Source organism: Bradyrhizobium cosmicum, from assembly GCF_032290525.1.
Taxonomy (GTDB): Bacteria; Pseudomonadota; Alphaproteobacteria; order Rhizobiales; family Xanthobacteraceae; genus Bradyrhizobium; species Bradyrhizobium cosmicum_A.
Genome location: NZ_JASXTA010000011.1, coordinates 115,344 through 173,014 on the forward strand (window position 1 = coordinate 115,344; position 57,671 = coordinate 173,014).

49 protein-coding genes and 2 pseudogenes (2 of these 51 cut by a window edge) are annotated in these 57,671 nt (G+C 62.3%); 22 read left to right on the top strand and 29 right to left on the bottom strand.

The features are described from left to right. The 5 genes in view from QSV46_RS20695 to QSV46_RS20715 are tightly spaced (at most 45 nt apart) and all read right to left on the bottom strand, a layout consistent with a single transcriptional unit that may run on beyond the window. Positions 1–43, bottom strand: the start of a protein-coding gene (locus QSV46_RS20695; protein ID WP_314955562.1) for a prepilin-type N-terminal cleavage/methylation domain-containing protein. It extends 353 nt beyond the left edge of the window; 43 of the gene's 396 nt are visible here — the first part of the coding sequence; its start codon is at positions 41–43; its stop codon lies off the left edge, out of view. Next, on the bottom strand, positions 21–515 hold the full coding sequence (locus QSV46_RS20700; protein WP_314955568.1) for a type II secretion system protein: 495 nt from the start codon (positions 513–515) through the stop codon (positions 21–23). The genes QSV46_RS20695 and QSV46_RS20700 overlap by 23 nt, the downstream gene beginning before the upstream one ends. Then, a complete protein-coding gene (gene gspG / locus QSV46_RS20705) occupies positions 478–912 on the bottom strand; it encodes a type II secretion system major pseudopilin GspG (RefSeq protein WP_409997193.1) in 435 nt (144 codons plus the stop codon). The genes QSV46_RS20700 and gspG overlap by 38 nt, the downstream gene beginning before the upstream one ends. A gap of 45 nt (positions 913–957) precedes the next feature. Then, positions 958–2,169 carry a type II secretion system F family protein gene (locus QSV46_RS20710; protein WP_314955574.1) on the bottom strand — a complete coding sequence of 404 codons (1,212 nt, stop codon included), beginning with the start codon at positions 2,167–2,169 and terminating at the stop codon, positions 958–960. Positions 2,170–2,174: 5 nt separating this feature from the next. Beyond that, entirely contained in the window at positions 2,175–3,860 is a 1,686-nt protein-coding gene (locus QSV46_RS20715) for a GspE/PulE family protein (protein WP_409997184.1), read from the bottom strand. Positions 3,861–3,980: 120 nt separating this feature from the next. On the opposite strand from QSV46_RS20715, the gene gspD reads away from it, so the two are divergent. Both gspD and QSV46_RS20725 read left to right on the top strand, forming a co-directional pair. Further along, positions 3,981–6,374 carry a type II secretion system secretin GspD gene (gene gspD / locus QSV46_RS20720; protein ID WP_409997185.1) on the top strand — a complete coding sequence of 798 codons (2,394 nt, stop codon included), beginning with the start codon at positions 3,981–3,983 and terminating at the stop codon, positions 6,372–6,374. A gap of 4 nt (positions 6,375–6,378) precedes the next feature. Further along, positions 6,379–6,975: an A24 family peptidase gene (locus QSV46_RS20725; protein ID WP_314955583.1), complete on the top strand. Its 597-nt coding sequence runs from the start codon at positions 6,379–6,381 to the stop codon at positions 6,973–6,975. A 113-nt stretch (positions 6,976–7,088) separates the two neighbouring features. On the opposite strand, the gene QSV46_RS20730 is transcribed toward QSV46_RS20725, so the two are convergent. The 4 genes from QSV46_RS20730 to QSV46_RS20745 all read right to left on the bottom strand — a co-directional run bounded on the left by QSV46_RS20730 (position 7,089) and on the right by QSV46_RS20745 (position 11,254). Beyond that, positions 7,089–7,634, bottom strand: coding sequence for a tetratricopeptide repeat protein (locus tag QSV46_RS20730; protein WP_314955586.1), 546 nt, complete (start codon positions 7,632–7,634; stop codon positions 7,089–7,091). A 164-nt stretch (positions 7,635–7,798) separates the two neighbouring features. Beyond that, entirely contained in the window at positions 7,799–8,596 is a 798-nt protein-coding gene (locus QSV46_RS20735) for an enoyl-CoA hydratase/isomerase family protein (RefSeq protein WP_314955589.1), read from the bottom strand. Between the two features lie 44 nt (positions 8,597–8,640). Then, complete coding sequence (locus QSV46_RS20740) at positions 8,641–9,840, bottom strand: pyridoxal-phosphate-dependent aminotransferase family protein (protein WP_314955591.1); 1,200 nt, start codon at positions 9,838–9,840, stop codon at positions 8,641–8,643. 211 nt (positions 9,841–10,051) lie between these two features. Beyond that, the gene (locus tag QSV46_RS20745) at positions 10,052–11,254 is read right to left on the bottom strand and encodes a pyridoxal-phosphate-dependent aminotransferase family protein (protein WP_409997186.1); all 1,203 of its coding nucleotides are present in this window, start codon (positions 11,252–11,254) and stop codon (positions 10,052–10,054) included. A gap of 134 nt (positions 11,255–11,388) precedes the next feature. Between QSV46_RS20745 and QSV46_RS20750 the strand changes: the two genes are divergently transcribed. The 5 genes and pseudogenes from QSV46_RS20750 to QSV46_RS20770 form a co-directional block, all read left to right on the top strand. After that, positions 11,389–12,126 (top strand): GntR family transcriptional regulator, encoded by a 738-nt coding sequence (locus tag QSV46_RS20750; RefSeq protein WP_314955594.1) that lies wholly within the window; start codon positions 11,389–11,391, stop codon positions 12,124–12,126. Positions 12,127–12,231: 105 nt separating this feature from the next. Next, positions 12,232–15,207: an FAD-binding and (Fe-S)-binding domain-containing protein gene (locus QSV46_RS20755; RefSeq protein WP_314955597.1), complete on the top strand. Its 2,976-nt coding sequence runs from the start codon at positions 12,232–12,234 to the stop codon at positions 15,205–15,207. Further along, positions 15,200–15,628 carry a GlcG/HbpS family heme-binding protein gene (locus QSV46_RS20760; RefSeq protein ID WP_314955600.1) on the top strand — a complete coding sequence of 143 codons (429 nt, stop codon included), beginning with the start codon at positions 15,200–15,202 and terminating at the stop codon, positions 15,626–15,628. The genes QSV46_RS20755 and QSV46_RS20760 overlap by 8 nt, the downstream gene beginning before the upstream one ends. A 1,790-nt stretch (positions 15,629–17,418) precedes the next feature. Beyond that, positions 17,419–18,774 carry an integrase arm-type DNA-binding domain-containing protein gene (locus QSV46_RS20765; RefSeq protein WP_314955603.1) on the top strand — a complete coding sequence of 452 codons (1,356 nt, stop codon included), beginning with the start codon at positions 17,419–17,421 and terminating at the stop codon, positions 18,772–18,774. Between the two features lie 204 nt (positions 18,775–18,978). Further along, positions 18,979–19,536, top strand: a pseudogene (locus tag QSV46_RS20770) (IS110 family transposase); the annotation flags it as partial. Between the two features lie 582 nt (positions 19,537–20,118). Here the strand turns inward: QSV46_RS20770 and ccoS are convergent. The 9 genes from ccoS to QSV46_RS20815 form a co-directional block, all read right to left on the bottom strand. Further along, positions 20,119–20,292, bottom strand: coding sequence for a cbb3-type cytochrome oxidase assembly protein CcoS (gene ccoS, locus QSV46_RS20775; protein ID WP_314955606.1), 174 nt, complete (start codon positions 20,290–20,292; stop codon positions 20,119–20,121). Then, positions 20,289–22,559 (bottom strand): heavy metal translocating P-type ATPase, encoded by a 2,271-nt coding sequence (locus QSV46_RS20780; protein WP_409997187.1) that lies wholly within the window; start codon positions 22,557–22,559, stop codon positions 20,289–20,291. Before QSV46_RS20780 ends, ccoS begins: the two co-directional genes overlap by 4 nt. Positions 22,560–22,589: 30 nt before the next feature. Then, on the bottom strand, positions 22,590–23,375 hold the full coding sequence (locus QSV46_RS20785) for a DUF2189 domain-containing protein (protein ID WP_314955611.1): 786 nt from the start codon (positions 23,373–23,375) through the stop codon (positions 22,590–22,592). A gap of 234 nt (positions 23,376–23,609) precedes the next feature. Beyond that, complete coding sequence (ccoP, locus tag QSV46_RS20790; RefSeq protein WP_314955614.1) at positions 23,610–24,491, bottom strand: cytochrome-c oxidase, cbb3-type subunit III; 882 nt, start codon at positions 24,489–24,491, stop codon at positions 23,610–23,612. Next, entirely contained in the window at positions 24,482–24,661 is a 180-nt protein-coding gene (locus QSV46_RS20795; RefSeq protein ID WP_409997188.1) for a cbb3-type cytochrome oxidase subunit 3, read from the bottom strand. Before QSV46_RS20795 ends, ccoP begins: the two co-directional genes overlap by 10 nt. Positions 24,662–24,663: 2 nt before the next feature. Beyond that, complete coding sequence (gene ccoO / locus QSV46_RS20800; RefSeq protein WP_314955620.1) at positions 24,664–25,395, bottom strand: cytochrome-c oxidase, cbb3-type subunit II; 732 nt, start codon at positions 25,393–25,395, stop codon at positions 24,664–24,666. 5 nt (positions 25,396–25,400) lie between these two features. Beyond that, positions 25,401–27,059 (bottom strand): cytochrome-c oxidase, cbb3-type subunit I, encoded by a 1,659-nt coding sequence (gene ccoN, locus QSV46_RS20805; RefSeq protein WP_314955623.1) that lies wholly within the window; start codon positions 27,057–27,059, stop codon positions 25,401–25,403. Between the two features lie 231 nt (positions 27,060–27,290). Then, positions 27,291–28,154 carry an alpha/beta hydrolase gene (locus tag QSV46_RS20810; protein WP_314955626.1) on the bottom strand — a complete coding sequence of 288 codons (864 nt, stop codon included), beginning with the start codon at positions 28,152–28,154 and terminating at the stop codon, positions 27,291–27,293. A 9-nt stretch (positions 28,155–28,163) separates the two neighbouring features. Next, positions 28,164–30,671 carry an alpha/beta hydrolase gene (locus QSV46_RS20815; RefSeq protein ID WP_314955628.1) on the bottom strand — a complete coding sequence of 836 codons (2,508 nt, stop codon included), beginning with the start codon at positions 30,669–30,671 and terminating at the stop codon, positions 28,164–28,166. A 136-nt stretch (positions 30,672–30,807) separates the two neighbouring features. Here QSV46_RS20815 and QSV46_RS20820 point away from each other — a divergent pair, with 136 nt between their 5' ends. The 5 genes from QSV46_RS20820 to QSV46_RS20840 all read left to right on the top strand — a co-directional run bounded on the left by QSV46_RS20820 (position 30,808) and on the right by QSV46_RS20840 (position 34,188). Next, on the top strand, positions 30,808–31,734 hold the full coding sequence (locus QSV46_RS20820; protein ID WP_314955631.1) for an alpha/beta hydrolase: 927 nt from the start codon (positions 30,808–30,810) through the stop codon (positions 31,732–31,734). Then, on the top strand, positions 31,731–32,324 hold the full coding sequence (locus tag QSV46_RS20825; RefSeq protein ID WP_314955634.1) for a hypothetical protein: 594 nt from the start codon (positions 31,731–31,733) through the stop codon (positions 32,322–32,324). The genes QSV46_RS20820 and QSV46_RS20825 overlap by 4 nt, the downstream gene beginning before the upstream one ends. An 89-nt stretch (positions 32,325–32,413) precedes the next feature. Then, entirely contained in the window at positions 32,414–33,061 is a 648-nt protein-coding gene (locus QSV46_RS20830) for a CoA transferase subunit A (RefSeq protein ID WP_314955636.1), read from the top strand. 4 nt (positions 33,062–33,065) lie between these two features. Next, positions 33,066–33,716, top strand: a complete 651-nt coding sequence (locus QSV46_RS20835; protein WP_314955638.1) for a 3-oxoacid CoA-transferase subunit B — start codon at positions 33,066–33,068, stop codon at positions 33,714–33,716. A 13-nt stretch (positions 33,717–33,729) separates the two neighbouring features. Further along, positions 33,730–34,188: a MaoC family dehydratase gene (locus tag QSV46_RS20840; protein WP_314955640.1), complete on the top strand. Its 459-nt coding sequence runs from the start codon at positions 33,730–33,732 to the stop codon at positions 34,186–34,188. Between the two features lie 18 nt (positions 34,189–34,206). Here the strand turns inward: QSV46_RS20840 and fabI are convergent, their stop codons facing one another. From fabI to QSV46_RS20860, 4 genes are read right to left on the bottom strand one after another with little or no spacing between them, the layout of a single operon-like run. Then, a complete protein-coding gene (fabI, locus tag QSV46_RS20845) occupies positions 34,207–34,995 on the bottom strand; it encodes an enoyl-ACP reductase FabI (RefSeq protein WP_314955643.1) in 789 nt (262 codons plus the stop codon). Then, on the bottom strand, positions 34,992–36,206 hold the full coding sequence (locus QSV46_RS20850; RefSeq protein WP_314955646.1) for an acetate/propionate family kinase: 1,215 nt from the start codon (positions 36,204–36,206) through the stop codon (positions 34,992–34,994). The genes fabI and QSV46_RS20850 overlap by 4 nt, the downstream gene beginning before the upstream one ends. Before the next feature lie 5 nt (positions 36,207–36,211). Beyond that, positions 36,212–37,174 (bottom strand): phosphate acetyltransferase, encoded by a 963-nt coding sequence (locus QSV46_RS20855; RefSeq protein ID WP_314955649.1) that lies wholly within the window; start codon positions 37,172–37,174, stop codon positions 36,212–36,214. Between the two features lie 23 nt (positions 37,175–37,197). After that, positions 37,198–39,423, bottom strand: coding sequence for a DUF3141 domain-containing protein (locus tag QSV46_RS20860; RefSeq protein WP_314955652.1), 2,226 nt, complete (start codon positions 39,421–39,423; stop codon positions 37,198–37,200). Positions 39,424–39,689: 266 nt separating this feature from the next. On the opposite strand from QSV46_RS20860, the gene QSV46_RS20865 reads away from it, so the two are divergent. From QSV46_RS20865 to QSV46_RS20880, 4 genes are all read left to right on the top strand, one after another. Further along, on the top strand, positions 39,690–40,223 hold the full coding sequence (locus QSV46_RS20865) for a GNAT family N-acetyltransferase (protein ID WP_314955655.1): 534 nt from the start codon (positions 39,690–39,692) through the stop codon (positions 40,221–40,223). Between the two features lie 1,184 nt (positions 40,224–41,407). Further along, positions 41,408–41,752, top strand: a complete 345-nt coding sequence (locus tag QSV46_RS20870) for a hypothetical protein (RefSeq protein WP_314955657.1) — start codon at positions 41,408–41,410, stop codon at positions 41,750–41,752. Positions 41,753–42,487: 735 nt separating this feature from the next. Continuing rightward, positions 42,488–43,207, top strand: coding sequence for an outer membrane protein (locus QSV46_RS20875; protein ID WP_314955660.1), 720 nt, complete (start codon positions 42,488–42,490; stop codon positions 43,205–43,207). Between the two features lie 323 nt (positions 43,208–43,530). Then, positions 43,531–44,169 (top strand): response regulator transcription factor, encoded by a 639-nt coding sequence (locus QSV46_RS20880; RefSeq protein ID WP_314955663.1) that lies wholly within the window; start codon positions 43,531–43,533, stop codon positions 44,167–44,169. A 101-nt stretch (positions 44,170–44,270) separates the two neighbouring features. Here the strand turns inward: QSV46_RS20880 and QSV46_RS20885 are convergent, their stop codons facing one another. Next, a complete protein-coding gene (locus QSV46_RS20885) occupies positions 44,271–44,477 on the bottom strand; it encodes a hypothetical protein (protein WP_314955665.1) in 207 nt (68 codons plus the stop codon). A gap of 44 nt (positions 44,478–44,521) precedes the next feature. Between QSV46_RS20885 and QSV46_RS20890 the strand changes: the two genes are divergently transcribed. Both QSV46_RS20890 and QSV46_RS20895 read left to right on the top strand, forming a co-directional pair. Further along, entirely contained in the window at positions 44,522–45,145 is a 624-nt protein-coding gene (locus QSV46_RS20890; RefSeq protein WP_314955668.1) for a potassium channel family protein, read from the top strand. 50 nt (positions 45,146–45,195) lie between these two features. Then, a complete protein-coding gene (locus tag QSV46_RS20895; protein WP_314955670.1) occupies positions 45,196–45,459 on the top strand; it encodes a hypothetical protein in 264 nt (87 codons plus the stop codon). A gap of 1,900 nt (positions 45,460–47,359) precedes the next feature. On the opposite strand, the gene QSV46_RS20900 is transcribed toward QSV46_RS20895, so the two are convergent. Further along, entirely contained in the window at positions 47,360–49,051 is a 1,692-nt protein-coding gene (locus QSV46_RS20900; RefSeq protein WP_314955673.1) for a recombinase family protein, read from the bottom strand. A gap of 115 nt (positions 49,052–49,166) precedes the next feature. Here QSV46_RS20900 and QSV46_RS20905 point away from each other — a divergent pair, with 115 nt between their 5' ends. The 3 genes and pseudogenes from QSV46_RS20905 to QSV46_RS20915 all read left to right on the top strand — a co-directional run bounded on the left by QSV46_RS20905 (position 49,167) and on the right by QSV46_RS20915 (position 51,784). Further along, positions 49,167–49,523 (top strand): hypothetical protein, encoded by a 357-nt coding sequence (locus tag QSV46_RS20905; RefSeq protein WP_314955675.1) that lies wholly within the window; start codon positions 49,167–49,169, stop codon positions 49,521–49,523. Positions 49,524–50,345: 822 nt separating this feature from the next. After that, positions 50,346–51,470 (top strand): annotated as a pseudogene (locus QSV46_RS20910) (FAD-binding oxidoreductase); the annotation flags it as partial. A gap of 107 nt (positions 51,471–51,577) precedes the next feature. Beyond that, a complete protein-coding gene (locus QSV46_RS20915; protein ID WP_314955914.1) occupies positions 51,578–51,784 on the top strand; it encodes an FAD-binding oxidoreductase in 207 nt (68 codons plus the stop codon). Positions 51,785–52,105: 321 nt separating this feature from the next. Here the strand turns inward: QSV46_RS20915 and QSV46_RS20920 are convergent, their stop codons facing one another. From QSV46_RS20920 to QSV46_RS20940, 5 genes are all read right to left on the bottom strand, one after another. Next, a complete protein-coding gene (locus QSV46_RS20920) occupies positions 52,106–53,428 on the bottom strand; it encodes an FAD-binding oxidoreductase (RefSeq protein ID WP_314955678.1) in 1,323 nt (440 codons plus the stop codon). 349 nt (positions 53,429–53,777) lie between these two features. Further along, positions 53,778–54,149 (bottom strand): cupin domain-containing protein, encoded by a 372-nt coding sequence (locus QSV46_RS20925; protein ID WP_314955681.1) that lies wholly within the window; start codon positions 54,147–54,149, stop codon positions 53,778–53,780. A gap of 125 nt (positions 54,150–54,274) precedes the next feature. After that, positions 54,275–55,309 carry a cupin domain-containing protein gene (locus QSV46_RS20930; protein WP_314955684.1) on the bottom strand — a complete coding sequence of 345 codons (1,035 nt, stop codon included), beginning with the start codon at positions 55,307–55,309 and terminating at the stop codon, positions 54,275–54,277. Next, positions 55,309–56,313 carry a 4-hydroxythreonine-4-phosphate dehydrogenase PdxA gene (gene pdxA, locus QSV46_RS20935; RefSeq protein WP_314955687.1) on the bottom strand — a complete coding sequence of 335 codons (1,005 nt, stop codon included), beginning with the start codon at positions 56,311–56,313 and terminating at the stop codon, positions 55,309–55,311. Before pdxA ends, QSV46_RS20930 begins: the two co-directional genes overlap by 1 nt. Then, the gene (locus tag QSV46_RS20940; RefSeq protein WP_314955689.1) at positions 56,310–57,377 is read right to left on the bottom strand and encodes a four-carbon acid sugar kinase family protein; all 1,068 of its coding nucleotides are present in this window, start codon (positions 57,375–57,377) and stop codon (positions 56,310–56,312) included. Before QSV46_RS20940 ends, pdxA begins: the two co-directional genes overlap by 4 nt. A gap of 98 nt (positions 57,378–57,475) precedes the next feature. On the opposite strand from QSV46_RS20940, the gene QSV46_RS20945 reads away from it, so the two are divergent. Continuing rightward, a protein-coding gene (locus tag QSV46_RS20945) for a LysR family transcriptional regulator (RefSeq protein WP_314955691.1) crosses the window boundary here: on the top strand, positions 57,476–57,671 show its 5' end (the start). The gene runs 653 nt beyond the window's last position; only the first 196 of its 849 coding nucleotides appear in the window; it begins with the start codon at positions 57,476–57,478; its stop codon lies off the right edge, out of view.

Genomic DNA, 57,671 nt, shown 5'->3' on the forward strand with positions numbered 1-57,671 from the left:
TCAAGGTGAAGCCGGCAGTGTCAGAGCAGCTTCTGCGGGACAATTTCGACGCCTCCGGTCAGCCAGTTGACGCGCACCTCATAGCCCATGCCGGGCCGCGCCAGCGCGATCGTCCCGCCGCACGACATGCCCGACGGAAAGAAGTCGATCGACCGCCCGGAGGCGCGATCGGCGCAGCGCGAGGCCAATGTCGCCTGCACGACCACGTCGCCCGGCAGGCGAATGGTCCGTCCGGTGACGCCGGAGCGGATCGATCGGGCCTCCGCGTCCACCTGCGTCACTACCCGCACTTGCCGGCGCAGCGCTGCGTTGCGATCGGCCTTGAGCAGCGCCGCGGCCTCGACCGCGTAGCTCTCCAGCCTGGCGCGCGTCGTCGAGCGCGGGACCGCCGGCAGAACGATCGCCGCGAGCAGGCCGATGATCGCGAGCACGCACAGGATCTCGATCAGCGCGAAGCCGTCCGCATCACGGATGTCCTCAGCGCCCGCCGCTGACAATATCGGCTGCCGTTCCACTGCCGCCTTCCTGACCGTCCGATCCGAGCGAGATGATCTCGTAGGGCGCGCTCGCGCCCGGCGAGCGATAGACATAAACGTGGCCCCAGGGATCGCTGGGCACCATGCCGCCACGCAGATAGGGCCCGTTCCAGCCGGCCTGATTGTTCGTCCGCGTCAGTCCGGTGAGGCCTTCATTGGAGGTCGGATAGCGGCCGACATCGAGATAATAGAGATCGAGCGCGCTGGAAAAGCTCTCGATCTGGATCTTCGCCGCCTTCGCCTTGGACTCGCTGAGATAGTTCAGCACCCGCGGGCCGACCAACGCCATGATCATCCCGATGATGGTGATGACGACCAGCATCTCGACCAGGGTGAAGCCGGCCTCCCCTCGCCGCGCGCGCCGACGGCCGCGCATTGACGATCGATATTTGGTCACCTCGAATTCCTCCCGTACCCTGTCCTAACCCACAATCTGGCTGACCGACATCAGCGCCGTCATCACCGACGTGATCAGGCCGCCGACGACGAGCGAGATCGCGATGATAGCCGCAGGTCCTGCGATGCCGACGGCGCGATCGAGCGTGCGCTGCAGCTTGGTCTCATAGAATTCGGCGACGCGTCCGGACAGCATCGGCAATTGCCCGGTCTCGTCGCCGAGCCGGAGCATGCGCACCGCCATCGGCGGCAGCGCCTCGGTCTCGGCCAGCGCGTCGGATAGTTTCGAGCCGTGGCGGACACGGTCGGCTGCATCGCTCCAGACCGCGGACGGGCCGGTCGTCGCCATCATGTCGACGAGGATACGCAGCGTGATGGTGAGATTGACGCCGCTGCCGAGCAGCAGGCCGAGATTGCGGCAGAACAACGCCGTGCGGTACGCGCTCATCACGTTGCGGATTGCCGGCAGCCGCGTGATCACATCGGTGAGACCGCGGCGGACGCGCTCCTGCCGCAGCAGGAGCCATCCCGCGGCAATCGCCACCGCAAGACCAGCCAGCACCGCATCGGAATTGCCGCGCAGGAACGTCGAGATGTTGAGGAAGATGCCGACGATCGGATCGACCTTGGCGCCGAAATCCTGCAGCACGCTGGCGAACTGCGGCAGCACGAAGGTGAGGAAGAACAGCAGCACGCAGCCGGCGGCGCCGAGCACGAACAGGGGATAGCGGATCGCGTCCGACAACCGGCGCCGCAACGCTTCGCTGCGCGTGCGTTCGCCGGCCAGCACTTCCAGCACCTGATCGAGCGAACCCGAGGCCTCGCCGACCCGCACCAGCGCGATATACATCGGCGGGAACAGCCCCTCGTGCCGCGCCAGTGCCTCGGCAAAGCTCTCGCCCGAGACGACGCGCGAGCGGATGTCGGCAACGATGGGACGCAGCCGGCCGAGATCGGGATCGGCCGCGAGCAGCTCCAGGCCGTCATTGATACGGGCGCCGGCACGGAGCAGAAGCGCAAGATCGCGGGTGAGGATGGTGACATCTTCGGGCTTCGGCCGGTTGAACAGGCTGAACACACTGCCCGCCGCACCGCCCTCTTCCGGCGTAACGTTGTCGACCAACACGAGGCCAAGACGCTCGACCCGCTGCGCGACGTCGCTCGCCGCGGGCGCGGCGATGGCGCCGGAGACCAGTTCGCCGTTGGCATTGAGCGCGCGATAGCGATAGTTCGGCATGGGCGTCAGCGCACCGTCGTGACGCGGAAGACCTCGGGCACGGTGGTGAGCCCCGCCCGGCATTTGGCCACCGCGTCCTCGAGCATCGTCGTCATGCCGCCCCGCATCGCGGCGGCGTCGATGCTGTGGGAATCCGTCTGCGGGCCGATCAGCGTGCGCACCTCGTCGGACATCTGCAGTACCTCGAACACGCCGTTGCGCCCGCGATAGCCGGTGCCGCCGCAGCGTTCGCAGCCGCCGGCCTCGTGCACGACCTCGCCGCACTTGAACCCGATCACGGCAAAGCGTGGGTCCTTGGCGAGATCGGCCTCGGTCAGCGTGTGCGGCACCTTGCAGCGGTCGCAGAGCATGCGCACGAGGCGCTGCGCGACCACCGCGCGCAATGTGGACTTGAGCAGGAAGCCCTCGATGCCGAGATCGATCAGGCGCGGCACCGCCGCCGCCGCCGTCTCGGTGTGCAGCGTCGTCAGCACGAGATGGCCGGTCAGCGCGGCATGGATCGCGATATGCGCGGTCTCGGCGTCGCGGACCTCGCCGACCATGATCACGTCGGGGTCCTGGCGGACGAAAGCGCGCATCGCGGAGGCGAACGTCAACCCGATCGACGGCTTGACTTGGGACTGGTTGATCCCGGGAATCTCGTATTCGACGGGATCCTCGATGGTGAGGATCTTGCGCGTCGGCTCGTTCAGGATCGACAGCATGGTCGCGAGCGTCGTGGTCTTGCCGCTGCCGGTCGGTCCGGTGACCACGATCATGCCGTGCGGCATCGCGAGCAGCCGCGTCATCGCGCTCTCGTCGCGCGCGGCAAGACCGAGCTTGCTCATCTCCAGCAGGCCGCGGTCGCGCGGCAGCAGGCGGATGACGGCGCTCTCGCCATGCTGCGTCGGCATGGTCGCAACGCGAACGTCGAGTTCGCTGCGCCCGACCCGCACGCGCGCGGCGCCGTCCTGCGGCAAGCGCCGTTCCGCGATGTTGAGACTGGCGAGAATCTTGATGCGCGAGATCAGCGCCTGCGGCGGGATGCCGTGCGGCGACGGCAGCGCGCGGAGCAGACCGTCGACGCGCATGCGCACCGTGAGCCCGGCACGGAACGGTTCGACGTGAATGTCGCTTGCACGCAAGTCCACAGCGCGCTCCAGGAGATCGTTGAGCGCGCGCACGACCGGCGCGCCGCTGGCGAGATCGCGCAGACTCTCAATGTCGTCGTCGGACTGTTGCTGCAATCGGCCGCCTTCCTCGGCATTTGCTTCGGCGGTGCCGGTTCGCTGGTCGAGAGCTGTCGTAATATCTTCATACGACGCGACGACAATGTCGACCCGCGTGCCGAAGACAATCTCGGCGGCGCGGATGGCGGCGGCATCCAAAGGATCGGCAGTTGCTATTCCATAAATTCCGCTCGAAGAGCGGAAGGGAAATATGGTCGATTCCCGCAGGAATCTATGTGAGAAGCCGTCGAGGCAGGGCGTGATTGATAGTAACTGCGGAAGACCTAGCCGCGGAAGGCGAAAATATTCGGAGACCTCGTCGGCAAATTCGGCTGACGAGAGGTCCATTCTCTCCCAAAGCTCGCGGAGCGACCGACCAGGTCCGGCATCTGTCGAACCGAGCAGGTGCGTAAGCGCACGTGACGGTAACGGGTGCTTTGCAAGAAGATGCTGTTTGAAGGTGTCGACCGCGACGTCTTGCATGCCCTTCACCGCCCCACGCTTTTCAGCAACACATCCATCTGTCCCGCTCACGACCATGGAGTTCACGCTAGGCTTACTAGCAAGAAATGATAGCGACGCAAATTTTGGCGCACACAATCCATGAGGGATCAGAGACATTTTTCGTTCCCTCGAAGCGGCGCCAGTCATAATTCGTTCAAATTACTCCGGCCGCTTTTGCGCATTCGCTCCGCACTGACCGGAACGCTCGTTCTGTTCTCGTCCGCCTGCCTGCTCACGGCCTGCATCGTCACTGCGGACCAGTCGATCGAGGCGGATCCCAACGATCCTCGCGCCCAGGACATCGCCGACAAGATCCGCTCCCTCGATCTTCAGCCGCGGCAACCCGGGGATACCGGTTCGGGCGGCATTGCCCAGGCCAAACCGTCGAGGCCGGCGATCTATCTCAGCGATGGTACAATGCCACAAGGCAGCACGCTCGCCGAACGCGACGATTCCGGCGGCAGCGGCTACGACCTCAATTTCGAGAATGCGCCGGTCGCGACCGTCGCCAAGGTCATCCTTGGCGACGTATTGAACGTCGGCTACACGATCGACCCGCGCGTGCAGGGAACCGTCACACTCGCCTCGGTACGATCGGTGCCCAAAGCGGACGCGGTTTACGTGCTGGAAAACGCGCTGCGCATGTCGGGCGTCGCGTTGGTGCGCGACCGCACCGGCTATCGCCTGCTGCCGGCGCCGGAAGCCGGTCCCGGCGGCATCGACCGTTCGATGAACGCGGCCGCCGGCCAGGGCATCACGGTGGTGCCGCTGCGCTATGTCTCGGCCCAGAACATCTTCAAGCTGCTCGACGCCTTCGGCGTGAAGGCCTCGACGATGCGTCCGGACAATGCGCGCAACACGCTACTTGTCAGCGGCAGCGGCAGCGAGCGCGCCACCGCGGTCGACACAATTCTGTCATTTGACGCCGACTGGATGCGTGGACAGTCCGTCGGCATCTTCCCGGTGCGCAATTCATCGCCCGAGCCCGTCATCACCGAGATCGAGAAGATCATGGATTCCGGCGAAGGCGGGATAGGCCAGAACGTGATCAAGCTCCAGCCGATCGCGCGGCTCAACGCGATCCTCGTGGTGAGCCAGAAGCCGGAATATCTCAAGCGCGCGCAGACCTGGATCGCGCGGCTCGACCGCTCCGACACAGAGGGCGTGAACCTGAAGTCCTACCCGCTGCGTTACGGCAATTCCAAGCTGATCGTGGCGATGTTGAACGACATGCTGTTCGGCCAGAGCGCGACCTCGGCTTCGACGCTCGACAGCGCATCGAGCCAGGTCGCGCCCGGTGCCGGGGTTTCGACCTCTTCGTCCGGTGGTCCGGTCGCAGCGCTGAGCGGATTGCCGACCGCCGCCGCCGGCGTCCCGACCCCGGTCTCCGGACCGGCCGGCTCGTCGCTCGGCGCCCGTTCCGCGCCCGCAGCATCCGCGACGCCGGCGCAGGACACTGGCCTCGGCGGACTGTCGGGCGGCGGTGCGAAGCCTGGCGTTAACGGCATCCTCCAGAACGTGCGGATCACGGCCGACGTCACCAACAACGCCGTGCTCGTCTACGCCAACCAGGAGGCGCAGCGCATCGTCGAGCAGACCATCCGGCAGATCGACCGGCCGCAGCGCCAGATCGCAATCGAGGCGACGATCGCCGAGGTGACGCTGAACGACCAGTTGAACTACGGCGTGCAGTTTTTCCTTGCGAGCAAACAGGGCTCGATCTCCAACACCATCTCGGGCGTCAGCAATTCCAGCACGATCGGCAGCAATGTCGAGGGGACGAGCAACGCCGTCAACGCCGCGGCCGGCGCCCTGCTCGGTCGCGCGTTGCCGGGCTTCAACTTCCTGATCGGCGCCGAGAATTCGCCGCGCGTCGTGCTCGATGCGCTGCACGGCGTCACCAACGTCAAGGTGCTGTCGAATCCGTCGCTGGTGGTACTGGACAACCAGCCGGCGACCTTGCAGGTGGGCGACCAGGTGCCGTTCTCGACCGGCACCGCGACCGTGCTGACCGCCAACAACACCGTGGTCAACACCATCGACTACAAGAACACCGGCATCATTCTGCGCGTGCTGCCGCGCGCCAATGCCAACGGCAATGTCGTGCTCGACATTGAGCAGGAGATCTCGAACATCGCCGCCGGCAGCGCCAATTCGCTGACGCCGACGATCTCGCAGCGCCGGGTCAAGAGCTCGATCGCGGTGACCAGCGGTCAGACCGTGCTGCTCGCGGGCCTGATCAGTGAGACCGAGAACAGGCAGCGCCAGGGCCTGCCCATCCTGGATTCCATTCCCGGCGTGGGCGACGCCTTTTCGCATCAGACCAACGCACGCAGCCGCACCGAGCTGATCCTGTTCATTCGCCCGACCGTCATCAAGGACGGCGTCGACGCGCATGTCATCGCCGAGGAGATGCGCAGCAAGATGAACAGCCGCCTGGTCGGGACCAGCAATCCCGTCGTCACCGTGAGCCCGCCCAAGGCGGCGCGGTGATCTTGTGGCCAACGAGACTGTGAACGAGCGAACGGGCCCCGCGCTCGCGCTCAGCGGCGCGCTGCTGCTGGGCGTCTTCGCGGGCCTCGTCACCGCGCCCGGCGCGGAGGGCCTGTATGGCGCGTTTCTCGCGGCGCTGATGCTCGCGATCGCGGCGAACGATGCCCGCCACTACCTCATCCCGAACGAGCTGACGGCTGCGGCCTTCGCGCTCGCTTTGCTCCGCGCCGCCGCATTCGTGCCCGCTGCCGGCGCCGAGGCCCTGCTCTGGCCGCTGGCCCGTGCAGCGGCCGTGGCGGTCCCGCTGCTGCTGATGATGGCGTTCTACCGGCGCTGGCGCGGCCGCGACGGGCTGGGCCTCGGCGACGTCAAGCTCGGCGCGGTCTGCGGGGCCTGGCTCGATCTTGCGACCGTGGTCGCGGTGATCGAGCTTGCAGCGTTGCTTGCGATCGCCGTCTATCTCGCCAGTGCCGCCCTGCGAAGGAAGCGGGTCCGCGGCACAGCCTTCCTGCCGTTCGGACTTTTCCTCGCCCCCGCGATCTGGGTCGGCTGGCTGGGCGAAATCTGGTACGCCGACTGGCTCGGCGGCTGGCCCGGCTAAGACACTGTTGTTTCTAGGTGAAGCACGATTCCGATGAAAACGGGCGGCGGGGCGCGCCTACTGTGCATGGGGTTGTTTTCGACTTTTTTGTTTCGAGGGCCGCGATGCGCCGATCACTGCTCGCGGCTCGGCGCCCATTCCACGGCCCGCAAGCGGGCTTGGGCGATCTCTCCGCGCGTCATCTTGGTGGTGACGGCATCGCGGATCCGAATCCGTGCCTCCCGCGCCTGAGGCGGCGCCGCCGCCGTCGACAGGTTGAGCCATTTGGAGGCCTCGATGATGTCCTGCGGCACGCCAAAGCCGCGGTCGTACAGCAGGCCCAGTGAATATTGCGCGCGGCTGTCGCCCTGCTCCGCCGCGCGGCGGTACCACATCGCCGCTTCCGTGTAGTTCTGCGGCACGCCGCGGCCGGTCTCGAACAGGAGGCCGAGATAGGTCTGCGCCGGCGCATTGCCGCGCTCGGCGAGCGGAATGAAGATGCGGGAGGCCCTCGCATAGTCCTGGCGCTGGAACGCGGCGATGCCCTCGCGGAGCGACTGGGCTTGCGCGCCGGTGGCGCCTGCAAGCGCCAAGCTGGCGATGCCAAGTACTACAAGTGCGCGTCGCAGCTGGCAAACTCGGTAGCTCGTCCCCTGACCGGAACCAATCTTCCTCATCATCCGCCCTTCCGTCGATTACCGCAGCAGGAGGTTACTCGGGATGCGCGACGCAATCCATACGCCTCGCGAATCGGCAACTGTTTCTTGCAGTCTATCCGGGAGTTGATCGATGCAACCGCTTCCGCGCTTCACGCCGCATGTGCAGCGGCGCAAAGATCAGAATTCTACTTGCCCTTCCAGTTCGGCGGGCGCTTGTTGAGGAAGGCGTCCATGCCTTCACGGAAATCTTCGCTCATATAGGCCTTCAGGATCAGGTCCTCGCCCTCTTCACGCGACAGCGTGCGTCGGATGCGGCGCACCGCTTCCTTCGTCGCTTCCAGCGTGAGCGGTGCGTGGCTTGCGACGAGTCTAGCGGTCTCATCGGCACGGAGCTGCAGCGTCTCGACGTCGGGCACGACCTCGTTGAGCAGACCGAGCGACAGTGCTTCCTGCGCCTCGACGAGGCGCGCCTTGAAGATCATATCCTTGGTGCGGGCCGGACCGACCAGCGAGACGATACGGCTGATGTTCGACATCGACAGGCAGTTGCCGAGCGTGCGCGCGATCGGAAAACCGATGCGCGTCGTCTCGGTGCCGATGCGCAAGTCGCAGCAGGCCGCAATACCGGCACCGCCGCCGGTACAGGCCCCCGCGATCGCCGCGATCACGGGCACGCGGCACTGCTCCAGCGTGCCGAGCACGCGATCGATGCGCGCCTCGTAGTCGAGCGCGTCCTGAGCGGTCTTGAACGCACGGAATTGAGAAATGTCGGTGCCGGAGGCAAAGGCCTTGTCGCCTGCCCCGGTCAGGATCAGCGCCTTGATCGAACGGTCGGCGTTGATCTCCTGGCAGATCTCCGCCATGCGGTCATACATGGCGAAGGTCATGGCGTTGCGCGCCTGCGGGCGGTTGAAAGTGATCCGCGCGATGCCGTCCTGGACGGAGTAGAGCAGGTCTTCGTTAGCGGTCGTCGGTGCGTTCATCGCGCGCTCTCTTTTCTCTAAGCGAGCTCAGGCAAGCTGAGCCTTTAAGCCACCTGAGCCTTGGCCATCGGCACCACGTCGCGCCCCTTCAGGACGTCCATGGCCGCCAATACGCCGCCGCTCCGGTGCGGAATCTTTGCAAGATCCAGGCCCATCTCGACGCCGGCGAGCGTGCCCATCAGCATCAGATCGTTGAAATGGCCGATATGGCCGATGCGGAACACCTTGCCCTTGACCTTGTTCAGGCCGGTGCCGAGCGACATGTCGAAGTTTTCCAGCACCACTTTGCGGAAGGCATCGGCGTCGTGTCCATCAGGCACGCGCACGCCGGTCAGTGCCGGCGAATGCGCGGCAGGGTCGGCGCACTGCGTCTCCAGGCCCCAGACCTTGGCCGCGGCGCGCGTTGCCGCACTGTGGCGCTTGTGCCGGGTCCAGACGTTCTCCAGGCCTTCCTCTTCCAGCATCTTGACCGCTTCGCGCAGGCCGTAGAGCAGGTTGGTGGCGGGCGTGTAGGGGAAGGTGCCGAGCTTGTTGAAAGCGATGACCTCCTGCCAGTCCCAATAGGAGCGCATGCCGGGATTGGCCTTGGCAACGCTGAGCGCCTTCTCCGAGACGGCGTTGAAGCCGAGGCCAGGCGGCAGCATCAGGCCCTTCTGGGAGCCTGCGACCGAGACGTCGATGCCCCAGGCATCGTGCTCGTATTCCATCGAGCCAAGGCCGGAGATAGTATCGACCATCAGCAGCGCCGGATGTTTTGTGCGGTCGATGATCTTGCGCACCTCGGCGGGGGGCGTGACGCAGCCGGTCGAGGTCTCGTTGTGCACGACGCAGACCGCCTTGATCGCGTGCTGCTTGTCGGCGGCCAGGCGCTGCTCGATCTCGGCGAGGTCGGCGCCATGGCGCCAGTCGCTCGGAATGAAATCGACGTCGAGCTTGAATTTCTCGGCGATGCCGCGCCACAGCACCGCGAACTGGCCGGTCTCGCACATCAAAACCTTGTCGCCGGGCGAGAACACGTTGACCATCGCCGCTTCCCAGGCGCCGGTGCCGGATGACGGGAAGATGATCACGGGCTGCTTGGTGCGGAATACGCGCTGCATCGCGGCAAGCACGCCAAAACCGAGCTCGGCGAACTCCGGACCGCGATGGTCCAGCGTCGGCATGTCCATCGCCCGCAGCACCCGGTCGGGCACGTTGGTCGGTCCTGGAATCTGTAGGAAATGCCTTCCAGTATGCACGGTCATCGGCGTCCTTCCCGGTCTTGCCTTGATTTTGGTGGCCGCCGAATAGCACCAATTGACCGGCTTGTCCCCTCTCCTGAGGGCCACTCCCATGCATAAGCGGCGGACCTCCGCCGCCCCCTCTTGCGGGGCCTCCACCGGTCCAGACGGCCCCCTCCCTGGCCTCCGTGAGCGGGCATTCAGGGTGAACCAGGAAGGCGGAAACGCCGCCGCTCTAGGTGCCGACCACCTTCAGGTGCGGGGACGCATTGCTCTGCGGTCGCTGCTCCAGGAGCTTCATCGCGACCTCGATGCCGCCGGAGCGATGGGGCACGCCGGCAACCGACAGGCCCATCTCGACGCCGGTCAGCGCGCCAAGCAGCGTCAGCGCGTTGCATTCGCCGAGATGGCCAATGCGGAAGACCTTTCCGGCGACCTTGGACAGGCCCGATCCGAGCGACATGTTGTAATTGTCGAGCACGACCTTGCGGAACTGATCGGCATCATGTCCCGGCGGCATCAGCACCGCCGTGAGCACCGGGGAGGACTCGGCCGGCTCCTGGCAGAGGATCTCGAGCCCCCAATGATTGACGGCGGCGCGCGTTGCGGCCGCCAGCCGCTGATGCCGCGCGAACACGTTGTCGAGCCCCTCTTCGAGCAGCATCGCGATCGCCTCGCGCAGGCCGTAGAGCAGATTGGTCGCGGGTGTATAGGGGAAGAAGCCGTTGGCGTTGGGCTTGAGCATCTCCTCCCAGTCGAAATAGGAGCGCGGCATCTTGTTGGCTTTCGAAGCGGCGCGGGCCTTTTCGGAGATCGCGTTGAAGCCGAGGCCGGGCGGCAGCATGAAGCCTTTCTGCGAGCAGCTGACGCTGACGTCGACCTTCCACTCGTCGTGGCGGTAGTCGATCGAACCGAGCGACGAGATGGTATCGACCATCAGCAGTGCCGGGTGGCCGGTGCGATCGATTGCGGCGCGGATCTCCGCGATGCGGCTGGTTGCGCCGGTCGAGGTCTCGTTGTGCACGACCATCACCGCCTTGATCGCGCGGACAGTGTCGTCGGCAAGCTTGGCCTCGATCACCGCGGGGTCGGCGCCACGGCGCCAGTCGCCGGGAACGAAGTCGACCTCGATGCCGAAGCGGCCAGCCATCTGGCGCCATAGGGCGGCGAAATGGCCGGTCTCGACCATCAGCACCTTGTCGCCCGGCGACAGCGTGTTGACGATGGCGGCCTCCCAGGCGCCCGTCCCCGACGACGGGAAGATGATGACCGGCCCCTTGGTCTGGAAGATTTTCTGGCTGCCTTCGAGCACGGCCCGGCCGAGCTCGCCGAATTCCGCGCTCCGGTGGTCGATGACCGGCATGTCCATGGCGCGCAGGACGCGCTCGGGGACCGGGCTCGGGCCCGGAATCTGAAGGAAATGGCGTCCCTGGTGCATGAAAATCTCCCTGTGAGCGGACTCTCGCCAACTCCGGAAACTATTTTGCATTCATTTTTTGTCCTTTCAATCGAAATTTGGTATGCGATTGTGAAACATCGACGCGACCGGACAGGCAAACTATTGTGCTGCAAATGAAATCCACGATTCCCGATACCGGGGTTCCAATCGCCCCGCCGGCCGGCAATGGCGGCGACCGCCAGGAGGCCTCGCTCCATGGCGAGATCCTGCTGCGGCTGCGCGACCACGTGGTCGAGGGCAACATTCCCGACGGCGCCCGCGTGCCCGAGCGGCAGCTCTGCGAGATGCTCGGCATCTCGCGCACCCCCTTGCGCGAGGCCCTAAAGGTGCTCGCCGCCGAAGGGCTGATCGAGCTGCTGCCCAACCGCGGCGCCCGCGTGCGCCAGCTCAGCCAGCGCGATCTCGAGGAGCTGTTCGACGTGATGGCGGGACTGGAGAGCCTGGCCGGACGCCTTGCCTGCGAAGCTATTACGGACGAGGAAATCACAGGGATCGAACATCTGCATTACGAGATGTACGGCCACTATCTGCATCGCGACATGCACGGCTATTTTCAGACCAACCAGCGCATTCACGAAAGCATCGTTGCGGCCGCACGTAACGAGGCGCTGAAGACGGCCTACGCCAACTTTGCCGGGCGGATCCGCCGGGTCCGCTATTCGGCCAATTTCGCCCGCAAGCGGCAGCGCTGGGCGGAAGCGATGCGCGAGCACGAGGCCATCCTCGATGCGCTGCGTCGCCGCGCCGGCAGCGAGCTCAGCGACGTCCTGTTCCAGCACCTGCGCAACAAGCGGACGGCTGCGATCGAGCACCTGACCGAGCCGCAAGAGGACGCGCCGGCCTCGCCCTGAGGGCGACTGGCTTCCTCATTTTGAATTCATAATATACCGGTCAGAAACGAGAATGAATACTCCAGCCCGGCCTGGGCGCCTTGCTGGATCAAGCCAGGACCAGGGATGACAAACGCCTCCTCGCTCGAACGGCGCCTGCGCGCGGAAATGTCCGGCGACGTCCTGTTCGACGGCTTCAGCCGCGGCCGCTACGCCACCGACGCCTCGTTCTACCAGATCATGCCGGCTGGCGTGGTCGTGCCCAGGACCATGGATGAGGCCTTGCTGGCGCTGGCAATCGCCCGCGACGAGGGCCGAAAGGTCACCCCGCGCGGCGGCGGCACCTCGCAATGCGGCCAGACCGTCAATGACGGGCTCGTGGTCGATCTCTCCAAGCACCTCAACCGAATCCTGTCTCTCGACGTCGAGGGCCGCACCTGCATGGTCGAGCCCGGGATCGTGCTCGACGACCTCAACCGCCAGCTGAGGAAGCATGGTCTGTGGTTTCCGGTCGACGTCTCCACGGCCTCCCGCGCCACCATCGGCGGGATGGCCGGCAACAATTCCTGCGGCGGCCGCTCGCTTCGCTACGGCACCATGCGCGACAACACGCTGTCGATAGAGGCGTCGCTCGCCGACGGCACGCTCAGCCGTTTTGGCGAGGTGTCGCGCGATCTCTCCGATCTCGAAGCTGGCTACAGCACCCGCGCCCTATTCCGCGACATGCTCGATCTCGGCACCCGCGAGGCCGACGAGATCGCCGCGCGCTTTCCAAAGGTGCAGCGCCGCGTCGGCGGCTACAATCTCGATGCGCTGGTGCCGCGCAATGCGCGCAACAACTTGGCGCATCTGTTGGTTGGCTCCGAGGGCACCCTCGCCTTCACCACCAAGGTCGAGCTGAAGCTGTGGCCCGTCATCCGCAACAAGGCGCTCGGCGTCTGCCATTTCGGCAGTTTCTACGAGGCGATGGATGCGGCCCAGCATCTCGTCAAGCTCAAGCCGATCGCGGTCGAGCTGGTCGACCGCACCATGCTCGCGCTCGGCCGCGACATCGCCATGTTCCGCCCGATCATCTCCGCCGCGATCAAGGGCGATCCGGATGCCGTGCTGGTGGTCGAATTCGCCGAAGAGGACCAGGCGGACAACCTCGTGCGCCTCAAGCAACTCGGCGAGCTGATGGGTGATCTCGGCTTCGGCTGGAACAACGACAGACGCAAATGGGGCGGCGTGGTCGAGATCACCGAGCCGGCGCTTCAGAGCGGCATCGCCGATTTCCGCGCCGCCGGCCTCAACGTCATGATGTCGATGAAGCAGGAGGGCAAGCCGGTCTCCTTCGTGGAGGACTGCGCCGTGCCGCTGCCGCATCTGGCCGACTACACCGCGCGGCTGAACGAGGTGTTCGCCAGGCACGGCACCAGCGGCACGATGTACGCGCACGCCTCCGAGGGCTGCCTGCATGTGCGGCCGGTGCTGAATTTGAAACTCGAGAAGGACGTCAAGGCGATGCGCGCCATCGCCGAGGAGGCCTTCGCGCTGGTGCGCGAGTACAAGGGCTCGCATTCCGGCGAACATGGCGACGGCCTGGTGCGCTCGGAATTCCACGAAACCATGTTCGGCGAGCGTCTCGTCGCGGACTTCAGGGAGGTGAAGCAGCGCTTCGACCCTGACGGCGTCCTCAATCCCGGCAAGATCGTAGATGCGCCCAAAATGGACGATCGTTCGCTGTTCCGCTTCAAGCCCGACTATGGCGTTGCTGAGCTCAAGACAAAACTCGACTGGTCGGCTTATCCCGGCGCCGGCGGCGGTTTCCAGGGCGCGGTCGAGATGTGCAACAACAACGGCGCCTGCCGCAAGCTCGAGGGCGGCGTGATGTGCCCGTCCTACCGCGCAACACGCAGCGAGAAGGACGTCACGCGAGGCCGTGCCAACACACTGCGGCTCGCGATGTCCGGCCAGCTCGGCGCGGGCGCGCTGTCCTCCGACGAGATGATGGAGACGCTCAAACTCTGCGTCTCCTGCAAGGCCTGCCGCCATGAATGCCCGACCGGCGTCGACATGGCCAAGATGAAGATCGAGGTGCTGGCCGCACGCGTTGAATCCCACGGCCTGACGCTGCGCGACCGACTGGTCGGCTATCTCCCGCGCTATGCCGGCCTCGCCTCGCGCTTCGCGCCGCTGGCAAATTTGCGCAATCGGAGCCCATTCCTGCGAAAGCTGTTCGAGCGTTTTGCCGGCATCAGCGCACGCCGGGCCCTCCCCGCCTTCCGCAGCGACGTCTTCGTGCCACCTGCGGCGAGCGTGGGGCCGGAAACCGGCCGCGAGGTCGTGCTGTTCGCCGACACCTTCAATCGCGTCTACGAGCGCGAGAATCTCGACGCCGCGCTGCGGGTACTCACCGCCGGCGGCTATCGCGTGCATCTGCCGAAGCCCGCGAGCGGCAGCCGCCCGCTGTGCTGCGGCCGCACCTTTCTGTCCGCCGGTCTCGTCGAGCAAGCCAAAGCCGAGATCGATCGGCTCGTCGCCGCCTTCGCGCCCTTCGCCGGGCGCGGCGTGCCGATCGTCGGCCTGGAGCCGAGCTGCTTGCTGACGCTGCGCGACGAGCTCGCTTCGCTGCGCCAGGACGAGGACGCCAAGGCCGTCGGCGCCCGCGCCCTGACCTTCGAGGAATTTCTGGTGCGCGAGGCGGAAGCCGGCCGGCTGCAACTGCCGCTGGGCGGCGTCGCGGACAAGGCCGTGGTCCACGGCCATTGCCATCAAAAATCCTTCGGCGCCTTCAAGCCGGTCGAGCAGGTGCTGCGCCTCGTCCCCGGCCTGAAGGTCGAGACCATTGAATCGAGCTGCTGCGGCATGGCCGGCGCCTTCGGCTACGGTGCCGACACGTATGACGCCTCGATCGAGATGGCCGAACTGTCGCTGCTGCCTGCCGTGCGGCGCGCAGACGAGGCGACGCTGGTTGTCTCCGACGGCACCTCCTGCCGCCACCAGATCCACGACGGCACCCGGCGCGAGGCGCTTCACGTCGCGCGCGTGCTGGCGATGAGCCTCGATCGCGCCGATACCAACTCCACTTCTCTCGCTGAAAAGGAAACAAGCCATGGCTGACCTCACCCTCGACATTGCCCGCAAGATCCTCGACGCCGCCTTCGCGAAAGCCGGCGAACTCAAGCTGAAGCCGCTGGTCATCACCATCCTGGACGCACGCGGCGTGCTCAAGATCGCTGCCGCGCAAGACGGCACCAGCCTGATGCGCGCCGAGATCGCGCACGGCAAGGCCTATGGCGCGCTCGCGCTTGGCATGGGCACGCGCGCGCTGTACCAGCGCGCACAGGAGCAGGCCTATTTCATCGACGCGGTGAACACCATCGCCAAGGGCGCACTGGTGCCGGTTCCCGGCGGCGCGCTGATCATGGACGGCACGACGCTGCTCGGCGCCGTCGGAGTCTCCGGCGACACCTCCGACAATGACGAGGCGTGTGCGGTGGCAGGTATCCAGGCGGCCGGACTGAAGCCGAACGCAGGATAGCGAACGTCCATGTCGAGAGCGAAACAGAGCAATAGTTTGCTGCGCAAATGCAGCGGCCAAACTATCGCCTAGGGTCCGACGAACGCGTCAAAACGGCGATCCCTATGTCTGAACGCGACGAGGGGATGGCCAAAAAGTGCCACCAGTCCGCTCTCGCGCGCCCCTGTCACAGGATTTCGTGACTGCGGCGGACCGGGCCTAGACGAGACAATCCAGAGTACCTCCACGGAGAAATCTTGGTTGCTTCCTCGCAATGACGGAGCAAACGGCTGCATCGCGATCCTCCAACCCGTCTTCCAAGAGCATACCTTTTGCATTCTCGCGGCGGATTTCGCCCGAGCTTCGCTTCGTCTCTCCACCCTCTCGACAAAGAGGGCGCAGGGATGGCCGGGTGCCGGCTGGCACCCGCGGTCAGTTGCGCCAAGCCACGCACAGAAGAACCGCACAGCAGCATACAAGTGTAGCCAATCACTCGGCCTTTCCTGCGCGATGGTTGGCCGGCTTATGCCGTGCTCCCCCTGGAGCCGAGTTCCTTTTGGCCTCTTTCACTTGCACGGAATTCACCGGTGCCGCGCCGGTTGACGCGACTGCCGCCTCCGCAAGAGCTTGACCGTAGCAACGACGGCCAGGACCGAACGGTTTTGCCGTACACACGGCCCGCCGTTTCGCCGCAGTTTTCCCGGCCCTGTTGACGGAGCCGGAAACTTATAGACGAGACAAACCTGACAGCGCCGTTCGTCCGCGCGAAGCCTCAGGGCTCACGGAGAGCAATCCGGACAGCCCTAGCTTTCGCGCCCGATGCTGCCGCGTCCACCGCAAGCCCGGCTCGCGAAAATGACGACCAGCCGATTGCCCCTCAAGGATGAACCGGGATGGGCAAGAGATACGAACTTCGATGAAGTTAAAACTTTTGCGAAGAGGGATTGACGACCTCGCCAAGTCTTGCGACCGCGCCGCTGAGATGACGAGTTTCGCGAGAGCGCCGCCCATCCTGCGGGAGCTGCCGTTCTCTCCTGCCAGGACTTTCAGCTACCAACTTTCGCGTCCGCGACGGCTGGCGCTTGGCCGCGAGCGAGGTTGCCGAGCTTGCGTCAGAGCGGGGCATGACGCGAGGGCTGAAGTCAGGTCGCCAAGACCCGTCTCGAAGCGGCACTGGCCGGATATCGTTCGCGACATGGTGTGCGAGGCGCCGCTGCCGTCGCTGATGGTGGCGTTTCTGGTGGGCGTGCTGGTGGCGAGGCGGTAGGCCCGCGACAACCGCGCGCCAACGAATGAACAGCCATGCCACCGTGGCAAGCCGCCCTGCCCGGCCAAATCGGCCGTGGAGCCGCCCTGAAAATCGTTGCAGAAACGCGCTCCCGAGGCGCTGGCGGCCGGTTCGCCAAGCCTTCAGGAAAGCGTCGATTTTTGGAAGAATGGTCGGAGTGGCAGGATCCAAACCTGCGAGCCCTGCGTCCCGAACGTAAGTAGCAAACGAAAAGATCAACAAAAACAATCAAGTTTGCTCCCGCTTGACCACCTTTATCGTCGATTGTTCACCGAGTTTCGGTGGTCAATCAGTGGTCAGCCTCCGGCTTTGCTCGACTACGCGAAGACCCGTTGATTAAGAGTTCAAAACCGGCGCCTCTCTACGATTTCTGAATCTCCGCCACACTACGACAACGTCCAAGAAGATCTTTTATTTATAGGGGCTTGTCGCATAGCTTCGCAGTCCAGCGAACCCTGACCTTCAAACACCTCAGTTCGCCAAAACCGTTTGAAAACCGTTTTAGCAGTTCTCGTCCGCCCTCATGACCGACATCCGCATTACTCTCAGCGACAAGGCCATCGCTCAGTTAACAGCTCCAGAAGATGGATGGTATTTGGCTCGCGACACTGAGTTGAAGGGCTTCTTTGTCATCGGGAAGCGAAAAAGGACCTTCACTGTTCAAGGTGATCTTAGACAGCGAGGAAAGCGGGCCTCATCCGTTAGAGTATCCATTGGAGATACCAGGGAGCTGACGACCCGAGCGGCCCGCGCAATTGCCAAGGAATATCTTGCTCACATCAGCAAAGGGCAGCACCCAAAAGCGAGGCAAGACTCAAGGGCCGAACAAGCCGAGACCCATAGGAATGTTGTTGTAGCGGTCCCTACCCTGAGGCAGGCTTGGCAACGCTATCTGGAAGCCCACTTGATCCGGAAAGGCCGCAGCGAGAAAACGATAAATGGCTATCGCGATCACGTCGAACGTCTCTTTTCGGAATGGCTTGACACTCCTCTGCTCGATCTTGCGAACGATCCAAGTCGCGTCGCCAAAAAGCATGATGAGCTTACCAAGGAGAACGGTCCCTACATGGCGAATGGCAGCATGCGGACGCTGCGAGCCATTTACAATCATGCCCGGAAGACCAATCGATCGCTGCCACGTGACAATCCCGCAGATGCAGTCGATTGGAATCAGGAGGAGCGCAGGAACACTGGTATGGGCACCGGCGATTTGAAAGGATGGTTCATAGAGCTGGCCGATCTAGATAATGCAATCCGGCGCGAATTCCACCTTTTTACATTGCTGTGTAGGTCTAGGCCCACGGCATTGCAACAGGCCAGGTCCGAACACATCGATTTTCGGCGGCGAGCGCTCCACATCCCAAAGCCCAAGGGAGGCAGTAAGCGAGCGTTCGACATCCCGCTATCTCGGGAAATGATCCTGAGCCTCATACGGGTGCTCCGTTTCGGCAGGCAAATGCATCCGTCTCAGGCGCAAGAATGGTTATTTCCGGCTGAGAGCACCTCAGGACACTTAGCTGAAACAAAGGAAGATCGAGATATCTTGTCAAAATGGGGCAATGACCTTCGTCAAACATTTCGGACGATTGCAACCTCGGCCGGCGTATCGGAATTCGATGCCAAGCTCCTCATGAACCATTCCATCCCTGGTGTGAACGCAGGCTATGTCACTCGACACAAGCTGGTTGAAGACCACCTGCGCAGCCAACAACAAGCTATCAGTACCGCCGTGTTTTCCGCACTCGGTAAGTTGCGCACAGATCAGGGAGCTCTGATCGATTGGCTTGGTCACCGGGCAAGCCGAAGAGCTGTGAGCCAATTCCGATCGAAGCCAACCACTCCCGGCGAGAAGCAAGAAAGAATTCGGCAGGCAGCCTGACCTCAACCTGCCGGCCCGGGTTCCCAGGGACTTCTACCCAGGCGCGCGTCGGGGGTTCGAGTCGCTAGACCGCTACCGCTTTTCCCCACATTGCGCAAATCTGCGATATTTCCTCCAATCCTCCGCCTAAGCGGTAGTTTAAATCGGGGTAGGTCCTCGCACACGAGGGAAGCCATCCTTCATGAGGACGGCGGAACGTCGGATATCCTCGCGACGCGCACCGATGTGCTCTCGCCTCGCATGTTACGCATCATCGACGATCTGCCGGGCGACTGGCGCCGGCTGGATGCGCGTATCGAGGGGCTGTCTAGCGAGATCGAAACGCTGGCCCGTCAAGATAAGGCCTGCGAGCGACTGATGACGGTGCCCGGCATTGGCCCGCTTATCTCCAGTGCAATGGTGGCCGCGATCGGCACTGGAGACGTGTTCTCGAAAGGCCGCGACTTCGGCGCCTGGCTTGGACTGGTGCCGAAGCAGATATCGACCGGCGACCGCACGATCCTCGGCAAGATATCAAGGCGCGGCAATCACTACCTGCGCGCGCTGTTTGTGCAGGCCGCGTGGGTTGTGCTGGTCAAGGTCAAGGGTTGGGAGCGCTATGGCCTCAAATCTTGGATCGAAGCCGCCAAGAAACGATTGCACCACAACGTGCTGGCGATTGCGCTCGCCAACAAGCTCGCCCGGATCGCCTGGGCGGTTCTCAACAAGGGACGCTCCTTCGAGTGCGTCAACACGGAGGAGACGGCGTCCCGAGCTGCCTGATCCTCGCACCGTGCTCGGGGCCATCAAGGCGCGGCCTGACCGCGGTAGAGCAGGACGTCAGCAGCACGACGGCCGGCCTTGACGGCCCTTGCGCGCGGCGCGTCTGCGCGCGCACCCCGCGACAAAGGAACGACCGCCAGGCACGAACTAAGGAACAGCACGAGGTGAGGTGCGATCGATGACCTAACCAACATCCCTTACCCGCCGAGGTCTGCGAGAGGAATGAGACAACGATGGCGGATCGGTCTTCCCGGCGCATGCGAACACTGGTGACCCGAATGGCCCGTTCGAGGCCTGTCCGCTAATTAGCTCGAATGCGCGTTGATATCCATGATGGCCCGGAGCACAACACGCTCCAATCAGAGGCCGGGTACATTGATGCAAGACCGCATCTGCCAGGTTGACGAAACCTCTTGCAACGCGCGGCCGGACCATACATTCGGGTCAAAAGCGCCAATTCTCATCCGCAAATTTCCGATCTGTCCCTATCAGCCGACATTTAGCAGCGCGGCATCAAGGCGAGCTATGGGCCGGAAAGCGGAAGTTCCGCTAGTACGCTTCATGCATTTCGGTATGGGCCGACTACAGCACAGGCGGTATTCCTCGGATTGGAGCATCGCTCTCCTCATGCAGGATTCGCTCGGCGGCGCCGTCAAGATCGTCATACTGGCCGCTCCGGAGCGACCACATGAAGGCTGCGAGGGCCGTGAGCCCGAGCCCGATCGCGATTGGTATTAGGTAAAAGTAGTCCATCATTCGGCGGCCTCCAAAACGGCGGCGGCCGGAGGTGACTCTGCGGGACGCGGCGCCAAGCTTTGCCGGCCTTTCAACCGAAACGCGTTGGCGACGACGAAAATGGACGATGCCGACATCGCTACGGCGGCCGCGAGGGGCGTCACATGTCCCGAAACGGCGAACGGCACCGCCAAAAGGTTGTACGCGGCGGCCATGGCAAAGTTCTGCCGGATTAACCGGCCGGCGCTTCGCGCGACCGAGATCGCCAGAGGCACCGCTGTCAGGCTTTCGCGCAGGAATACCAGATCGGCGGCATTACGTCCGATATCTGCCGCCGAAGCTGGCGCCATCGATGCATGCGCCGCCGCCAGCGCCGGTGCATCATTCAATCCGTCACCGATCATCAGGACCTTTCGGCCGCAGGCCTCAAGTGCGGCGATATGCGCGGCCTTTCCGCCGGGCAATACAGCCGCCAAGTGGGGCACGCCAAGTTCGGCGGCGATCGACCCGACCGATACCTCGCGATCACCGGAAACAATTTCGATCGGAAGGCCGATATCCTTCAGTTCGGCGACCGCTGTGGCCGCGTCCCCCCGCAATCGGTCCTCAAAACGAAAATCCGCCAGACGGCTGCCATTCCGTGCCAGCACGACCGATTCATTCCCCGACGTCCGCTCGTGGGTTGCGTTGGCAACCGCCCATTCCGGCCGCCCGAGCCGATAGGTAACCGCTCCCGCGTGCGCCTCAAGTCCGCATCCCGGATACTCGGAGATGTCGTCGAACTCGACCTGACATGCGGGACGACCGGCGGCGGCATCGACCAGGGCCCGCGAATAAGGGTGGCGGGAATGGCAAGACAGGCCGGCGGCGATAGCGATCAACCCATGATCCACTTCGCCGGATACGACCAAGCGTGGAACGCCCAATGTCAGCGTACCGGTCTTGTCGAACACGATCGTGTCGATTTCGGCAAGACGCTCGAGCGCGCCGCCGTCCTTCACCATGATGCCGCTCTCGAACAGCCGCCGAGCCGCGACCACCTGCACCATCGGCACAGCAAGGCCGAGCGCGCAAGGACAGGTGATGATGAGAACCGCGATCGCGATGGTCAACGCCCGATGCATGTCGCCAGTGGCGGCGAGCCATCCGGCAAATGTCAGAAGCGCCGTGAGATGGACCACCGGTGCGTAAAGGCTGGCAGCGCGGTCCGAGATACGCCGATAGGTCGAGCGGCCTTGTTCGGCCGCTTCCATCATACGCAGCATCTCGCCGAGGAAGGAATTCTCCGCCGTGGCCGTTGCGATGATGGTCAGGGGTCCGGTCAGATTCAACGTACCTGCCCGCAGCACCGAGCCAATCATCGCCGGGAGCGGCGCGTGCTCTCCGGACACCAGCGAGACATCCAGTTCCGAAACTCCCTTGATCACGGTGGCATCCACCGGCACGCGTTCGCCGGCCGCCAGCATGAGGGTCGCCCCAATCCGAATATCGCTCACCGGAAGATAGACCTGGATGCCATCGGCCTGCACCACGAGCGCGCCACGCGCTGCGAGCCGCGCCAGGCCTTTGACCGCCTGCCGGGCGCGTTCGCGCATGATGTGGTCAAGCGTTCGCCCGATCAACAGAAAGAACAGCAACGAAATCGCCGCGTCGAAATAGGCATGCGGGCCATGTTGCACCGTCTCATAGAGGCTCATACCGAAGGCCAGCAGCACGCCGAGCGAAATCGGCACGTCCATGTTGGTACGCCCATGCTTCAGGGCGTGCCATGCCGAACGGAAGAACATCCGGCCGGAATAGGCCAGCGCAGGCAGCGTTATGAAAGCAGACAGCCAGTGAAACAGGTCGCGGGTCTCAGCTCCGGCGCCCGACCAGATCGACACCGATAGCAGCATGATATTGCTCGCGGCGAAGCCCGCGACGGCAAGGGCACGTATCAGTTCCGACATCGCGCCGTCCTTCGTGTCCGACTCGATGTCGAACAAATGGGCCTCGAAGCCGGCCCGCTTGAGCGTTTCGATGAAGGGCGGCGGGACGCTGTCGGAACGCCAGCGGACGGTTGCGCATTTGGTCGAAAGATTGACGCGCGCGCTCTGCACGCCGGAAAGCTTCGTGAGAGCCGCCTCGACCGCTCGCATGCACGCGCCACAGTGTATCGTGGGAACCGAAAGATCGGTCTGTCGGACGCCGTCGGCTACGATGCGGCTTGCCAGCAGAACTTCCTCGCCGGCTGCGCGGGCATCCGGCAGCAGCAACGCCAGCTCAGCTCCCGAACCGCAACATCCCACTGGAGGACTCCAAACGCCACGTGTTCAAGCTCAGGACAGCATGGCTCGATATGCGTGCCAGCTTCCGTGTCCCAGCACCGGAAAAACCACGATCATTCCGAGAAGGCCCGTGATCATGCCGGCAAAAATCAGCACGAGCATGATCGCCGCCCAGGTCAGCAAGACCGGAAGATTGTTCCACACCAGCGCCATGCTGGTGCCCATGGCGGTCAGCGCATCCGTGCGCTCGCTCAGCAGCATCGGGATGGAAAAGGCTGAAACGGCGAATGCGAAAGCCGCAAACAGGCCGCCGACCGCGCCGCCGACCAGCAGCATCGCCCAGCCGATCTGCGTCGTGAACAGCGTGGGCACGATGCGGTCGAGGCCGGGAAACGGCTGCAGCCCGAAAAACAGCGCATACAGGATGACCGCCGCGCGCATCCACAGCAGTGTCAGCCCAAGAAGGAGCACGCCGGCGAACACAATCTGGCCGCCTGATTCCGGCTTGACGAAGATCATGTTCCACAGGTTGACGGGCTTGCCTTCCTCGATGCGCCGGCTCTTTTCGTAAAGCCCGATTCCAATGATTGGCCCGGCCACCATGAATCCGGCGAACGCGGGAAACAGGATATAGTCGAGGTGGAGGGCAAACAGGCCGACGATGGTGACAACCGACACCAGAAACACCAGCACGCCATAACTGATGCTGGCCGTGGGCTGGATGGTGAAATCGCGCCAGCCCGCCGAAAGCCAATCGTAGGCGGCGGCGCGAGGAACGTTCCGCTTCCAGGAATACGCCCGTGGCAGAGGCGGAACAACGGCCGGTATCGACGTCATTGTCGGTCTCCCTGCAATCTCACCGCGGCGTGCATGACGATCTCGCCGCGCTGAATAGTCCGACCTGCGAAGCCCCCTCGCCCGGGCGAATATGCGCCACGCAATCCGGTTGCGACGTCACAGCCGTATAGACGAGGTGCGCATTGGCGATCAGTAACAGCAACAGTCCGGCACAGATCGCGGCCCAAACAACGGCCTCTGTCCTGAATTGCACAATCGCCGCTCCGGTGTCGCTCATCGTTCCCCCGGACGGAGATCGAACAGATAGACCGCAAGTATCTTGCGGTCGAGCGGCGGAAGTCTCCCTTCCCAGCTTGGCATCTGGCCTTGCCGGCCGCCCCACACCGTGTTGGCGATCGACTCGGCATCCCCGCCGTAGATCCAGAACCGATCTGTCAAATCGGGCGCGCCGAGATCGGCTTTGCCCTTGGCGTCGTCACCGTGGCAGGCGACGCAATTGGCTGCGAACACGGCCTTGCCCGCGTCCATTCTCGCAGCAGGCGCTTGCTTTGCGACTGCAGGATCGGAAAGGCTGCGCACGTAAATCACGACGTTATCGACTTCGTCCTTCTTCAGTAGTTGATCGCGCCCGAACGCCATCATCTGCGAGCTCCTGGTCTGCAGATGCGCGGAATTGATGCCGACCCGGATGGTTTCCGCGATGCTTTCGGGATCACCGCCCCAAAGCCACGACGCTGTCGTCAGGTTCGGGAAGCCGTGGCCACCCTGCGCGTTCAATCCATGACACGCCGCACAGTTGTCGCCGAACAGGGTCCGGCCGGTTTGCCGCACCACCTCCATCAATTTGGGATCGGCCTGGATCTCCTTGAAACCTCCGGCCTCGATGCGTTTGGTCCAGACGCCGCGTTCGAGAGCGGCCTGCTTCAGACTGTCAGCAACGACGTTGCGCTGGTCGATGCCGAGCAGACCCTTGGTGTAGGTCACGCCGAGCGGCCACGCAGGCATCAGAACCCAGTAAACCACAGAGAACAAGGCCGTCACGATCAGGAAGAAATAGACCGGCCGAGGCACCGGCGTGTTCAATTCCTTGATGCCGTTCCAGTCATGACCGGTGGTCATATAGCCGGTATGGGGATCGCGTTCCTCTACCGCCATGGCTGATTCCTGTGCGGCTTGTCCTCGTCGCCGAGGATCGATCGGGCGGCCTCGTCGAACTCTTTCCTGTTGGACGGCCAGTAAGCGTAGACGACGATGATGATCGAGAGAGCGATCAGATAGAACAGTCCGAATGACTTGGAGAACCAAACCACAAAATCATTGTCCATGGTCACCCTCCAGCCGCCGCGACCGGCTTGTGCGCGGCATCAGTCAACTTGCCGAGGATCTGCAGATAGGCGACCAGGGCATCGAGTTCGGTGAGTACGCCCGGTTTGCCGTCAAACGCACGCACGTTTGTAGCCTCACCATATCGCTTGGTGACCCCTTCTGCGAAAAGCGTATCGGGCGCCGCCTGTCCGTAGGTATCGGAACTGGCATTGGCGATCATGTCGTCGGTATAGGGCACGCCAACCTTGCGCAGCGCCGCCAAATGCCGGCCGAGGTCATCCCTCCGCAGTTCGGTCCGCCCAAGCCATGAATAATGCGGCATCACCGATTGCGGGACCACCTCGCGCGGATTGTTGAGATGCCTGACGTGCCATTCGTCCGAATACTTGTTGCCCATGCGCGCCAGGTCCGGGCCGGTTCGCTTCGATCCCCAGAGCATCGGGTGATCGTATTTGGATTCGACGGCAAGCGAATACGGACCGTAACGTTCGACCTCATCCCGCAGCGTCCGGATCATCTGCGAGTGGCAGGCATAGCAACCTTCGCGGATATAGATGTTGCGGCCCGCGATTTCGAGCGGGGTGTAGACCCGCATGCCCGGCGCGTCCTCGACGGTCTGATGGATCGTGAACAGCGGAAGAATCTCGACCGCACCGCCGATGCTGGCCACACCAATGATGGCAAGTACAAAGCCGATGGTCTTGCGCTCGAGCCGGTAATGCAGATTGAACATGCCCGTCACTCCGCCGGTTGAGGCGCCGTAACGCCTGCGAGCGCTGGAACGGGACGTTCGGCAATCCTTTGGTCGGCCGGCTGATTCGCCGTCCGTATGGTCATCCAGATGTTGTAGCAGGCGACCAACGCGCCGATCAGAAACAACAGGCCGCCCATGGCGCGAGCAATATAATAGGGATGCATCGCGATCACGCTTTCCACAAAGGAATAGGCAAGCGTTCCGCTTTCATTGTATGTCCGCCACATCAGCCCCTGGATGATGCCGGAATTCCACATCGCAAAAACGTAGATGACCGTTCCGGCAAGTGCGAGCCAGAAGTGCACTTCCACCAGTCTGCCGGAATACATCCGCTCGCGCTTCCAGAGCCACGGCACGGATGCATAGATTGCGCCGAATGTGATCATCGCAACCCACCCGAGCGCGCCGACATGCACGTGACCGACGGTCCAGTCGGTATAATGCGACAGGGAATTCACGGAGCGGATCGCCATGAATGAGCCCTCAAACGTCACGATGCCGTAAAATACCGCCGCGACCATCATGAAGCGCAGGGTCGCGTCGTCGCGAACCTTGTGCCAGGCGCCGTTCAATGTGAGCAGGGCGTTCCCGGCGGACGCCCACGATGGCACCAGCAACATTACCGAGAACGTCATGCCGAGCGTCTGCACCCATTGCGGCAACGCCGTGTAGTGCAGGTGGTGCGAGCCCGCCCACATGTACATGAAGGTGATGCCCCAGAAACTGATGATGGACAGCCGATAGGAGAAGATCGGGCGCCCGGCTCGGACGGGCAGATAATAATACATCATGCCGAGGAAACCGGCGGTCAGGAAAAACGCGACGGCGTTATGCCCATACCACCACTGTGTCATCGCATCCTGCACGCCTGAGAATGCCGAGTAGCTCTTGGCTTGACCGAGCGACACCGGGATCGCCAGATTGTTGACGATGTGCAGGATCGCCACCACGAGAATAAACGCCATATAGTACCAGTTCGACACGTAGATATGCGGCTCCTTGCGGCGAGCCACCGTGCGAAGGTAGACGATGAAATAGGTCACCCAGACGATCACTAGCCAGGTGTCCGCGTACCATTCCGGCTCGGCATATTCCTTCGACTGCGTGACGCCCATGAGATAGCCGGTCGCGGCGATGACGCAGAACAGATTGTAGCCCAGCAGCACGAACCATGGACTCAACTGGTCAGGTAGCCGCGCACGGGACGTGCGCTGCAGGACATAGAACGAAGTTGCAATCAGCGCGTTGCCGCCGAATCCGAAGATCACACCGGAAGTGTGCACCGGCCTAAGCCGTCCGAAGCTCGACCACGCCGCGCCAAATGTCAGATGTGGATAGGCGAGCTGCCACGCGATCCAGTCGCCGACAAAAAGTCCCGCCACGACCCAAACCATCGCGAGGATAATGCCCATCCGACTGGGATCGTCGAAATAGTTGTCCAGCCGGTCGTCGCCGGGTTCTGGCTCGTAGTAGCCGGAAATCACACCGAACGATCCGGCAATACCCGCAACCAGAACGATGGCGCCATGAATGCCAAGCGGATCGCCTTGCCCAGCCACCGCCATTGCTAGTCCGGACGCCGACAACGCAAGCAGGATAATAAGTGCCAACTGCCGTTCGTTCTTGGTCAGTTCGGCGATCATCAGTCCTAGTTCCCTTCAGAAGGCATGCCGCCAATCGATCAATAAAGGGCACTCCGCGGGGGCATACGATCCGGATAGGTGATCGGTAGCCTTGACGTAGATCAAGCAAAGCCCTGGGGTCGAGGCCCGGTCTGGGTCATTCTCGACCACGTCGGCTCGCGGTATCGGCGAGCATGGTTCGGATACCCGCCGCGGATGGATTGATATCGGCCATGGTGTCATTCCTCCTTGTTACGCGGCAAGTCCCCCAAACCACGCACCAAAATAGCCGGCGTAGAGCGCCGGCATTTCGAGATTCATCGAATGGCCTATACCGGGCACCACGACGAGGCGGCAGTCCGGCATTGCCGCCGCCATCGCATGAAGATCGGCGGGAGCGATCCAGCCGTCCCGTTCGCCCCACAATACCAGGTGCGAATGTCCGATTTCGGGCATGCGGCTTTCCAATTCCCGGCTCTCCCGCTCTCGCGTGAGATTGACGGGAGTCCCGATCCAGATGCCTTCGGAGACGCCGAAGCTTTGTTCGATGATCCGCTCGAACAACGCCTGGATGTCCGCGCCCCCTGGACGGAATTGCGGGACCTTATTCGGGGCCATGCTTTCCGGCACGAACAGCGATGAGGCCGCGGTCGCCATCACCGAGCGGGTCAACTCCTTGCTCGCCATCATGGCCCGAAACAGTCCGATCTGATCGGTATTGAAAGCCATACCCAGCGGCGTGACCGGATCAAGCGCGAACACCCGTCCGAAACGGCGCGGTTGCATCAGCAGCATACGGGCCGCGATGATGCCGCCGGTCGAATGCGTTGCAAGATGGCAGTAGTTGATATCCAAGGTATCGAGCGCAGCCAGCATGTCCTTCGCGTGCTGCTGCATCGTGTAGTTGGTGTAGTCAACCGTAGGCTTGGGCCGGTCGCTGTCGCCGCAGCCGCGCCAGTCGATGCCGATGACGCGAAGACCAGAAGGAAACAGCGGGGCAGCGAGCTCGATCCAGTCCTTGCTGGCGAGATTGCCATGGATGAAGACGACCGCGACGTCGCCTCGTCCCCACTCTCGCCAGCCCAGCTGGACTTCGCCTGCCTGCACCCTCGGCATGAACCGGCCCTACTTGTTCAGGCCAGCGGTCGGCGCGGCGCCGGGGGGTGTCGGAGCCACCGGCAAGGCCGAGACCACCGCCCCCTTGATCATCCGGTCGGTCCCGAGGGGCGACGAGGTGTCGACGCTTCCCCGCGTCACGAAATCCACGACGTCAGACGGGTATCCGACCGGATTGTCCGTGTGGATGAAGTGCCCGGTCTCCGGATAGATCTTCAGGATCGGCCGATTGCCCGCATTGGTCATGCGCGTCATGAACGGCGTGATGGCGTCGCGCCCGAGGTCCGTCAGCCCGTTGAATGCCGGCGTCGGGATGAACGGCTCCTTGTCGCCGAATGCGAGGAAGATCGGTGCCTTTATCTGGGTGAGCCGCTCGTACAGGTTTTTCGGATCATCCTGCTGCAGCTCCGCGCCGATCGTATAGATGTCGTAGATGAAGATGTTGCACCACTGTTCAAGCTCCTTCGGATTGCCCTTCGTCAGCCCGACGCGCTGCTCGGTGTGAAGGCGGGCATATTCGCTGTCACTGAAGAAATAGCCGCTCTTCGCCGCCGACACCGCGCCATTCTCCGGGTCGCGCTTCTTGAAGTAGAAGAAGTCGCGGATGTTCTGCTCGTCACGCGCCTTCTCCGCGGCGAGGATCCCGGTCTGGTCCCAGGTCGCCCTCCACTTGTCGAAGTCATGATCGAACGACCGGTCGAACAGCGGCGCCTTCTTGCCCTTTGAGATGGTGATCTCGCGTGGATATTCCTCAAGACCGGACGGCGCCTCCAGCGCCAGACCCTGCACCGCGTCCGGCCAAGTCAGGGCGTAGCCCATCACGAACTGCCCGCCCAGGGAATGGCCGAGGTAGTACGCCTTCTTAACGCCGAGCTGGCTGACGACGAGGTCGTAGATGACCTCGCGCATGTCCTGCATCGTGCGTGCCGGGCTCTTGTCGAGATTGCCGGGCCCGGACATGCCGTAGTGCGGCAGGTCAGGCACGATCACGCGCAGGCCGCTGCGCAGCGCATACTGCATGATGTTGCCGTAGTGACCACCGAAAGCGCCCTTGCCATGGATGACGACGAGGACCTTCGGATCCTTGTCCGTGCCGGCATATTCATCCATGTAGCCGATCTGCCAGGAATTTCCGCCCTTATCTTTGGCATTCGCGTACTTGACGGGATAGGGATAGGTCACGAACTCTTTCCAGAACGACTTTTTGGGGTCGATGTTCTCGGCGACGCCGGGCACGCGATAATTCTTGTCAACGAATTTTTGCGCGCGGTCGAGGCTCGCCACATCATCCATGAAGGCAACGAACTTCGGGTCGTTCTTGCGCTGATTGATGATCGGAAACACACCATAATGTGCGACCGGGCTTTCCTGAGCGATAAGGTCCGCACCGGGTACACGGTCGACCGCTTTCTGAGCCAGCTTGAAGTTCAGCCACAGGTCGTTGGTGATGTGCATCACCAGCGTGCGCGCCTGGATGCGGCCGAGATAGGGGTTGATGTTATGCGTTTCGCCGACACGGTTGCGCCAGACCAGGTCGACCGCATCGTAAAGCTTGGCACGGTTGACGACGTTCAACGCCGCCTTTTCGTTCGGGGGGTCCCAATAGAATATTTCAGGCTGGACGGCGCCCCAATTCTGGGTCGTACGGAATGCAAAGTCATAGCCCGTCATGCCGAGGATCGACCAGCCGAACGCCACGCCCGGCATCGGATGCTTCTCTTTGGCCAGCTTGTAATAATCACCCTTGGTGTCCTGCCACACTGGATCGGATTCGATCGCTGCCGTCATCATCTGGAATGTCCAGTTGCCGACCGGATCTTCGCCATCCGATTGCGTCGTGCCGCCGATCGGCATCAGTGCGCCGATATATTCGGGATGCATCACGCCCCAGACATAGGTCTGCGTGCCGCCCATGGAAACGCCGGACACCAGCGCAACGCGCGCGACCTTCAGCCCATCGCGCAGCATCCGGTAATTGGCCTGAACGATGTCATAGTAGCTGTACTGCGGAAACTTTACGCCGAGACCGTCCGACGGTTTGCTGGCGCCCCAGGTTCCGAGCGGATCGACCATGATGACGTAGTAACGATCTGTATCGATCGGCCGGCCGGGGCCAATAATGGGCACGGTTCCAGACAAGGCTGCTCCTTTGACCCACTGCTCGTACATGTCGGTGGCATCGCCGGAATAGTAAGAGTTGATGACGACGGCATTGGTGATCTCACCGGCGGCGTTGCGCCGCGGCGTACCGACCGCGATATAGGCGGTGTGCAGTTTCCCGGCGCCAAGCGATTCCAGGGTGACACCGCCCTCGCCGCCATTCTCCCACTTCGAGGGATCGGCTAGATGGTACTTGCCGCCAAGTCGGAAATTCGCAATCTCGTAGGTCTTCTTCATCCCGTCATGCTGCATCTGCGACGAGCGGCGCGTGAAGGGCTGCGCGACCGCGAGCGATGTCCCAATCAACAGCAGCAGCAGGCTGATGAGATATCGCCGCATGACATGTCTCCCGATCATGGCGAAATTCCTCCGGTAGGCCTTGATTTTGCCGAACGCTAGGAGCGGACGCGGCGCGACCTTTGATCTAGCGCAAGGGAATTCGCACTGCTCGCGCGAGAATTTCCCCGATCGAATTACATGCCGGATCGCCGCGATGCCTTTCCTCACCCACGGCTCGTACCGGATCCGGTATGAGCTCGACGGTCCTCCGACGGCGCCGACCTACGTGCTGGTCAATGGACTAACTCAATATTCCGAACTGTGGACCGCTTATCGCGACGCGCTCATCGCGCGGGGATTTCGCGTTGCGACATTCGATCTGCTCGGCCAGGGTGCCTCTGACAAGCCCACGCTTTTCATCGATCAGGACGACCATGTCCTTGCGCTGCATCGCCTGATCGAGATGCTCGGTGACGCTCCGGTCTTCCTCAGTGGGATCAGCTTCGGCGGCCTGATCGCGCTGCGCTACGCGATCGAGCATGGGGCGCGCCTCGCGGGCTTGGTGCCCATGAGTTGCTTTGCCGAGCTTTCGCCTCAACTTCTTCTGATCGGCAACGCGCTACGCACCGGCTTGATTCTGGGTGGAACGGGCTATCTCCAGGATCTGCTGCTGCCGATGAATCTGTCGGATGAATGGTTGAAGCCGTTGCTGGACAAGCTCGACGGGGTCAAGCGGCAGGGCTGGCTGGTCAATGACCTCTACGCGCTGCAAAACCTGATGGAGTCGTTCCTGGACTTCCAGCCGCTGACGCCGCAACTCGCCTCGATCGCCGTTCCGACCATGATCCTGAACGGAGAGTTCGACTTCCTGACGCCGCGCGCCCTCCACGAGACCCTCCGAGTCGAAATTCCCAACAGCGCGCTCGTGATCATCCCGGGGGCCTATCACGCTTTCACGTTAGAGAAGGGTGCGCTCACAGCCGACCTGCTCGCGCGCTTCGCCGATGACGTGCTGGCCGGACGCTGGCAAGGTAACAAAGCGGTCTGGATTGCGCCCGAGGATCCTGGTGGTGAGCTCACTCCATTTCCCGCCGGCTATGACCATCTGCGTGCCATCCCCGTCCAGAGGGCCCGGGCATGAGCGGACTTCTCGGACCACTCGACTCCGAAGGCCGCGTGCCGCACGGTCAGCAGACCCGGGTCGCCGCTTTCCTGATCTCGGCCCATGGCGCTCTCGCACGGCAATTCGCCCTCGCCCTGCCGGCGAAGTTCGAAGCCAGCTGGCAGACAGAATTGAACGCTCAGTTCTACCGAGAGAGCGAGATCGTCTCGCTTCTGATGCGCGCAACCACATGGGTGCCGGATCTCGCCCTGGGCTATATGGCGATATCCTGGGAGGCCGCCTGGCTCTCGACGCCGAACGAAGGCATTGCGGATCGCCCTCTTTGGCAAGCAGTCCACCTCGCCACGCTCGCGCATGCCGTCCACGCCGGGATCCGGCCAGCGGCGTTACTACCGCTCGAGGCAAACCCGAATGACCCCTTCGTGATGGCGTTGCGCCGCATCGAGTTCGAGAGCGGGCGTCTGTTGCAGGCGCAAATCCTATTCCTGAAAGGTCCCGACCTGTTACCCTTCCGCGGCACCGTCAGCACAGTCCTGGAAAGCCGACATACCGAATTGCGCAAGCTCTGGCACGACGCGCTCGCGAGCGTGGGAATCGTCCGCGAATGACGCGGAGCCTTGACGCAGATCAAAGCAGCGCGACTTCCGCCCTCCAGCATTCATTGAGCGCCCTGCACGCGCGGACCGGAGTTCCCCTCATGAAGGCCATTTCCCTCGAAGAAGCCGTCGCAATGATCCCGGCCGGTGCGAGTGTCATGGTCGGCGGATTCATGGGTGTTGGAACACCGGAGCGTCTGCTCGACGAGTTGGTGCGGCAGAACAAGGGCGGTCTGTCGCTGATCTGCAATGATGCGGCGATCCCCGGCAAGGGCGTCGGCAAGCTGTTCGATGCTGCGCTGGTCGCGCGATTGACCGCAACGCATATCGGTCTCAATGCGAAGGCACAGCAGCAGATGCTGGCAAACCAGATCGGCGTTGATCTGATACCCCAAGGAACCTTTGTCGAGCGCATTCGTGCGGGTGGATGCGGGCTGGGTGGAGTTTTGACGCCGACCGGCGTCGGCACGCTGGTTGCGCAGGGCAAGCGCGAGATCGAAGTCGACGGAAAGCCTTTTCTGCTTGAGACAGCGTTGCGTGCACAGTTCGCCCTGGTGCACGCCTTCCTTGCCGATTACCTCGGCAACTTGGCGTACGCACTGACCTCGCGCAACTTCAATCCAGTCATGGCAATGGCCGCCGACACCGTGATTGTCACGGCGGAGAACATCGTGCCAGTCGGCGTAATCGCGCCCGACCACGTCGTGACCCCGGCGCCGCTGGTCGACTACCTCATTACAAACGGGTGACGACATGGATCCGCAAATCATCATCGCCCGGCGCGTCGCGAAGGAGCTTCGGAGCGGCGACCTCGTCAATCTCGGCATCGGTATCCCGACGCTGGTCGCGAACTACGTTCCAACGGACCTCAACGTGTTCTTCCAGTCGGAAAACGGCCTGATCGGAACAGGGCCTATCCCCGAGCAAGGCCTGGCGCATCCGACGCTAACGGACGCAGGCGGGCGCCCGATCAGCGCTCTGCCCGGGGCCTCGACTTTCGACAGCGCGATGTCGTTCGGACTGATCCGCGGCGGCCATGTCGACGTCACAGTACTTGGCGGCCTTCAAGTCGATGCCCATGGCCATCTCGCCAACTGGATGATCCCGGGCAAGATGGTGCCCGGCATGGGCGGCGCGATGGACCTGGTGAGCGGCGCCAAGCGAGTCATCGTCGCCATGCAGCATGCGGCGAAAGGCAAGTCGAAGATCGTCGCGAAATGCACGTTGCCACTCACCTCGGCACGGCCCGTCCATCTCGTCGTCACCGAAATGGCGGTGATCGGCTTTCCCGACGGTAAGGCGACGTTGCTGGAGACTGCGCCGGGCGTCACGATCGGCGAGGTCATGGCGGTGACGGAGGCTGACCTCGTCGTTACCGAACACGTGCCGGAAATGAATATCTGACCAGGTGACGAACATGCGAATATTCGGCGATTTCAATGAGATAAGATCCGCGGTCGGCACCGAAATCGGCGCCAGCGACTGGATCGAGGTGACGCAGGACCGGATCAACAAGTTTGCGGAAGCGACCTGCGATGAACAGTGGATCCATGTCGACCAGGAGCGCGCGAGGAAAGAAATGCCCGGCGGCACCACCATCGCCCATGGCATGTTGTCCCTGGCGCTGGCACCGATGTTCATCCGCTCGGTGATGGGGTTGAAAGGCCTCCGAACCACCCTGAACTACGGCGCCGACAGGATCAGGTATCTTTCGCCGGTCCCGGCGGGCTCAAAGCTGCGCGGCCGCGTCGGCGTTGCTGAGACGGAGGATGTGCCTCCCGACGGGCTGCGCGTGAACTATCATCTGGTCATTGAGATCGAAGGCGGCAAACGACCGGCCTGCGTCGCCGAGTTGATCGCCCTGCACTATCGCTGAGTCGCGTTCCCGTCCTCATCAATCGATGATGTGATAACCGCCGTCAATATAGAGAACGCTTCCCGTAATGAGCTTGGCGCCGTCGAGCGCTAAGAATGCAGTGGCGTTGCCGACGTCTTCGATGCTGACCAGGCTGCGCGACGGCGCCTTCGATTGCGCCTTGTCCATCAGTTCGTCAAACTCGGGAATGCCTGATGCCGCCCGCGTGGCCAGCGGTCCGGGCGAGATCGCGTGCACGCGGATTCCCTTTGGACCCAGCTCGGCGGCGATGTAGCGCACCGAGGCCTCGAGCGCAGCCTTGGCCACGCCCATCACATTGTAGTTCTCGACCACCATCTGGCTGCCATAGTAGGTCATGGTGAACATGGTGCCGCCGTTCTTCATCAGCGGCTCGGCCAGATGAGCCATGCGCATGAAGGACCAGCAGGAGACCTCCATCGTCTTCAGAAACCCGTCGCGGCCGACGTCCACCACACGTCCGTGCAAGGCTTCCTTCGGTGAGAAGGCGATCGAATGCAGCAGGAAATCGAGCTGGCCCCAGTCCCTCTCGACCCGGGCGAACACTTCTTCGGTCTGCCCCTCCGTCATGACATCGAGTGGCATGAAAATCGACGCCTCAAGTGCCTGCGCGAGAGGTTCGACGTGCTTCTTTGCGCGCTCGTTCAGATAGGTGACGGCGAGATCGGCGCCCAGGGCGCGAAAGGCCTTGGCGCATCCCCATGCGATCGACTGGTCGTTGGCGATGCCCACGACGAGGCCTTTTTTCCCCTTCAGGGCAATCTTGGTATCCGGAAATACGGGAATCATGATGCCCGCTCCTGTCTTTGATTGGTCGATGTTCTGTTCATCAGCACTGACAGAGTGTGCTGCGCGATCATCAGCTCCTCGTCGGTCGGCACCACATAGACTGGGATGCGACTATCGGAGCCCGAGATCAGTTGCGCGTCGCGCGAGTTCTGCGCGGGCTCGAGGGTGACGCCGAGCCACGAGAGCTGGCCAGCGACATGCGCGCGTATCGTTGCGGAGTTTTCGCCGATGCCGGCTGTAAAGACGAATGCATCCAGCCCCTGCAGCGCTGCGGCAAGCATGCCGGCATTGAGGCCTATGCGATAGCTGAAATATTCGATCGCAAGTCTGGCTCGCGGATCCTCACTGCTCTCCAACTCCCGCATATCGTTGCTGACGCCGGATAACCCCCTCAAGCCGCAATCGCGATAAAGGAAATTCTGGATGTTGGAGGCTGACATCCCCTTCTCGGAAATGAGATAGAGCACCACCCCGGGGTCGATCTGACCAGGGCGGGTTCCCATCGGAAGCCCGTCGAGAGCGGTGAATCCCATGGTGCTTTCGACGCTTCGTCCCGCGCTGAGAGCGCACATCGAGGCGCCGCTTCCGAGGTGAGCGACGATCACCCGCCCATTCGCAGTTTTCGGCGCAACCCTGGGCAAGGTCTTCGCAATGTATTCGTAGGAGAGACCGTGAAAGCCGTAGCGGCGCACGCCCTCGGCATAAAGCTGATGCGGGATCGCGTAATGATCGGCGACCGCGCTATGCGTTCGATGAAAAGCCGTATCGAAACAGGCGACCTGCGGAAGCTCTGGAAAACTGCCGAGAATCGACCGAATCGGCGCCAGATTATGCGGCTGATGCAGCGGCGCGAGCGCGATGAACCGCTCCAGCCGGGTCACGACACCATGATCGAGCTGGATCGGCCGATCGAAGTCCGGGCCGCCGTGGACGACGCGATGACCGACCGCGATCGGGTGAATGCGTTGCTCGTCCCGCAACCAGGCACCGGCAATGTCCATCGCGGCCGGAACATCCGGCACCGCCTCGATTGGATAGGCGCGATCCGCAAGCGGATCGCCGGTGGAGCCACTCGCGCGCAAACGCGGGCGGCTGCCGATCCCATCCATCTGCCCTTTCAGCTGTCGCCGCAATATTCCGTCGCCCTCGATCGAGTAGACCTGGAACTTGACGCTGGAGGAGCCGGCATTGACCACAAGGATGGTGTCCATGGCGTTCACGCGGCAATCGTTGGAGCACGCCGGCGCCGGGCATGGGCATACAGCGCGGCGACCGCGCACGAGGCCATCCGCGCGCGCGCCGAATCCGCGCGTGATGTCAGGACGACCGGCACCCGGGCTCCGAGAACGATGCCCGCGCCGTCCGCCTTGGCGAAATAGGCGAGATTCTTTGCCAGCATGTTGCCGGCCTCCAGGTCGGGAACGACGAGGATCTGCGCGCGACCGGCGACCTCGGACTTGATCCCCTTGATGCGCGCGGCCTCCACGTCGATGGCGTTATCGAAAGCCAGCGGTCCGTCGAGGATCCCTCCGGTGATCTGCCCGCGGTCCGCCATCTTGCAGAGTGCTGCCGCCTCGATCGTAGACGGAATTTTCGAGGTCACGGTTTCAACTGCTGACAGGATTGCCACGCGCGGCGACTTGCCGAATCCAGCTTCCACGTAGAGATCGATTGCGTTCTGGATGATGTCGCGTTTGGCGTCCAGATCAGGGAAGATGTTGATGGCCGCGTCCGTTACGAAGATGGTCTCGGCATAGGCCGGCACGTCCATCACGAAGACATGGCTGATGCGCCGATCGGTACGCAAGCCCCCGGCCTTCGCGGTGACGGCGCGCATCAATTCGTCGGTATGCAAGCTGCCTTTCATCAACAGCTCACCTCGACCCGCGTGGATCAGTTCTACCGCCTTTGCAGCGCCTTCATCGCTATGTGCTGCGTCAACAAGCTCGAAGGCCGCGATGTCGAGACCATGCCTGGCGGCCGTATCCCGGATTTTCCTTTCAGGTCCGACCAGGAGCGGCCGGATAATGCCGGCCTGTGCACTATCGACAGCGCCGCGCAATGAGCTTTCATCGCAGGGATGCACGACGATGGTTGGGGCCGGCGGCACGGCCTGTGCGGCCGCGATCAGACGGTCGTACTTGCTCGGGGACTGTGTCGGCGACGTGTCGGCTGGCATGAGCCGGTTCCTTCCAGACAGTGTTACGATGCCTTCGCCTTGGGGTCGAAAGGGGCAACGTTCGACGCCCTCCCCGACGTTTCGGCGTCGAGACCGAACAGCTGTGCGACACGCTGCAGGCGGCTGGCGCGCTCGCCTGTGATGTCCTCGCTGGCCGACAGCACCTCGCTCATCGTCGTAAAAGCCGCGCGGCGTTGATTGACATCTTCGGGAAGCAACTTCGGGATAACGGCCAGCGCCGCCTCACGATCGAGCAGCAGCATGAAGAACTGCTCGCGAACCAGCATCTTAAATTCGGCAAGCGTTAATCGCGCTCCGCTGTCGTCGCGACGAGCCTGACGCAACGCCTCGATGCTGCGTTCATCCACCATTCCTCTCGCCGAGCCGATATAAAGCAGGGCGCGGATGGCCGCCTCGCGAAGCCCGCCTTCGCCAATCCTGGATCGGAGCTCGGCGATCCGTTTGTCGAGCATGGCACGGTGTTCGGCCGGCATCTCGCGCCGCGGCGACGGTTCAGCTTTCGGATCTATGCCGACCGCCGCCTGTAGCGCCGGCGAGCCGTAGACGTTGAGGAAGAGCGCCTCGCTCAATGCTTCCTGCGAATCGCGCCAGCTGTCCAGCGCATGAACGATCTGCTTGGAGACCTGCTCCTGAAACGCCAGGAACGGATTGTCGTTCGAAACGGGCTTGCGGTTCTCTTCTAACCCTTCCGCTGCCGACTTCACCGCTGTCATCCACGGATTTTGACTGCTGAAGGCCTCATACTGCGCCCGCAGCGGGTGCAGGTTACGCATCAACTCAGCCGTCTGCGGCGCCACCATGCCCTTGATCCATGGCTGCACGAACTTGCGATAGGCGGCAAGATTAAGCTCCGAGACGCGTTTGGCCGCGGCAAAGCGCCGCTCGTCCTCAGGCGAATTGCCGCCCATCGCACGAATATCCTCGAGCGTTCGGGCCTCGCAGCGCATCACCCATTGACCAACAACGAGATCGGAACTGGTGGTTTCATCGTCCTTGGCTTCGAACGTCGCTTCGTAAAGGCCGGGCGGCAGTACATCGATCAGATCGATGTTGCTTGAAAATTCAGCGTGTTCCTTCTTGGCGACACCGCCTGAAACGAAGATGCCGAGATGGCCGACGTTCTCGTGAACCGTATAGACGATCGTCTGCCCATAGGCCCTGATGTCATCCACGTCGGCATAGCATTCGAGAATCCAACCCAGCGCCTGCTGTGGCGGAGTAATGTTGTCGCCCTTGGAGCAGAACACCACGATCGGCGAACTGATGTTGCGCAGGTCTATCTTCTGCCCGTCGGAGAGGGTAATATTGCCGGCGGCCAAGTTGTTGCCAACGAAGAGTTCGTCGACGATGAACTGGATCTCCTCGGCGTTGAGATTGACGTGCCCACCCCACCAGCGCTCGAACTCGAGGTAGCGGTCGGCTTCGGTATCGACCTTCGAATAAACGTTGTACTGCTTGGTCCAGAGCGTGTTCGAGGGGTTCTGGCTTTCGAAGTTCTGCACCAGCCAGGCACCGTCGAACTTCCCGCCACCGAGATCACTAACGAGCGCAGTCAGCCAGCTTCCGCCCAGCAGGCCGCCCGAATATCGCATCGGATTTTTGCCATGCACGCCCGCCCAGTACGCGAGCGGTGCTCCGGCGATGATCAGCGGGCCGAACAGTTCGGGCCGCACCGAAGCCAGAATCATCACCGCCCAGCCGGCCTGGCAATTGCCTATGACGCAAGGTTTCCCGTCCGCTTCCGGATGACGACTGATCACTTTTTCAATGAACAGTGCCTCGGCACGCGCGATACGCTCGATAGTCTGGCCTGGCGCCGGCTCCGGCAGGAAGCCGATGAAGTAGCAGGGATGTCCCGCCTTCATCGCGACGCCGATCTCGCTGTCGGCCTTGAACCCGCCGATGCCTGGACCGTGCCCGGCCCGCGGATCAATCACGATGAACGGCCGCCGCGCGGAATCGATCTCGACGCCCACGGGCGGAATGATGCGGACCAAGGCATAGTTGACCGGCTCAGCGAGTTCGCGGCCATCGATGATCAATTCGGCAGCGTATTGCAGGACGTGCGGCGCGGTCCGGGCGACGTGCTCGCGATATTGGTCGCCGCGCCGGCGCATCACATCGAGGAAGAGTACGCTCCGTTGTCCCGCATCGACCATGTATTCAACCGCCGGGACGACGAGGCCGGACATCGGACCACCGGACAAACCAGGTACTTCCATCTGCATGCTCCGACCTCAATGTTGACTGATGCATCCAAAGCCCTGCCGCAGCAGCAGGCCTTTGATATAGGTCAATGCTTGACGACCAGTACGCCGGCCCAGCCGTGTGACGTCCGTCATCCCGCCCGAATGTGTCGAGGTGGCTGCCGAGAACAGGTGCGGCCACTTTTTGCGTGCTGCCCTTGATACACATCAATCCGGCAACCGACCGCCTCGTTCATAGGCGAGGCTCAGGCCGGTGCGTTTTCCGGTCGCCCGAGCCAAGACCTCGCATGTCGGACATCGCTAGATACAGCGTGACGGAACACTTGCGGGACGGCAGCACGGCCGAAATCCGAGCGCTGCGGCCGGACGACGAGACGGCTGTCCTCGACGCCCTGGATCACTCCAGCACGCAGTCGTTGCAGCGCCGTTTTTTTGGCATCAAGCGTCATTTCTCCGACAAGGAGCGCGCGTTCTTCATGAATGTCGATTTCATGAATCACGTCGCGCTGGTGTGCGAGGTCGGGCAGCCCGGACAAACAATAATTGTCGGAGGCGCTCGATACATCGTTTTTGAGCCCGGCCGCGCCGAGTTGGCTTTCGTCGTGATCGACGCTTGGCAGGGCCGAGGCATTGGCTCCATCTTGTTGCGCCACCTTGGCGAGATCGCCTCCACTGCCGGATTGCTTGAACTCACCGCAGAGGTCCTGCCCGAGAACAAGTCGATGCTGGCGGTGCTCGGCAAGTTCGGTTTCAAGCCGGCCGGGAACCGCGACCCACAGAGCGTCCATTTGGCCCTGCACCTCGGCCAAGAAGATCGTTGATCGACTGGCGCAGAGCGGGTGACCCAAGTAGCTTTGATCTATCTCAAGTCTCCGGCCGAAGCGGCCCTCAGTTTGAGAGAGAGGCATCCATCGCTTCGCCACGTTGGCCGGCGATTGGACGCTTCTATGGAGGTCGATATGATCAGGTTGCTCGGAATCGCCGCTTTCGCCTTCTTCTTCGCAGTATCGGCTCAGGCGATGACACCTGCCCCGATTGCGCAGCCCGAAAGCCTGATTACAGAAGTCGCTGCTGCCTGCGGCGTCGGCAGGACACGTATCAACGGCGTGTGCGTAGCACGGACGACCGTCCGTCATACCCGTCGGGCGGTCCGTAGATGTGTGAGAGGGACAACTTGCTGATTGGTTGTCCTTCAGGACAATACGCAAAGTAGTCCGCCGTGATTAAAGTTGAAGAGTACCGACCCCAACGGTACGTCAACGTCCCGCCCCCCGGCCTCAGTCTTCCAGACTGAGGCCGTCTTGCGCCTGAAAAGGTTGGACGGACCGGTGACCTTGTAGGCTTTATCGATCCGGCGACGGTTTGAACCGCAACGCTGATGCCCGCAGGTCCTAAAGCCAAGCAACTAACCCTTGAGAGCACACTGCCATCATCACGTGGCCACCAACTTTTGCCGCGGCGGGCTATCGCGTGACGATCCAAGCGATGAACAGTGGGAAACAAGGTTTGGAGTGCATGCCTCGGCACATGACTTGCGACCATGGCGGATGTTCCTTGCCGGTCGAGAAAGAGGCCGCCCCCAGAGGCGAGCATGCTTAGCTTCATCCTTGACGATGACTGTCAGGCTCTCGAGCTGGTTGGCTCAAGCCTCCAACTACGCAAAATGCCCAGAAGCAACGAGGATCGACGGGCCGAATTTTGCCGATGCTTTCCCGATTTTGTCCTGGCAGCCTATGCCCTGCATTGTTCGATTGTAGGCACCGCTTGCTCCTAACCTGACGGGAGAATTCACTGCCAGTCACCGATACATGCCGGGACGGGGCTGGACCAATCGCCTACTGTGGGATCGGTTCCCAAGCAAACATAGTGGAAACCGACCGACCTAGCGTCCGCGCTGCCGCGCGAGCGTGCAAGAGCGCACGAGTTCCGTTGACTTACATCAACCTAATACGCCGAGGCCGCCGCAATCTCCCGTGCTCACAGGCTTCGTAGAGAGGTTGCTGTCATGCTTCACTATATTCTTGCCGCTATTGCAGCACTTGTTCTGCTCACCGCCAGTTTGATCCCAGACGATGCCTATGCCCGCGGTCGCGGCGGTGGCGGCTATCGGGGCGGTGGCGGATTTCACGGAGGTGGTTACCGCGGCGGCGCTGTCGCAGTTCGAGGAGCCAGGGGGAGCGCTGTCGCAGTGCGCGGCGGACGCTATGGCTATGGCGGCTACGGGTATCGGCGTTACGGTGTCGGTGCGGCGGTCGGCGCAGCTGCTGTCGGCGCTGCTGCGACGGGAGCCTACTATCGCGGCGGCTGCGGCCACGACGCCTACGGCAATTGGATCTGCCCGGGCTACTAAGGCTCTCGAGCGGACACTATCGGCAGTGCAAGCGAGCAACTCGGTCTGCCAGATTGGCTGATCGATCACGCGCTAAGCGCCCGGTCGACCGCGCGGCTAGTCCATCGCCAAAGCCAAGTCGGACGTGCGGCCATTTTGGGAGTGAGAGAGCCACCTTGAAAACGAGCCCGCTCGTGCTTTAGAGACCAGACGCTAACAAGTAACTCCGATCGAGGTCTGCAGATGGGTCGATGAGCGCGTCGCCGCGAAACGACCTGGGCGGCTCTCAGGTACATTGGAATCGCTCTGGCTATTTCGGATAACGGGCCTTGGTCAGCCCGTTATGCCGGCAGCCCGCCAGCGACTCTGCCGCGGGCATTCACCCATTGGCACAAAGTGCAGTAGCCAAAGACTGCGAATCTGCTTGTCTGGCGTGCGCCTTGCCGATTCTGACCAGCCCCCAAGCTTCCAGAATTGGCGAGAACGTACAGGCCCCGGCGCGGCATCCGCTTCGCCGGGGCCACGGACACGGAGATAGTCCAGGACTACGGACGCAGAGGCAGATCGGCAACGAGGTTTGGAGTTGGGTCGCCGCTGGGCGGAGCATGCTTCGGCGCACGAGCTTGCCACCATGGTGAGCGGGTCGTTTGATGATCTCAGCGAAATTCTGCCAGCGCACGTATCTGATCAGTTCGTCGGCGGCTTTCGCGAAGGCGTGTTGCACGTCTGGCGCGGAGCTTAGGACTGGCAGTGAGCATGGCGACACCCGCATCAGCGGCTGATCTGGCTGCTAAACCTTACGTCAAGGCCCCGCCCCCGGTGGCCGCGCCGATCTATGATTGGACCGGGTTCTACATCGGCGCAAATGGCGGCTGGGGACAAAGCCACGGTTGTGTGGATTTCGTGACGCCAGCAGCGACGGTGGCAGGTGGTTGCGCGGATCGCTCCGGAGGCCTCGCTGGCGGACAGATTGGGTACCGCTGGCAAACCAATCAGTTTGTGCTCGGCCTGGAAGCGCAGGGAGATTGGGCAGAAATCAAGAATACGCGCGTCAGTCTGATCGACCCGTTGATCTCGACCACCGGGAAGATTGACGCCATCGGACTCTTCACGGCGCAGCTCGGTTGGGCGTGGAATGCCTCTCTGTTTTATGTGAAAGGCGGCGCCGCGGTGACGCGCAACCGATTCGACATTTTCAACAACGTTACCGGGGTCGGCTTGGCATCGGCAGGCCACACGCGTTGGGGCGGCGCCCTCGGGGTTGGCTGGGAGTACGGCTTCACGCCCAATTGGTCGTTCGGTATCGAATACGACCATCTCTGGATGGGGCGTGATAATGCCGGCTTCGCAGGCGTGGTTACTCCTGGAGGGTTTGTCCTCACCGGCAGCGGGGTAAGCCAGGATGTGGACATGGTCACGCTTCGGTTGAACTACCGCTTCGGTGGCTACGGCGTACCGGTCGCGGCCAGATATTGATCGCACCCACTGGGCAAACCAAAGCCCCGGCATGCCGGGGCTTTTTTGTGCTTATGAATTTTTGACGTCCCGGTGTCTGCATTGCATCAATAGCGTCAGTTGGCTCCTTCGCTGCAGACTTCCGTTCTGCTCCTACGAACCCGCATTGGGCCCCGCCAGCGCTCGCGCATCGACAAAGGCCGGGCAAGGCTGGGTGTGGCACAAAGTGCATAGAGACTTTGGCAGCAGATCGCAGCGACAGATCAGCTATGCCTGAATAGAGACCAAAAGATACTTACCCCTCTCGAATCGCGCGGTACCTTCTTTGCAGCGAAAGAGGACCGATGTCGGGGCTCGTGCATATTGTCGACGACGATCCATCATTCCTGACGGCCATGGCGCGTCATTTGAAGCACGCCGGTTACCAGGTCGCAGTCTATGCCTCAGCGCAGGAGTTGCTTGACCGATCGCCGAGCGACAGCATTCCGAGCTGCATCCTTCTCGATGTGCAAATCCCCGATCTGGACGGACCTGCGCTGCAAAAACAATTGGGTGAGCTCGGCTCGACTTTGCCGATCATATTTCTCTCTGGCTATCGCGACATTCCTCTGACTGTGCGGGCCATAAAGGCGGGTGCGCAGGATTTTTTGAGCAAGCCGGTAAGCTCCGAGGTCCTTCTTCGCGCAATCGCAGGAGCGTTGGCGCATCATCGATCGACATTAGACCTGCAGAACAAGATAAGTACGGCCCGTGCTCGTCTCGCTACATTGACCCCGCGCGAGCGACAGGTCTTCGACCTCATCGTTCGGGGCAGAATTAACAAGCAGATCGCACACGCGCTCGGAACGGCCGAACGCACTATCAAAGCACACCGTCACGGAGTCATGGAGAAAATGCAGGTTCGATCGTTAGCCGAGCTGGTCTCTCTTGCCGAGCGGATCGGGCTCCTAGGCGGCGTATCCGACACTCAAGGGACAGCCTAATACGTCCCAACAGTTCTCGTGCGCCAGGTCCGTCCGTTGATCTATGTCAACATCGCTGAACTTTCGATTTGAATTGTGTGGCGGAGGTTTGGTCGGTGCGATCAGCGCCATGCGATGTTGGGATCAACGATGAGGATGCCCATGAGCGAGCCACGGCGTTTGCGCGGACAACGCATCGGCTGGCTGCTCTCAATGCTAACCGGCGTGCTGGCATTCTTGATTTTTGTCTTCGCCCCACTCCAGGCAATGGGCATTACCGCATTCCACCTATTCGCTGATGGTCTGTTGCTGGCGATCATCGTCAGCATGGTGATCATCTCCAACAGGCCAAACTGCCTTGGTCCTGATGTCAATGGCAGTTGCCTCGAAAGTCGCCGTATTCTTCCTGCGCATCTACTATCCTGTGTCCTATCATCTTCACATTTTGGCGGGCGCATGGTTGATAATTGCCTGCACGTTAGGCGCTGTCGTGCTTCAGGCCGTATTCAGGCGAGGTCTCGTTACATATCGCCGGATTGTTGGAGCCATCCTTCTATACCTGCTGATCGCGGTCGCATTTGCAACGCTGTTCTTGTTTGTCGGGCTAGCGGCCCCGGACGCGATCAAGGGAATAGCTTTCGAGGACGATCAATCGGTCGCAGCGTCGCTCTTTTACATGAGCTTTGTCACGCTGACATCGACTGGGTACGGAGACATCATTCCGGTGCATCCGGCGGCACGAAGTCTCTGCAACATCGAAAGCGTGATCGGTCAACTCTATCCGGCACCCCTCCTGGCGAGGCTCGTTACCCTCGAATTAAGCAGCACAGGCTCAGCGCGCAAGCGACATCTGCTACCTGAGCCGACTGGAACTGCACCAGTACGCATGCGCCGCGGTCTCGTCCTGTGGTTCCCTAGGCCGTCAGGCAGAAACTCGATTGATCTGTGTCAACATCAGCGATCCCTTAACGCACACGCTCCGTGCAGCCGCACCTGAGACGGCGACCGTGCCTCTGCTTTCGAAGGCACGAAAAAGGGAGGTCCGCCATGCATCCGAAGAAGCGTCTTTCGATCAAGTCAGCGACTGTTGCTGGGATTGCTGCGAGCTCACTGCTAGGCCTTGCAGGTCTCACTCTCAATCCAGCCCCTGCCAACGCAGTCGTATATTGCCAGTACGTTGAATATCCGGCGGGTTGTGTTGCCCGGGCGGGCGTCGTGCTCAGGCCTCGTCCGGTGGCGCGCGCAGCGGTCCGTCATAACGCCGGTGGCAATGCCAACGGTGGCGTCAATCGCGTTGGGGCGGGGCGGTAGGAGTTCACCGCGAGAAAGAATCCGTTATCACTTCGTCCGAATGGCGGCTTCTTTCTATCGTCCGGTGTGAACACGCTACCGATACTTCCGGCGGCATCACGGCATGAACACACTTAGTACGTCACTTTTGAAGTGCCGCCGGATGGCACTCCGTCAAAACGGCGACATCCGCGCCTGACCAAGATGCTTGAAACCGAAGCAGACGCTCGAGATTTTGCGCGAGCCAAATTCAACGGCGGATTGATTGTCACTGCCGGGACCATCATCCCGCACGTCAACTCCATCGGCAGAGATTCCAGCGCGGCTTGAAGCTGATCAAGTAGAGCAGCGCGCCAGCAAATCGGGAGCCCGAAGATGTCGAAGCCGAAACAGATCTGTCGGCGCAACGCACTCACTTTCCTCGGATACGCAGCCGTGTTTGGGCGCGTCGCCTCGCCCGCAATTCTGGCGGTGTCACAGGCGGAAGCTCAGACCACCACGCCTGCGGCCGCGCCCTCGGCAACGGCCGCGGAGCTGCCGAAGTCGGGCACGGAGCGCCGTCAGGACCGTCGAAGCGGACGAGCAGAGCGGCGCCAGGAACGCCGTACCGGACGGACAGAGCGGCGTCAGGACTGTCGTACAGGACGCGACGACAGACGGGACGTTCGCGACGGCGCGCCAGCCGCCACGACCACCACAGAGCAGAAAAAGTAGACGGCTCAATCGGACGAAGTTGGCAACCCGGCGCCGCCTCAGCGCAGGCCCGGTAACGCCGGTCGGCAGGCCATCCGAAACCACGCCCGACCATCCACTGGCCGCCGGGTGTGAAACTAGGGCCTAATAGCGACGGAAATTTCCGCTCTGCCCCGGCGCTGCGGCTACTCCTATAAGCCCAACATTAGCCGAGGCCTTTTAGTTTTCTCCACCGCCCGAAATCACTGGACGAGAGCACCACACGGCTCTGCCGTACGCCCGGCCCGCCATTTCGCCGCAACTTTCCCAGCCCTGTCGACGGAGCCGGAAACTTACGCGCGAGACGAAGCTGACACCGCTGCTCGTCGGCACGAAATTCGGTTCACGGAAGGGCAATCCGCCCTGCCACGCCTCTCGCACCCGATGCTGCCGCAGGGGTGGCAGGTGTTTTGCCCGACAGGCAAAGCGGGTTCATTGCGACTGATGATGGGCCTATCGATAAATGCCAAGCCATAGTCTGCAAGACACCCTGCAGCAAAGTCGGCAGTGACAAATAACGCGAGGTCGGCGATGCACTCTCGCGCGCTACCTGGATCGCGCGCAAGCTGAACCTTTTCCTTAAACTTTCGTGTGTGTTTGATGGGGCGAACTCGTCCGTTCACGCAGACGCGCGCTACCATTGAGCGTGAGGGGTCGCAGAAGATCGGAAGAAGGAGCGCAATATCGTAGAATTTGGTAGCGGGAGACCGCTACCGCTTTTGCCCACACGGCGCAAATCTGCGATATTTCCTCCGATCCTCCGCCTAAGCGCTAGGTTTGTGGGCCCTCGCATACGAGGGAAGCTACGGGCCCCGGCATAAGAGCCCTATCGATTAGCCGCACCGACGAATGCTGCATGATCGCCAATGGCTGTATGGCGACAATGCCGCTGGTGCTTGGCCTACAGGAGCTGTTCCGAGGGGCTGAAGCTGATGACCTTGCCGGCACTTCTGGTCGGGGGCAGTTGCGCCCAACGGGGTTGATAACGGGCGCGAGAGTTCCAGCACCATCAAAAAAACTTCTGAAAACACGAAATTTTGCTTGCTCCGTCGGGCAAAACAGTGGCTCATAAGGCGCTGGTCCTAGCAGACGAAGGAGCCAGCCCTGATGGCACATGACGTCGACACTTCCTCGGAACTGTCCAAAATTGCCAAGCTGAATGGTGATTTCCGGAGGAATTACGGCACGCTCATCGGAGCGATTTTGTATCTCCGCACAGTGGGCGCCGCCCGCCGAAGCCCTTGGCTTTGGGCCAGTTTGGTTTCGATCGCTTGTTCAGCGGCGCTGAGCTACTTGGGGCGGCATGGTTGGATTTTGCCAGCGTTGCCGTGATTGCTCCAAACAACGCACCCTTTTCCGCGTAAAGCACGCCTCGATGTCGACGAAGGGAATCGGATGAGAGCCAGAGGTAGCGTCCTGCCCTCAACGGGGAAGGCAACAGCACGTAGTCCTCGATCTCCCGATTCGCTCCATCCAACCGCATCACGACAAGTAGGCCCGATGAGATCTGCCTTCGGTAGGCTTTCCATTGCGCAGCGTGGTCCTTTCCGCGATGCGCCAGTCGTCGCGCGACGAGAAACGAAATCACGCGCGCGCCTCCGATATCAAGCCCTATGCCGTCCGCAACAAGATCAGCCTGGAGCCCAAGGTCGGTTCGCAGCGCCTCCGCGAGTTCGGTGGCATGCCTCGATTGTTCGGCGGCCCAATAATCCCGGGTATCGATCCAGTCGCAGTCGCGCGGCGACACATATCCGATCAGCGCATAGGCCTTCCGCAGCGAACCGAAGTGCATCACGTACGAGGAGACGTGATTGAGACCCAGGGTCGTATTGATGATGTGCGAGTTGAGTTTACCGCGCCGGCGGAGCGTGAGACGAAGGCGCAACAGCATCTCTTCTTCCGGAATCTCCACGCGGCGCTCCGCCAGCAGCTTCTGGGCGCGAGCGAAGATGCTTTGGTCCACGATAGGTTCGATCCCCGCAGCGCCCCGGACCCAAGCGTTATCCGGGTTCTTGACCAGCTTCTGCCCCAAGCGTCTTGAGGCGCGATTATAGACGGTCTTGCCGATGTAGTTCTCGTTCCCGAGAATGGTGGGTATCATGCCGTCGGTCCAGGGCCGACCGTTGTGATTGGCGATGCCCGCGTCGTTCAATTGGCCACTGATGTCGCTGTAGGATTTCCGGCAGTTGACGAACTGATCGAAGATTTCCCGGATCACGGCGGCCTCTTCGGCCGAGCCGTGCTGCAGTCGAACGCGATCGGATTGAAGAGCCTTGAATTGCCCCTTTTCGAGAAGGGCCTTGGGATGCTCGCTTTCGTCTACCATCAAGCGTCGGAGGCCGTAGCCGACGGGAGCGCCAACGCGATATCCAAGGCTCGCGACCCGGCAGTGTCCGGCGTGCACCTTGACGGAGAGCTCTCGGCTCCACTCGGCGGCCATGCCGCGCTTTAGACTCTTCGCGATCCCGGAAACAAAGGTGCCGTCGTTCTTGAAGATCTCCGCGCAGTATTCGACCTGGACGCCGCTCCGCTTACACAGGAATTCGTAATAGGCACTCTCGTCGACATCTTGGAACCGCCCCCAGCGACTGACGTCGTAGACGAGGATGTGGTCGAAGTCGGCTCGGCCCGATTGAACATCTTCGATCAGTTCGATGAGACCAGGACGTCCCTTGATCCGGAGGCCGCTGCGGCCCTCGTCGCGATAGGTGCTCACAATCGTGAGCGTGTTCGCCTCGGCATAGGCTGCAATGGCCGCCATCTGGTTCTGGATCGAGTAGCGCTGCAGCTCCCTCGACATCCGAACGTACTGCGCAGCGCGGCGCGCTCGGGTCCGCCTCGCCAAGCTTGTCCCTTGGGGAACAACGAGCCAGTTACCCATGCACCCCTCCTGACTTCAGAGGTATTGTGGAAATACACCTTCCGTGCTCGGCATAGCAATGCTGAACAGCTTGCAGAGCACTGGGGCGCGCCTCACGCCGGCGCCGGAAGTTGGCTTGTGCACAGCGTCGCGGAACACGGGGACAAACCTCAGCCCTGCCGATTGGGCGCTCGACGCCAGCAGGCGCGTTCCGATCGCAGGCCCGCGGATTCTGCTCGCAGGAGGCGAGGGCGAGCGCATTTTCTCCGCAAGCGATGCGACAGTGAAGCTCGCCTGCCAGGTCGCGCGCCTTGTCGACTGGTCGGCGACGCTGGAGTCCTTGGCAGAATTGGGGATCACCAGAGTGCTGGACCTCGGTCCGGGACATGCGCTGGCCGAATTGATGCGGTCGTTCCGTCCCGACATCCGCTGCTGCGCGGCCGATGGATTTCATACATTGGACGGGCTCCGAAACTGGCTCGCCTCTCCATAGCCAAGGTGCCAACCCCGTGCCTCAGCCAAGCTGATCTATGCCGCTCCAATAGCACGTGCGCAAAAAGGGTAGGATCGCTCAACCACCGATATCGATATTCGGTTTAATTTGCGATCTGACTGACGCCCTTGCGTCCCGAACGCAGTGCACATCTTCTAAGTAATTGATCTTTCTTGGTGTGGCAGGCGTTTCCATCCCGCTTTGTTCACGGTTGTTTCACCCAATTCGTTGCGATTTCGTTGCGGCGGCAGCGAGGGAGAACGGCGCTCGGCGCGTCATTGCGATCTTGGACTTGCGGCGGAGCAGCCGAGGCCTGCGAGCATAAGCGTATTAGACTATGCGGGTGATCTGTCGGGGTTCGAGTCACTAGACCGCTACATGGCTAGGCCCACTACTGTGGAGGCGCTGTTCTCTTACCGGAGGGCAGCTTAACTCCCGGCCTCGCACCTTGATAGCCCGCCAGAAGCCGCCGTTCTCGCGCGGTCCACGCACGTCCGTGCGTCCACGTGAAATTCACGATTCCGACGGAGCCGCAGCCGGTCGCTCTCGTCGAACGACAGGTTGAGTAGGTGGCGACGCGGTCGAACTGGCGCGCTTTTTCGAAATACTGGCCTCCGATAGATTGTCTGCCGAGTCATCGATTGCCTCCTCCGAAATCCGAAAGGACTCGCGATGAAGGTGTTCAATACGAGGCTGCACCGGCGCAAACTGCCGAACATCGTGGCATTTCGGCATTGGTGTCTTCGGAACCGCGACCGAACGGCAAACAATGCCGCACAAACACGCGAAAATGATCCGATGACGCCCATTGGAATCTGAAGCATGTCTCAGTCGGTACACGTTCACGCCTTTCGCGATCTTCTGGACGATAGGGGCGTCGTTGACGATCCAGGGCGGATCGCGGCCTACACAACGGATCAGCGCCAGCTCTTCACGGGCTCGACGTTTGCCGTGCTGAAGCCGGCGACGACAAAGCAGGTCGCCGACATTGTACGGCTGGCGGCGCACCACGGTATCGGAATTGTTCCACAAGGCGGCAACACCAGCTATTGCGGCGGCGCGACGCCGGATGCCTCCGGGCGTCAGATTGTCGTGAGCTTCGAGCGGATGGACCGGATTCGCGAAATCGATCCCGTCTCCATGAGCATCTCAGTCGATGCCGGCGTCATCCTGAAGAACATACAGGACGCCGCGGCGGCTGCCGGACTTCTGTTGCCGCTCAGTCTCGGCGCGGAAGGCAGTTGCAGGATCGGCGGCAACATCGGCACGAACGCGGGCGGGCTGTCGGTCGTCAGGTACGGGATGACGCGCGATCTGCTGCTCGGAATCGAGGCGGTGCTGGCGGACGGGACGGTGGTGTCCGACATGCGCAAGCTGCGGAAGAACAATACCGGCTATGACGTCAAACAGTGCTTCGTCGGAAGTGAGGGGACTCTCGGCATCGTCACCGGCGCAGTGTTGCGTCTCGCGCCTCTGCCGACCTGCCGCGCGACTGCCTGGCTGAAGCTCGCGAGCGGCGCGCCGCTCGCCGAACTTCTCGCCTTGGTTCGTCGCGAATCCGCAGACCTGCTGACCACGTTCGAATTCATGGCGGCCCGATCGATCGCGCTCGCGAGGCAAGCCATGACCGACCCGCTCGCCCTTCCAGCGGGTCCAGCAGGCGCCGTCCTCGTCGAGTTCACCTCTTCCTCACGCCATCTCGATCTCGACGAACTGATGGAAGCCGTTCTGGCTGAGGCGATCGAGTCCGGATGGATCGAGGACGCATTGCTGGCGCAGAGCGGATCGCAGCGGACCGCGATGTGGCGGCTCCGCGAGACCATCCCCGAGGGCGAGAAGTGCCGGAACGGATCGGTCAAGCACGACATCTCGGTACCGCTTTCCTCCATTCAGCGCTTCCTCGATCTGGCCGGCTCGCGGGTGCGATCGTATGACGCCGACCTTGAGCTGTCCGTCTACGGCCATGTCGGCGACGGCAATCTGCACTACAACGTGCTCGTTCCTCCGATGTCGACCGGCTGGAGTTCACCAGACGGATCGAAAGCAGCCTGTCGCTGCAACTCTACGACACGGCCGCGGCGCTCGGCGGCACGTTCAGCGCGGAGCACGGCGTCGGTCGTTTCAAAAAGCACCTTCTGGAGCGATACGGCGATGTTGGGCGTATCGCGGCGATGCGCCGGATCAAGACCGCCTTTGATCCGGCTGATATCATGAACGCCGGCGCAATCGTTCGTCCGCTGGGCGAGACGTCTGCCTCTTGAATCATCGGCGGCGCGCTGGCGATCTTTCGTCGCGGCCCGAACGGTGCGTCGTCGGCTGGGGCACCTCGATTGCCCAAATCGCCTTGTCCATAAAGAAAGAGCCACCCCGAAGGAGTGGCTCAAGTTGGGGAGGAATTCCTGATGCCGGCGCGTGAGCAGCTCGAGGTTTTCTTCGTAGAACCTGACGAACTCGATCAACTCCTACCGTTTTGCGTTCCTGAGCCGGCGGACTTGACGGCGCGGAAACATGGGTCCCACTCACTCGTCTGCCGATACCTTGGCTTCGCTCGGTACGCGTCAACCCGACTTCCAGCTCGATCTTCAGATGGCGGAGATGTCCAGCTTCGAGCCGTCGGTCAGACGCGACAGCCGGAACGGTGCGGGATCGACGCAAGGCGTGTCGTTGACGACAAGCTGTGCGGCCAGATAGCCGAGCCCCGGGCCCAAACCGAAGCCGTGACCCGAGCAGCCCGCCGCGAGGACGAGGCCTTCCACCCTGTCCACCTTCGACACGACAGGCACTGCATCCGGCGTGCAATCGACGAAGCCGCCCCAAGCGCTACCGATCTTTATTTCGCCGAGTTGGGGGAAGGTTTTCCGGACACTCTCCACCACTTGGCTCACCAGCCATTTCAAGGGCGGAGGATCCAGCACGCGATTCTGTTCGAATATCCGATCGTCGTTGGTCAGCAGCGCCGCCATCGAATCCGGCCCCGAAACGAACGATTGGCCGACGCCAAGCCTGACGTTCTTCAGGCGACGCAAGAACTGCGGCATGAATTCCCGGCTGTACCGGATCGCCTGGGGCGTGATTTCGAGGTTCGCCTTGCCGCTGATCGCAAGCGTGTAGCTGCCGTCCAGTCGGCGAGTGATCGTGCAGTAGGGTGTCGAGACCGCCTCGCCGATATTGATTGTGGGGGTGGAACGCAGCGCGGTCTGCCGGATGCTCGCTTGGGGAAACCTGATCCCGAGCGGCCGAAGGAAGCGCGAGGACCAGGCGCCGGCGGCGCAAAGCACCGCGCTGGTTCTGATGTAGCCCTTCTCCGTGTGCACGCCTGCAATCTTGCCATTGGCCAAGTCGAGCGCCCGCGCGGCGCATCCCTGGTGGATCGTGGCGCCCAGAGTTCTGGCCCCCTCTGCGATAGCCGGCGCGGCGAGCGCAGGTTCGGCCTTGCCGTCCCGGTCCGAATAGGTCCCGCCGACCCATTTGTCGCGTGCTTCGGGGACGCGCTCGGCCACCTCCGCCCGGCTCAGCATGCGGGTGTCGACGTCGTACTCCCTGGCGACCTCGCGCCACTTTTCCCAGCCCGCGAGCACAGCCTCGTCGTGGGTCGCATAGACGAGTCCGCAGCGTCGAAATCCGAGGTCCCGATTGATATCGCGCGTGAGCTCGTCCCACAGCCGCATGGAGATCACCGAGAGCGGCAGTTCGCGCCGGTCGCGGTTCTGCTGGCGGCACCAACCCCAGTTTCGGCTTGATTGTTCACAGGCGACGTGGCCCTTCTCGAGGAGCGCCACAGAGAGCCCGCTCTTCGCCAGGTAATACGCGGCCGTAGAGCCGAGGATGCCGCCGCCGACTATGACGACGTCGGCCTCGGCCGGGAGACGCTCATCGCTGTGAATGCGCTCGACGTGGGGCGACATGTTCCGACGAACCTCGGCTGCCAAGAATGCGGAAGCAAAGTTCCGATCAGCCCTTCATCGCATCGTGCGCTCGATACAATGTGCTGAAATCACCTAGAACTTCGCAAGATGTTCGGGTTTTTGAGCGCTTGAGCGATACGAGCTGCTCAAGCGCGATCGCCCCAGTTCGACGCAAGGGCGGCGCGACCTGCTTGTCCACGGAGACTGGACCGCTTTTCGATGCCCCAGCAAAATGGACCCAGACCGTCGCGATTGGGTCGGCGACACCGGGACGAGTGATGTCCTGAATCACGAGCGTCGAGAAGGCACCAGCGCTGCGGCAAAGCCCAGTTTGTCCCGGCGCCCGAAGTCAGTTTAGGGGAGCCGGCGTGCTAACGACGACGTAGATCTTCCGCACCGTCTCGATCGTCTTCCAGACACCGACATAGCCAGGTTTCATCACAAAGCTGTCGCCGGCGCGAAAAATGCGAGGCTCCTTGCCTTCCTCGGTCAGCTCCACCACGCCGGAAAGGATGTGGCAGTACTCGAAGGTCTCGCCCTTGATCGAGCGGTTCTCGCCAAGCGTGGCTTCCCAGACTCCGGTCTTCACCGAGTCGGCGCGGGAGGAGTCCTGCTCCCAGGTCTTGTAGGACGGATCGCCGGAAACCAGGCGGCCCGGCAGGGTCTTGGAGTGCTTTGGTTCGCCGGTGGGGGCGAGGTCAAGCTTGATGAGAAGAGACATGGCGACAGCCTTTCTTTCGTGGGGAGGTGGACGGTGATGAGCACTCGCGCCTGAGGTCATCGAGGCCCGACCGGCGAAGGCCGGTCGACGGCGTCAAGTGTTTGTTCCGATTGCAGGCAGACGGTCTAGCCTTCGAAGTCGTGAGCGATGCCGGCATCCATGGATGTGCCGGGTTCGAGCAGCACGACCTCGCAGATGTCGTCCAGCGCGACAGGGCAATGCTCTACCCCCTGCGGGACCACGATGAACTCGCCTTGCTCGATGATCTCGTCCCGATCACGGAACTTCATCAGCAGGCGGCCCTTGTGCACCAGGAAGAGTTCGTCACCGCTCCTGTGAAAGCGCCAGGCGAACTCGCCCGCGAACTTGGCGAGCTTGATCTGCATGTCGTTAATCTGACCCGCGATCTTAGGAGACCAGGTCTCCTTGAGCTGCCCGAACGAGCTGGCCAGGTTCTTCTTGTGGAGCGGTGAGAGATGCCGGTTCAGAGCGGCCACGTCACGAATGATGGCCCCAAGCTGGCGAGCGACGTCCTTGTCGTCGGCCGGATACTTGCCGTCCAACGCGGCCGTGCCGATGGTGAAGCCGGCGGCTCCTGCGTCCTTCAGGATGGCGATCCGCTCAGGCGTATCAATCGAGCCGGCCACATAGACGGGCTTGGGCACCGCCGCGCACACCGCCTTGATGAGGGCTGGGACGTCCTCCTTGGAGCGATAGGCGAGCAGGTCGAGGCCATACACGCCCTCCCGCACGGCGAGCGCCTTGGCGCTCCCAACGATCTCCTCGATGCTCCCTTCGAGCACGCTCGGGTGACCGCTGATGCGACCCGGGAAGGGGCAGTATTGAATGCCGGTGCCGGCAAGGATCGGCAGCACGTCGTCAACACGTGTGCCGCCGAGCAAGACGTCGACGCCGATTTCAACCGCCGCTTTCGCTGAAACGATCTCGCTTTGCCGGTCGAGTGAGACGACTTCGAGATAGGAGGTGGCGCCGTCTGCCTTGATGACCTGGTTGAGAACTTTGAGTCGATCAATCGGCAGGCCGATGTCCTTGAAACCGATGTGGCGAACGCCAAGCCTCAGGGCCGTATTGAGTTGTTCAGAGGCGTCCCCGACGGTGCGATCGTTGCGCGTCAGCATGAAGATGAAGCGAAGGCCCATTAGACTATCCCTTCTTTGGTCTTGATTTGTGCGGCGACGAGCCTTCGCGCGTAAGCCAGCGCGGTCTCGAGACTGCCGGTGTCGGCGATGCCTCGGCCTGCAATGTCGAATGCCGTGCCGTGATCAGGGCTTGTGCGGACGAACGGCAGGCCGAGCGTGATGTTCACACCCTTTTCGAGGCCGAGATATTTCACCGGGATCAGGCCCTGATCGTGATATTGGGCCACGACCACATCGAAGCGGCCCTTGCGGGCCTGCATGTAAACAGTGTCCCCGGGCCAGGGGCCACTGGCGTCGATGCCCTCGGCGCGGGCCGCTTCGATCGCAGGCCGGATGATCTGGATTTCTTCGTCGCCGAAGAGACCACCTTCGCCGGCATGGGGGTTGAGCCCTGCGACCGCAATGCGCGGCGCCGCGATCCCGAGGGCCTTGCCGCCCTCATTTGCGAGCCGGATCGCTGACATCTGGGCATCGAAATCCGCTTGGTCGATGGCCTTGCGCAGCGACGTGTGGATGGTGACGAGAACCGTGCGGATATCATCGTTGGCCAGCATCATCGCAACGCGCTTCGCACCACCATAGTCGGCGAGGATTTCGGTGTGCCCGGGATAGCGAATGCCCGCGCTTGCCATCGCTTCCTTGTTGATCGGTGCGGTGACGATGCCGCTGACCTTGCCGGCCTTGGCTGACGCGACGGCGGCGACGATGGCATCGAAGGAAGCTTGGCCGGAAATGGCGCTGACGCTCCCGAGCCGGGGCGACGCAATGATTTGCGTCGCCTCGACGACCTCGATGGACCGCGGCTCAGAGCGCGCCTCTTCAGGTCCGGCGATACGCCTGACCGTCAGCTCGAGACCCAGACGATGGACGATATTCTCCATCACGACGTAGCTGCCGAATACGACCGTGCCTTCGCCGGCTTTGGCCAATGTCTTCGCCACGATCTCCGGTCCGATGCCGGACGCATCGCCCATTGTGATGGCGAGGGGAGCGGATTGGGTCATGATACAACCAGTTCTGATACCGAGGTGCCAAGGCGGAGCCGCGTGATCGCACGACGCAGCGTATCGTCGTCGCCAAAGCCGCCTGCCTTCATGGCGATCAGTAGCTCTCGTCCATCTCCGAGGGACGTGCAGCCAAGCGGAAACCCTGGCTCGAGCTCTTGCAGGATCTCGAACTCGTAAATGCCCAGACCATCCAGGATCGCCTCCATGGTGTCCCCGCCTGTGGCGATCACCACATCGAAACGCTCGTCGGCCACCCGTCGAGCCGCATTTTGAGCAATGTCGCGCAGGACGGATCCGGGATCATTCATCCGTTCGATCGGAGCCCGCAGCAGAGCGATTCCAGGCTCCATTGCGATGCAGTCGGCCTGACGATGGCTGCGCGGATTGGCGCTGCCGATAGCAACAAGAATGTCGCCACAAGCCGCGACGGTCACGTCCGACGCAACCGCAAGCGGCGCAAGACGCTTCGCCAGAGCAAGGGCCATGCCCGGAGAGCCCACCCATAGGATCGACTCCGGATCCGGCAGGGCCGCAACTTGTTTGTCGATATCGGCCTGTGTCGCAGCATCAAGGATGACGACGCTTCCGATGGAGGCCGGAACGAGCTCAGCCAGCCGAGAATGTCGCGCCGGATGGACGGGGTCGCGACCGTATTCGGTCTCCGCTACAGGAATGCCGTCCACAAGCTGAACGCCGTTGACGGTTGTACGCCCAGCGCCAGGGAACGCAGGTGCAAAGACCAGCATCTTGCGGCCGCTTACGGTGAAGGCCGCTTCCATCTCGGCCGTCACATGCCCGCGAAGAGTCGAGTCGACGGTCTTGTAGAGGACAACCCGCGAAGCGAGCTGCTCGGCAAGTTCTGACTGCCGCCGCGCCGCTTGCGAAGCTGGCACCGATCTAGATCCCCTATCAACGGCGACGATCGTTGCCTCTTGGTGCGGTAGGCGGCGTCGGCCGACAACGGCTCGCAGACCCCGCTCGACAAACGGAGCGGCCCCATCGGCGGCGCTGGTCAGGTCGTCGGCTAGAATACCGATCGTGTATTCGCCATTGGTTCGCATGGATCAATTATGCCAGGCAAATTCGCCATGAAAAGTGATAGTTTTTGCGCTGCATCGGTGATATAAACTCACCAATGAGGCGAGCAGAAATACCTTCATTGGACGACTTGCGTGCGTTCGAGACCACTGCGCGGCTGGGGTCGGTTCGGCTTGCCGCGAGCAGCCTTGCCTTGACCCATGGGGCTGTGAGCCGCCGTATCACCAAAGTGTCGGAAGACCTTGGCTTCAAACTCTTCGAAAAAAGCGGACGTGGCTTGCGCCTCACGGCTTCTGGAGAAGTGCTCAACCTCACAC

Excerpts from the sequence above, each read along its gene's own strand:
- gspG (WP_409997193.1), bottom strand. The coding sequence starts at position 912 with ATGCGCGGCCGTCGGCGCGCGCGGCGAGGGGAGGCCGGCTTCACCCTG.
- QSV46_RS20710 (WP_314955574.1), bottom strand. The coding sequence starts at position 2,169 with ATGCCGAACTATCGCTATCGCGCGCTCAATGCCAACGGCGAACTGGTC.
- QSV46_RS20715 (WP_409997184.1), bottom strand. The coding sequence starts at position 3,860 with ATGCAAGACGTCGCGGTCGACACCTTCAAACAGCATCTTCTTGCAAAG.
- gspD (WP_409997185.1), top strand. The coding sequence starts at position 3,981 with ATGAGGGATCAGAGACATTTTTCGTTCCCTCGAAGCGGCGCCAGTCAT.
- QSV46_RS20730 (WP_314955586.1), bottom strand. The coding sequence starts at position 7,634 with ATGATGAGGAAGATTGGTTCCGGTCAGGGGACGAGCTACCGAGTTTGC.
- QSV46_RS20735 (WP_314955589.1), bottom strand. The coding sequence starts at position 8,596 with ATGAACGCACCGACGACCGCTAACGAAGACCTGCTCTACTCCGTCCAG.
- QSV46_RS20740 (WP_314955591.1), bottom strand. The coding sequence starts at position 9,840 with ATGACCGTGCATACTGGAAGGCATTTCCTACAGATTCCAGGACCGACC.
- QSV46_RS20745 (WP_409997186.1), bottom strand. The coding sequence starts at position 11,254 with ATGCACCAGGGACGCCATTTCCTTCAGATTCCGGGCCCGAGCCCGGTC.
- QSV46_RS20750 (WP_314955594.1), top strand. The coding sequence starts at position 11,389 with ATGAAATCCACGATTCCCGATACCGGGGTTCCAATCGCCCCGCCGGCC.
- QSV46_RS20755 (WP_314955597.1), top strand. The coding sequence starts at position 12,232 with ATGACAAACGCCTCCTCGCTCGAACGGCGCCTGCGCGCGGAAATGTCC.
- QSV46_RS20760 (WP_314955600.1), top strand. The coding sequence starts at position 15,200 with ATGGCTGACCTCACCCTCGACATTGCCCGCAAGATCCTCGACGCCGCC.
- QSV46_RS20765 (WP_314955603.1), top strand. The coding sequence starts at position 17,419 with ATGACCGACATCCGCATTACTCTCAGCGACAAGGCCATCGCTCAGTTA.
- ccoS (WP_314955606.1), bottom strand. The coding sequence starts at position 20,292 with ATGATGGACTACTTTTACCTAATACCAATCGCGATCGGGCTCGGGCTC.
- QSV46_RS20785 (WP_314955611.1), bottom strand. The coding sequence starts at position 23,375 with ATGACGTCGATACCGGCCGTTGTTCCGCCTCTGCCACGGGCGTATTCC.
- ccoP (WP_314955614.1), bottom strand. The coding sequence starts at position 24,491 with ATGGCGGTAGAGGAACGCGATCCCCATACCGGCTATATGACCACCGGT.
- QSV46_RS20795 (WP_409997188.1), bottom strand. The coding sequence starts at position 24,661 with ATGGACAATGATTTTGTGGTTTGGTTCTCCAAGTCATTCGGACTGTTC.
- ccoO (WP_314955620.1), bottom strand. The coding sequence starts at position 25,395 with ATGTTCAATCTGCATTACCGGCTCGAGCGCAAGACCATCGGCTTTGTA.
- ccoN (WP_314955623.1), bottom strand. The coding sequence starts at position 27,059 with ATGATCGCCGAACTGACCAAGAACGAACGGCAGTTGGCACTTATTATC.
- QSV46_RS20810 (WP_314955626.1), bottom strand. The coding sequence starts at position 28,154 with ATGCCGAGGGTGCAGGCAGGCGAAGTCCAGCTGGGCTGGCGAGAGTGG.
- QSV46_RS20815 (WP_314955628.1), bottom strand. The coding sequence starts at position 30,671 with ATGATCGGGAGACATGTCATGCGGCGATATCTCATCAGCCTGCTGCTG.
- QSV46_RS20820 (WP_314955631.1), top strand. The coding sequence starts at position 30,808 with ATGCCTTTCCTCACCCACGGCTCGTACCGGATCCGGTATGAGCTCGAC.
- QSV46_RS20825 (WP_314955634.1), top strand. The coding sequence starts at position 31,731 with ATGAGCGGACTTCTCGGACCACTCGACTCCGAAGGCCGCGTGCCGCAC.
- QSV46_RS20830 (WP_314955636.1), top strand. The coding sequence starts at position 32,414 with ATGAAGGCCATTTCCCTCGAAGAAGCCGTCGCAATGATCCCGGCCGGT.
- QSV46_RS20835 (WP_314955638.1), top strand. The coding sequence starts at position 33,066 with ATGGATCCGCAAATCATCATCGCCCGGCGCGTCGCGAAGGAGCTTCGG.
- QSV46_RS20840 (WP_314955640.1), top strand. The coding sequence starts at position 33,730 with ATGCGAATATTCGGCGATTTCAATGAGATAAGATCCGCGGTCGGCACC.
- fabI (WP_314955643.1), bottom strand. The coding sequence starts at position 34,995 with ATGATTCCCGTATTTCCGGATACCAAGATTGCCCTGAAGGGGAAAAAA.
- QSV46_RS20850 (WP_314955646.1), bottom strand. The coding sequence starts at position 36,206 with ATGGACACCATCCTTGTGGTCAATGCCGGCTCCTCCAGCGTCAAGTTC.
- QSV46_RS20855 (WP_314955649.1), bottom strand. The coding sequence starts at position 37,174 with ATGCCAGCCGACACGTCGCCGACACAGTCCCCGAGCAAGTACGACCGT.
- QSV46_RS20860 (WP_314955652.1), bottom strand. The coding sequence starts at position 39,423 with ATGCAGATGGAAGTACCTGGTTTGTCCGGTGGTCCGATGTCCGGCCTC.
- QSV46_RS20865 (WP_314955655.1), top strand. The coding sequence starts at position 39,690 with ATGTCGGACATCGCTAGATACAGCGTGACGGAACACTTGCGGGACGGC.
- QSV46_RS20870 (WP_314955657.1), top strand. The coding sequence starts at position 41,408 with ATGCTTCACTATATTCTTGCCGCTATTGCAGCACTTGTTCTGCTCACC.
- QSV46_RS20875 (WP_314955660.1), top strand. The coding sequence starts at position 42,488 with ATGGCGACACCCGCATCAGCGGCTGATCTGGCTGCTAAACCTTACGTC.
- QSV46_RS20880 (WP_314955663.1), top strand. The coding sequence starts at position 43,531 with ATGTCGGGGCTCGTGCATATTGTCGACGACGATCCATCATTCCTGACG.
- QSV46_RS20885 (WP_314955665.1), bottom strand. The coding sequence starts at position 44,477 with ATGCTGACGATGATCGCCAGCAACAGACCATCAGCGAATAGGTGGAAT.
- QSV46_RS20890 (WP_314955668.1), top strand. The coding sequence starts at position 44,522 with ATGGCAGTTGCCTCGAAAGTCGCCGTATTCTTCCTGCGCATCTACTAT.
- QSV46_RS20895 (WP_314955670.1), top strand. The coding sequence starts at position 45,196 with ATGCATCCGAAGAAGCGTCTTTCGATCAAGTCAGCGACTGTTGCTGGG.
- QSV46_RS20900 (WP_314955673.1), bottom strand. The coding sequence starts at position 49,051 with ATGGGTAACTGGCTCGTTGTTCCCCAAGGGACAAGCTTGGCGAGGCGG.
- QSV46_RS20920 (WP_314955678.1), bottom strand. The coding sequence starts at position 53,428 with ATGTCGCCCCACGTCGAGCGCATTCACAGCGATGAGCGTCTCCCGGCC.
- QSV46_RS20925 (WP_314955681.1), bottom strand. The coding sequence starts at position 54,149 with ATGTCTCTTCTCATCAAGCTTGACCTCGCCCCCACCGGCGAACCAAAG.
- QSV46_RS20930 (WP_314955684.1), bottom strand. The coding sequence starts at position 55,309 with ATGGGCCTTCGCTTCATCTTCATGCTGACGCGCAACGATCGCACCGTC.
- pdxA (WP_314955687.1), bottom strand. The coding sequence starts at position 56,313 with ATGACCCAATCCGCTCCCCTCGCCATCACAATGGGCGATGCGTCCGGC.
- QSV46_RS20940 (WP_314955689.1), bottom strand. The coding sequence starts at position 57,377 with ATGCGAACCAATGGCGAATACACGATCGGTATTCTAGCCGACGACCTG.